We start from the raw sequence: 57671 nt of genomic DNA on the forward strand, positions 1-57671 counted from the left end.
TGTCATGCTCTCCACTTCGCTATTATATGGTGCAAAAATCGGAGGCATGCGATAAATCACTTTCTCTATTGTACTATTTTCCTGTACCTCTGTGTCAATGCTGACCGTTTTCTGTACAAAAACCGCCTCGTAACCAGCTGTACGAAAGGCAAATACCGTTCCGATGAATCCGATGACTACAACGATCGTAACCAGGGTGAATTCAACCCATCCTCGTTGACGTCTTGAAGATTTATCTTTACCACTGAAATCAACAGTACGGAGCAAATACATGAACCCTGCGGCAAAACCTACGGCGAAGAATGCTTCACCAAGCGCGGCCAACGTCACGTGAATTTTCAGCCAGATGGACTGAAGTGCCGGGATTAATGGTTGTACCTCCTGAGGAAATACCGCGGCGTACGCCATAATAATAATGGTAAGTGGTAAGGCAAACAAACCCAGTAATGACTTGCGGTATATGGCATATACAACAATAAATGCAACCATAATCATCATGGACAGAAAAGACATGAACTCATACATGTTACTAACCGGGATATGACCTGCCCCAGCCCATCGGGTTACAAAAAATACGATGTGTGCCGCCAAGGCGACAGTCGAAGCGATAAAAGCTCTTTTACCCCAGCGATTCATATGGTCCAGAGGATCACGATTACTCCATTTTTTGCCCATGACCGCGACAGCATATAACAAGAATGCAGCACAATAGAGAAAGAAAGATACGATAAATGCGTCGCTGCTGAAATCCAATAAACTCATGCCTGATTCCCCCCGTTATCCAACGACTTCTCTTCCACTTCCAGATTCATCTGTTTCAAAACGGCCGCAACTTCACGCCTGAAGCCAAACCAGTTTTTGTTGGTATGTCCACCCAAGGTGAGCTGTTTATCATCAAAACGAATCCAGATGCGGCGATGATGCCAATAAAAACCCATGACCAGACCCAACATAACAATACCGGCTCCTACCCATACAAAAGGCATTGCCTTATCCACTCTTATATTGAGATAACTTACGGACTGAATAATATCGACCTTGTCCATGCTGTCTACTTCCAGCTGTAAAGGAATCTCAGCTCCAATCAGCTGTTGGTTAATTGCATCCTGTTGAAACCGTTGTTTATCAATCTGCTTCGCAAAGTACAGATATTGTATCCCCTCTTCGGGCAGATCCGGTCCCTTGATGAGAAAGAGAAAAGCAGGTGCATTAGGTGAAGGTGATTTTGATTTGGGCTGACCATTCTCATCCAATCCAAAGTCCATAAACTTTTCTTTTACCGTGAGCTTATAAGGACCAGCTTCAAATGTTCTTTGGGTGTCTACCATATCGATCTTAATGGCCCCGTATACTTCACCCGTCTTTGTATTGACCAGATCAGGCGTTACGGAACGAATGGTGGGTGTTAGATCATAATCAAACTGATATGCTTTCAGACCGTTATAATTCAATGGATGATTCACGCGTACATCATGTCTGGCTACCTCAGCTAACTGAGGTTTCTTCGAGAGATCCGAACAATCTGCTGTACATTCATACAAAACAACTTTTGTTTCGAACAGTTTTGGAACGGTCTTGTTCAGGTTACGGAATTGCTCTGGTACTTCGTCCTCACTGTAGAACTCAACATTAAACTGTTCATTTTGCAGATACATCGATGTATTCGGGATCTTTTTGATCTCACCTTCAGGAAAAGCGACATGCTCGTCCAGATTCAGACCAGGAAGCCCTCGTGCGAGCACCGCCAGCAAAAATATAATGAGTCCAATATGGATGACATATGGGCCCCATCGACTGAATCGCTGTTTCTCGGCGAGTAATGCATCCCCCTGGGTGTGCACGCGGTATCCTTTCTTTTTCAACGGCGTAACCGCTTTCTTAATCCAGCCTTCTGGTGCCTCTTCGATGGTACCTTGGTACACCAGACGCTGTCTTGTCAAAAATTGCGTATGCTTACGTATTCTCTGTTTATTCAGTGCTTTGTAGAGCGGTAGGACGCGATCCAGACTGCATATCACCAATGATGCCCCAATCAGCACCAGCAGTAGAATAAACCACCAGGATTCGTATGTATGGGATAAACCCAACAGATAATAGATATGACCCAATTGACCGTATGTTTCTTTGTAATACACGGAAGGATCAATATTCAAGAATGTACTTTCTTGCGGATAGATTGTACCAAGCATAGAACCTACAAGCGTAAAAACAATCATATAGACGGCAATTTTAACGGAAGAAAAAAAGTTCCATATGCGGTCAATGATGTTGGGATTACTGCGCTGTGAACGGCGCGCCATGCCATCATAACGCATTTCCAGCACTTCATCCGATTTAGCTTCAGACTCCAGCAGCGGTTTCCCACATGCTTCACATAGTACAGTGCCTACCGGATTCTGGTGTCCGCACTCACATTTGGTATTTTGGAACACGAATAGACCTCCTGTCAGGGCTGCTTCGCCAGTTGCGAAATTTGAGCGTCAAGTGTGTCCAAATCAAGTTGCCCGATATGAATGGTAGAGATTTTGCCCGTGTCGGATACAAAAAATGTCGTTGGCATCGGAGAGATCCCAAAATCACGAACCGAGTTTTTCTCCCGGTCAAGCATGATTGGAAACGTCACGCCAACCTGCCGTACAAAATTATCCACGGTCATCTGGTCTTCTCCAACATTAATCCCGACAAATTGTACTCCCTGGTTCTTCCATTTGTCAGCTTGTGCCTGAAGTGCAGGCATTTCTTTAACACAAGGTTCACACCAGGTGCCCCAGAAATTGATCACCATCGCTTTTCCTTTGTACTCATCAGACGTATGAACTTGACCATCCAGGCCCAGCAGTTCAAAAGAAGGAGACTTGTCCCCTTCCTTTGGCTTGCCATTCGAGCCGGATACCGATGTGGTAATCGCATATCCGCCCAACACCAGGATCAATAACAAAATGACGATTTGCACCGTTCTTCTTGATTTCCCCATGTGCTGCTCCCCTTTTAAGTGACTGTAGCATTCGCATCTTATTGGTCTAAGACAACTGTGAACATCCTATGAACAATTATAGCGAATTTCGTCACAAAACTGCGGCGGTTTTATGAAAATTATGTGTCCTCACATTACCTTTTTTTCATTTTTTTGGCTGGTTCTGATTGTGCGAGGGTAATCAGGTTGTTGACTTCCTCTTTGGTCAGATGACGTGTCAGACCACGTTTCAGGTTTTGTAGCAAAATACCACCAAACGAAATCCGTTTCAGACGGGTTACCGGATGGTTGATTGCCTCGAACATACGTCTAACCTGACGGTTACGTCCTTCATAGATCGTAATGGAAATGACCGACTCATTGGCCGCTGTATCCACATCTTTGTACTCTACCTCTGCAGGAGCAGTCATGCCGTCATCCAGCATAATGCCTGTCTTTAATTTCTCCAGAGCTGTACCATGCGGCACACCCTTAACCGTTGCATGATACGTTTTGGGTACGTGATGCTTAGGATGCGTCAGCAAATGTGCAAACTCACCATCATTGGTAAGGATCAATAAGCCCTCTGTGTCATAATCCAGACGACCTACAGGATATACGCGTTCCTTGACACCTTTCAGGTAGTCGGATACAATTTTCCGACCTTCCGGGTCAGATGCACTTGTTATTACGCCTTTTGGCTTGTTTAACATCAAGTACACTTTTTTCTCACTGCGGATCGGTTTTCCATTAACCGTAATCATATCCTCTTCGGGGTTCGCTTTTGTACCCAGTTCGGTTACGACCTCCCCGTTAACTTCTACTTTGCCGGACAGGATTAGTTCCTCGCTTTTGCGGCGGGATGCAATGCCTGCCTGTGCGATAATTTTTTGTAATCTTTCCATGTTTGTCATGTCACCTCACACTAATGATACCCATCACGCAAGGAAATCACAAGGATAATCCAAGGATTTTGTAAACTGGCGACACGATTATGCATTTTAGGCGACCTTCCCCTTTGAGATTGACGCAAAAAAAGCATGCCTTTACACGACCTGTTAAACACAGATGGCGTAAAGATAAGCCTTTTCCTCAAATCATTTAATTGGAAACTTTGCCGGCAACTGCAACCTGTTTTTTGGCAGGTGTGGTACTCTCTTTAATGAAAGTCTGCAATGTCTTGGAAGTAATATAATAGGTACGTCCACCGTACACAAATGTCATCATACCAATTACCCGGTTGTTCTGATCCAGAACAGGGCCACCTGAATTACCTTGGGCCATGGATTTCACAATACTGCCGATTCCCTTTTTACCTGGGACGTCCAAAGCTTGGGAACTAAACACTCTGCTTTTGGCTATCGTATTGAAGGTTGAAGGAAAATCTTCATCCAGGATGACAAGATCACCAGCAGGATTTTTGGGGAATCCAATCGTATAGACAACCTGGTTATCCCTTGCATTTGCAAATGCGACCGGTTGGGCGTCTATTTCCTTGTCCAGCTTCAGCAGTGCCATGTCTGTGACCGGATCTGTCATAATAATCTTCGCCTTTACAGGCTTGCTAAGGGAACCCGGACTTGCAACAGTCAGTGTACCTTCATCACCATCAGACAGTTCAGCAAAACTCTGAACGACATGATAATTCGTGAGCACTTCATCCTTCGAGATCAATATTGAGGTACCAACATCATAATATACCATATCGGGTTCATCCTGCTTGACCAAACGTACATTCACGACTGGAAAAGAATCCGCTGTGACTGCCATTTGTGCACGCAGCTGTTTATCGAAGTAACCTGTAAAATGTATCGTCTGAACGGCTTGAGCTGCCGCCAGCCCCGTTGACCCTGCGAGCATTGCAATAGCAAGCACGCCTGACATTCCGACACGGAGCATTCGTTTCCAACTCTTCTGCATGTCTCACTCTCCTCCGCTATTATTCTAGCATATCTAATATATCGGAAGGAAAGGAGATATCTTTTAACCAAAAACGAGCAAACAAATGGCGAGCGCAGCAATAAAACCAACGACATCGGAAAACAACCCTACTTTGAGTGCATATCGACCGTTTCGTATACCTACAGCCCCAAAATAAACAGTCAGCACATATAACGTGGTGTCTGTACTCCCCTGAATCGTAGATGCCATACGTCCAATCATGGAATCAGGGCCATGGGTTTTGATTAGATCGGTTGTAAACGCCAGAGAGCCTGTCCCCGTTAAAGGACGCAGTATTCCGAGTGGCAACACTTCGCCTGGAACACCCATCCAGGACACCAGCGGAGCGAACAGGCTAATCACAAAATCCAGTGCACCCGAGGCACGAAATACGCTGATTGCGACCATCATGCCCACGAGATGCGGAATAATACTGATTGCAGTAGAGAAACCATCCTTGGCCCCATCAACAAAGGATTCGTAAACCGGGACCTTTTTGGTAAACGCATATAATGGAACAAACGCGATAATAACCGGGATGGCCCAGACGGAGATCCAGTTGATGAAGGTTAACAAAGGTGCTCATCCTTTCATACCGGGATTGCCACTTTTCTGTATGCGCGGCGGTTTGTGTAAAGCCCTGTTCCGATACCAGCGATCGGCGATTATAGCAGCAAGTGTAGCGATAATGGTAGCCATCAATGTTGTTCCCACAATCTCTGTAGCATTGGCAGAATGATAGTTTAAGCGGATGGCGATCAGCGTTGTCGGAATAATGGTAATACTGGCCGTATTCAGAGCCAGTAAGGTGCACATGGCAGGAGAAGCAGTTTGTTTGTCCGGATTAAGCTCCTGCAGCTGTTGCATCGCTTTGATTCCCATGGGAGTAGCTGCATTTCCTAGCCCCAGCAGATTGGCACTCATATTGGAGAGAATATAACCCATCGCCGGATGATTTTTGGGCACATCGGGGAACAGGAAGCCCACAACCGGGCCGAGCAGCTTGGCAATCCGGGCCAGGAGGCCCGCATCTTCAGCCATTTTCATCATACCCATCCAGAACACAAGCACACTAATCAGTCCAAAACAGACCGTGACTCCCGTTGCCGCCCCATCAAAAGCAGCTTGCGTGACCACTTCGATATTACCGTTGACGGCTGCAAAAGCAAATCCGATTAAAATCATGAGCAGCCAAATTAGATTAATCATGGATTATATCCTCCCTTCAATGGCGATTTAGCTAAGGAGACAACAGGTGGCTTAAAACGGCACGCCATGCAGCTGCCCAGGAAGAGACATCACCGATTCCACCCAACGTTGCATCTTCTGTCTTCGGTTCAGGAGGAATATAACTGCCTTTGCGATACACGGGAATTGAGCCCACAAGTTTGCCGTCAAGCTGCATATCAATGCGACCTGCCAATCCGAACGAAGGATCTGTCGATTGTTCCTTGCCTTCCGTTTCCGACTGTCCTCTATTTTCGTGTAGTATCAACTTCTTGGTCAATGAGCCTTCTTCACTTTTAGCCAGTGGGTACCAGAATCCCCGGCCCGTAACGACATCTGTATTTTGCACAGGTTGTTCTTGCTTGGCGACCTCTACTAACGGGAAGTACTCAAAACCGAAATCTAGCATCCGAGCATGATCGTTCCAATCGTTTCCGTCGTTCAGCGTTACTGCGGCGAGCTGCTGTCCGTTACGTGTAGCGGAACTGACCAAACATCTGAAAGCTTTTTTTGTGTAGCCGGTTTTCACTCCATCCGCACCTTCATACATCCGCAACATTTTATTTTTATTGTGCCAAGAGTATTCCCAGCTTTCATTGGGGTTCGGTGCGGATTTGTCCTCCGTGGCTACGATGCGTTTGAACACCGGATTGTGCAATGCATATGCCGTTAATCGTGCCAAGTCGTTAGCTGTTGAATAGTGACCTTCTGCATCCAGTCCATGAGGGTTCATAAAATGAGAATGCGTCAGACCGATTTGCTCCGCCTTTTTGTTCATTAACAGGACAAAGCCTTCTTCCGATCCACCGACATGTTCTGCGATCGCAGAGGCTGCGTCATTGCCTGAACGGAGCATGAGCCCGTATAACATGTTTTCAAGCGTCATCGCTTCACCTAACTTGAGATAGAGAGAAGATCCTTCTTTGGCAAAAGCCGTGGGAGACACTTTCACTTTATCATCCAGCTTGCTGTGTTCAATCGCTACGATCGCTGTCATGATTTTGGTCAAGCTGGCAATTCGCAGTTCTTTATCCCCATCTTTGCTGTATAAGATCCGGCCTGATGTGACATCAATGAGAGCAGCGCTTTGCGCATGAGTAGACGGACCTTGAATCGTTGCCTGGGCTTGAGTAGTCCCTAATGAAGACAGCAAGAAGACAGGGATAAGCATGCATGCAATGACTTTCGTTATTTTTCGCATCAATTCATTCCTCCGGGTCACTTGGAATCTTGTACTATCTTATGTCCGGACAACTTGGAGTATGTCCCATCGGGCAAAAACAGCAAAAATCCCTCACGCTTGGATGCGGGAGGGATCATGACGAAATGATTCAGCTATACGTTGATGGATCTGGTGTAACTGGTACACCTGTTGTATTCGTTGGTGTTGTATTCCGTTGGAACATGCCTTGAATTCGGTCCAAAACATAAGGGGTGGAGTCAATGAGTTTCTCAAACAGATGTGTGGAGTTATCGAGTGGTACAATGTGTACCCCCTGTTTACCTACCACCAGGAACGCGATAGGACGTATGGATACACCGCCGCCACTACCGCCACCAAATGGAGAAGCTACTTTAGCTGAACTCGCATGTTCAGCAGAGGTACCCGTAGCACCACTTTTGCCACTACTTTCTCCATTAACGTGAAAATCACTACCACCGGCAGCAAATCCGAATCCCACCTTACTGATTGGCAGAATCACGGTACCATCTGGTGTTTCGACTGCATCGCCAACAATTGTATTGACATCCACCATGGCCTTGATATTTTCCATTGCGGTTTCCATTAAGCCTTGAATTGGATGATCTGACATTTATATTCCCTCCAGTTTCAATGTAAGCTAGGTTTGATCTAACCATATCATCCCCAAACTTGAAGGGACTTATGTAATAAGCATTTTAAATACACTCACCAAATCCCAACCTTACATTCCCAAAAACAGACCGACTATGATGGATTTTTATACTGTTGTCCCACTAAGCTTCTTCTTTTGCTTCTCCTTATGCCTGCGGCGCTGTTCCTGAAGAAGCTTGAACCACATCCGCCATCCGCCTTCGACTTGAAGCACACGGGTGAGTAGTGTAACTCCAGCGATCAGAACGGCTGTAATCCGAATTTTCGCTCTGAAATCGAGCTCCGTTCTAAATTCCATTTCATCGGACCATACTGGCATAACCTGAAGCACAGGTGTTTCATCAAAGCGAATCTGATAGGTGAGAAAACCAATAATAATGGACTTGATACTCCACACCCAGCCCGTCAGCACCGCTGTATATGCTGCATCACCAACGCCGATGTGGGTAGCCCAGGACAGTTGGGTCATATGTACGCGTGTAAGTGTTTGCTTCAGCCACAGCTTGAGCGCGTCCGTTGCCCTAAGCATAATTTTCACATCTTTAGCCCACTTCTTGACTTTGCGTTTGTTGACCCGCTCGCTCCCCTGGGCCTCGCCTCTCGAATGATTCATGGATTGTTCGGTCTTGACCAAGAAACCTTCCTTCATATTGCGAAAAACGATACTCGGGATCTCATAGTTAATCCGCACAATTCCATAGAGAAGACGAACATTAATATTGGCGTAATCATCACTTTTATGTTTACTGAATGTAAAATGTACATGAACATTTGAGATGAGGACTGCGGCAATCAGCAATGCGAACAACAAACCGATTCCTCCAAGCCAAATCCACACAGGCCTTACCTCCAAGCCCTCAATTCTTTTCTCGTCTAGTATGGCACTTTGAATAGGAAAAAATTCACGTCTGACCTAAAAATCCCATTTGATATTTGTTTGGAAACTGTTTTATTCACCATTTATCTAAAATCAATGCGCAAAAAAACCGACTCCACTGATGGGTGTCGGTTAGTATGAGCTTGCAAAATTAGAGTGAAGAATCCGTATTATCGTCTTCGTTGTCGATATGACTTAGGTCATCCGCCGGATCAGCACTTTCCGGTTCCAGTTGTTGCAAATCCAGTTTGTTGAATAACAGTTGTGTCTCTTCTTCAAGGTTTTCCGAATCTTCGAACAAACCTGGCTCAGGAAGGTCCTTAATTGAAGCCAATCCGAAATAATCCAGGAACGACTTGGTCGTTCCGTACAGAATTGGTCGTCCGATCGCCTCGGCTCGTCCCACTTCAATAATTAGATCCTTATTCACAAGCGTATGGATGGCACGCTCCGATTTTACCCCGCGGATTTCCTCAATCTCTACCCGTGTAATGGGCTGCCGGTACGCTACAATAGCCAGCGTCTCCAGAGCCGCTTGGGATAAGGACGTACGCGCGGGAGAGTATGCCAGTTTCTCGAAATATACAGCGTGGTCAGGCAAGGTGCCCAACTGTACTACACCAGCGATCTTGAGAATCTGTACACCTCGTCCCTGCTGTGAAAATTCATGAATCATCTCCTCAATCGCGTCCGTTACAAGCTCCACTCGCTGGTCGACGATCTCGGCGATTTGTTTGATACTCAGACCTTCTTCTCCGGACAAAAACAGCAGGCCTTCAATAATCGATTTCAATTTCGGAAAATCCATGATTCTTTGTTTCCCCTCTCCACTCCATAACGATATCCTCAAACATCCGTTCCTGATAACAGACAATCCGCTTCATCTTCATCAGTTCCAGCACCGCCAGAAAAGTGACAACAATCTCATGGCGATAGATATGCTCATCCATCAACTTGGAGAATAACAGTCTGCCTCCCGGCCCCATACTTTCCAAAGCGCCGATGACATCCCGTATCCGGTCCTTAACCGAAATCTCATCCCGTTTGATCCGGGTTACAGTTGTACGCTTCTCAGCCTTGCGTAGCGCCTTCTGAAATGCTGCAATCAGGTCAGAGGTGTGTAAACCCTCAACCGGGTTCGATTGGGCTTCTACGGGCATATAGGGGCGCAGATCCTCGGGCTCTTTGGAAAATATAAGGCTGCGTTCCCACTCCCGTTCATGAAGATGACGCGCAATTCCCTTGTACTTGCGATATTCTATCAGACGTGCAATCAGCTCTGCACGTGGATCATAATCTTCTTCTTCCATAAAATCATAATCCTCGAAGTCCTCAATGACCGGTGGTTTGGGCAATAAAAGTTTGCTCTTGATCGACAGCAGTGTTGCTGCCATAACCAGAAATTCACTCGTAATATCCAGTTCCAGTTCCTGCATCGAATGCAGATACGCCATGTATTGATCGGTAATATCGCTGATGGGAATATCCTGGATATGAATTTCAGCCTTATCAATCAGATGAAGCAGCAGATCCAAAGGCCCTTCAAAAGTCTCCAGTTTGTATGTAACTACCGTCACTAGACGAATCCTCCCGCCAGAAAAATACAAAACCCTGCTAAGCCGTCCGAATCCGGTTTCCCGTGTTCGTCTGCGCAAAGCAGGGCACTACTATTAAATAAGCACTATTTTAGCTGTTTCGTCAAGTTTGCCATCTCAATTGCCGCCGTAGCTGCATCCCAACCTTTGTTACCTGCCTTGGTTCCGGCACGTTCAATCGCTTGTTCAATATTTTCTGTTGTAACCAGTCCAAAGATCGTAGGCACGCCAGTTTTCAGGTTAATTGCTGCTACCCCTTTAGCCATCTCGTTGCACACATAATCGTAATGCGTAGTGGATCCACGAATGACAGTTCCCAAGGTAATCACCGCATCATACTTGCCGCTCTCTGCCATTTTCTGCGCAATCAAAGGGATTTCGAACGCACCTGGAACCCAGGCTACATCCACTTCATCATCCTGAACGCCGTGACGTTTGAATGCATCGAGCGCTGCGCTAAGCAATTTACTGGTAATGAATTCGTTGAAACGTCCAACGACAACTCCATATCGTGATCCTTCTGAAACTAAATGTCCTTCAAAAAATTGTGGCATTCAAGTCATCTCCCTAACGGTATAATGTAATGTAAGTAACGGAAATTCCTAATTAATCTCTTCCATAAATTACATGGTGAACATTGTTCATCTAAAATATATTTACTTTTCGTTTTGCTCGATATCATCAAACTTGAGCATATGCCCCAGCTTGGCTTGCTTCGTATGAAGATAAACCGTATTGTCCTCGTTCTCCTCCATCTGGATCGCGACACGCTCTACGACTTCAAGTCCATATCCTTCAAGACCTTTAATTTTACGAGGGTTGTTAGTTAGCAGTCTGATCTGACGAACCCCAAGGTCTTTCAGAATTTGAGCGCCAATTCCGTAATCACGCAAGTCAGCAGCAAAGCCCAAACTCAGGTTTGCATCCACAGTATCCATACCTTCCTCTTGCAGCTTATAGGCTTTGAGTTTGTTGATCAGGCCAATACCCCGACCCTCTTGTCTCATATAAAGCAGTACACCATTGCCTTCCTCGTGAATCTGTTTGAGTGCCGCATCAAACTGCGGACCACAGTCACAACGATGCGAATGGAATACATCACCTGTCAAACATTCAGAGTGCACACGTACAAGTACGGGTTTCGAACCATCAATTTCTCCTTTGACCAAAGCCACATGTTCCTTATTGTCCACAGCGTTTGTATAAGCCACCGCTTGAAACTCACCAAAGTCCGTCGGCATACGCACAGCCACTTCACGTTGAACCAGCTGCTCTTTTTCGTTACGGTAACGAATCATGTCCTGAATACTGATCAGCTTCAGATCATGTTTGCGGGCAATCTCCTGAAGATCCGGAAGTCTGGCCATCGTGCCATCTTCCTTAATCACTTCACAGATAACGCCAGCAGGGTAGGAACCACACATGATAGCGAGATCTACAGCCGCTTCCGTATGTCCGGCACGCCGAAGTACACCGCCGTCTTTTGCAATCAGCGGGAACATGTGACCAGGCTTACGGAAGTCTCCGGCTTTCGCTTCAGGATCGATCAGACCTTTCACGGTAATAGAGCGTTCATGTGCCGAGATACCTGTTGTTGTATCTTTGTGATCCACAGAGACGGTGAAGGCTGTTCCATGGAAATCCGTATTTTGTTGAACCATCGGTTTCAGGTTAAGTTCGTCGGCACGTTGTTGTGTAATCGGAACACAGACCAGACCTCTACCTTCAGTAATCATGAAATTAATGACTTCAGGCGTCGCCTTTTCGGCCAAAGCGATAAAATCGCCTTCATTCTCCCGATCTTCATCATCCACAACAATGACGGGTTTACCACGCATGAGATCATATATGGCTTCTTCTATTGTGTCCAGAATGGATTGTTCTGACATTGGTCCACCTCCAGTTAATTTCTGTTCTCTATTTATGCAAATCCATGATTGGAGAGAAATTCTTCACTGATACTGCGCGGCTTGCCAGTACCCGTCTCCCGATGTCCTCTCCCATACTGGAGCAGATGATCCACATATTTGCCCAAAATATCGCATTCGATATTAATGGTATCCCCTGTCTTTTTCACATTTAGTACAGTTTCACCAATGGTATGCGGGATAACGGAAACCGTGAATGCGGTATCTGACGTATGGACAACGGTCAAGCTAATGCCATCCAATGTGACCGATCCTTTGGGGATCAGATATTTGAACAACTGGTGATCATCAGGCTTGATCTCAAACACAATTGCATTCTGATCACGTGTTATACTACCAATCACTCCAGTACCATCAACATGGCCCTGTACGATATGTCCGCCAAAACGACCGCCTGATTGCATGGCCCGCTCCAGATTAACTTTACTGCCTGATTGCAGCTGACTGAGATTGGTATGGCGATAGGTTTCAGGCATTACATCGGCGGTAAAACCTCCACCTTCGAGCGTTGTCGCAGTTAAGCACACGCCGTTCACTGCTACACTATCACCAATCTTCAGATCGTCCATGATGGCGGAAGCTCCGATATTCAGGACCATCGCTTCGCCTTTCCGACCAATACGCCGGATCTGACCGACTTCTTCCACCAAACCGGTAAACATGCTGCCGCCTCCCTTTTTCAAGTTATAAAGAACCTAACTTTCTACTTTCAAATCCATTTATTTATTCAGGCCACACCGGAATACCGCCAATGCTGATATTATCTCCAACTTGTTCGATCTCCAACTGATTCAATTGAATCGCCTGATTCATACGCTCCACACCCTCGAAGCGGAAGCTTCCAGGTGTATCATAACCGCCTACAATCTTCGGAGCGATAAACATGAGCAGTCGATCAACCAACCGTGCCTCCAACATGGCTCCATTCAAGGTGCCTCCACCTTCAAGCAAAATCGAACCTATATCACGTTCACCCAACTTGCTAAGTCCGCTTAACAGATCCACACGTGGTCCAGGACCACAGCGTATAATCTCGACGCCGTAGGCTTCCAAACGTTCAGCAGCTTCAGGACTGGCTTCGTCTGTTGTCAGCACCCATGTTGGAGCAAGACCATCCTTAACCATTTTGGCACCTACGGGAAGACGTAACTTGGAATCCACTACAATGCGCACTGGACTAATGCCTTCGACTTGCAAACGGGTAGTAAGTTCCGGATTATCGGCGATTACCGTGTCGACGCCAACCATAATTCCCTGGTGCCGATGACGAAGGGCATGCACAATCTCACGAGCGGGCTCGTTAGAGATCCACTTGCTGTCTCCGCTGCGAGTAGCAATTTTGCCATCCAAAGTAGTAGCCGTCTTCAGTGTCACAAAAGGTAAACCCGTTGTAATAAACTTAATGAATTTTTCATTCATACGTCTTCCTCGCTCACGCAGTACGCCAACTTCAACTTCAATGCCTTGTTGACGAAGCATGCTTATACCCCTGCCGGATACTTGCGGATTTGGATCTTCACAACATACCACAACACGTTTCACCTTTTCATGAATCAGGCGTTCACTACAAGGTGGCGTCTTGCCATAATGACTACAAGGCTCAAGTGTAACGTATACCGTACTTCCCTCTGCATCACTGCCTGCCATGTTAAGTGCATGCACCTCTGCATGACCGGTTCCACGTTTCAGATGGCTCCCCAGGCCTACAATACGGCCTTCTTTCACAACTACACATCCAACGACCGGATTAATCCCCGTCTGTCCCTGTGCTCGTTCCGCCATATCCAATGCCAGTGCCATATAAAATTCATCATTGATCATTTCCAAATCCGTTCACCCCGCGGTTTAAAGTCTTGTTTATTAAAAAATCCCCGTCGAACAATCAGTTCGATGGGGATGATGAGAGACAAATGTCACCAGCAGGAGTGAAATGGATACAGCACGCCAACACTTTGCCCAAAACTTCATTTCGGGCAAGTGAAAATAGACACATACCTTAATGAACATCAATTACAGGTAAAGAGCTTTTATAGTGCGGCATATGTATGGAACTGTCCGGCGTATCCGGATCTTCCCTGCACAGTGCAAGACATCATAAAATCGTGACTGTGCAGCAATACTCCTGCTGAATGCAAACCTGTTAGGTCTGCACCTCTCCTTCTCCCATCCAGACTATACTGTCGGTTCTGGAATTACACCAGATCAGCCATCTGCCAATGGCAGACAGGTCACGGACTTTGCATCAAGTGCTGAACTTAGGTCCTTACACTTCCTGCATCACCGCCGGTAGGGAATTGCACCCTGCCCTGAAGGATTGCTTTCGTTATTACTTGGATGTTAGCACTTTAATGCCAAAAAATCAATTGTTTTTTGTTCCTTTTTGTCACATACTAACTTTTAATAAGCTAAGAAACAACAAAAAACCGCTTCCTCTCAGGAGGTACGGTTTTTGCTTGGAGGTACATTTTCACATCCATCGTATTATTCTACATATCAGGAAAACACCAGCTCGCCATATGCTTTAATTCTTTGGCATTATGGAATGGAGTGCGGTCAGGTCCTTGCAGTTGCGAAGTCGGAAGTGGGAACTCTCTTGCCACTCTTCTGACCCAACTTGTGGAATCAATCGCAATAGCCGAGCATTTCCAGCGTCCATTCGCTCTCGGTCGAAACGTCCCATGCAAATCTGCTTTTCCCGGCATATCTGGAAAGACTCCATCCAGATATTCAACGATGACACGCTTGTCTCTGACTTCATGACAGTATACAGTCACCCATACACCTTCCCGGACCCGAACAGCATACACATCGCCAGACTGTACCTCCCCGGTACCTGCATCAGGAGATGCCTTTGGTACTTTTCCGCGAACACTTCTCTTCTTCTCCAATGCTCCTAAGATCGTGTCCTTTACAGCTGGACTCTCATCAGGCTTATCCGCAAGAGATATATTATTCAGATCAAACTCATGAAATATCTTGTTCAGGTTGTTCTCATTAATTCCGATTGATGAGTCCCACCACGCCAGAGGGGCCTGCACTTCAACCCGCACATTGGGGCGTGCGTCACGCTGCATGTAAGAGGTGAATCCCGTGATCATTCCAGGATGTTCCGGCGTATCCAATATGCCAATCAGAGCTAACGTCTCAAGCAAATCACGGTAGGCATATTCCTTCTGCGTAGGCAAAAGACGTTCCTTCTTGAGCGCTACTGCTGCCTTGCTGTAACGTGTTTTGGGAGGTAATTCGCGCAGCACTGTTAACACCGCACGGAATGTCCAGCGGTCGTACTCATTGGGTATTGGAAGCTCCTGCGCGGCAGCCAGCTCTCGAAGTGCCAACACATATCCAAAAGGATCTCCGTCCAACGGGGTTCCATTGGTCATCCGCCAATACCATTGCAGCGTTGTGTCGGTTGCTTGATCTACACTTAATCCGCAGATCTTACAAGTGTTCGAAGATGGATATGGCGTATGTTCATGACTTGGCATACTGCTCGCAATAAGCTTGCCCGTAAGCAACGAGCGCCAGATCATGGGTGCTGACCACAAAGAGGATACAAAGGCCTGCGCTGCATCATTGATCGTCCATTGATTCGCAACTTTTTTCAGCTCAGTAATCGTTTCATCATGTTGCGGACGTACAAATCGATTCGGTTCATGCTCGTCTGCCTCAAGCGCTTCTCGATCCTTTACCGATAGACTATCCGGAACGACATGGCGCGATGCCTGCAGTTCTTCATCCCACAACGTGCGCTCACTATAAATTTGTTTTAACAAGCTTAGCTGAGTAACCATATCCAAGGTTATATTCATCCTTTCTAATTATCGATTTGAAGTATGTAAAAAATAAAAAAAGTGCTTCTATAAAAGAAGCACTTCATGTTTGGATCCAGTTAAGGTGAAGGTATTAAGCTTCTACAACTTCAACAGTTTCCATTTTGTCTTTACCTTCTAAAGCGTCCACGAACTCCATACCTTTAGTTACTTTACCAAATACAGTATGTTGTCCATCCAAATGTGGTTGTGGTTGGTAGCAGATGTAGAACTGGCTTCCACCTGTGTTACGGCCAGCATGTGCCATAGCAAGTGTTCCGCGCTCATGTTTGTTCGGGTTAATTTCACAGTTGATTGTGTAACCTGGGCCACCTGCACCGGAACCGTTAGGGCATCCGCCTTGAGCTACAAAGCCCGGGATAACGCGGTGGAATGTAAGGCCATTGTAGAAACCGGAATTAGCCAGTTTCTCAAAGTTTGCTACTGTGTTTGGAGCTTCTTGATCGAACAGATCGATCAAAACTTCTCCGCCGTTTGCCAATTTAATTTTCGCTTGTTTCGCCATATGTAAATGACTCCTTTCGTATTGACCATCGTTAATGGTGCCAGAACGCATGACCCTGGGCCAAGCATTACAGCACTTTTCTTAGTGTACACCGAAAATGACTGGATCGCAAAAAAAACGGCAACTTTTTTCATGATTTAGCTCAAATACGTAAAAAGCAGACGAAAAAGGAAGTTCCCTTTTCATCTGCTTCAACTGCAAAATCCTTATATCTTGAATAATGCAGAAACGCATTATCTTTTGACGAATTAACGAGTTACTGGTTGTTTGCCAATACGCGCTGGTACCAGGTCATTCTGGATGATATCTTGATACGTCTCACGGCGTACCACGACATCTCCTTGACCGTCTTTGACAAACACAACGGCCGGACGACGAATCCGGTTGTAGTTGCTCGCCATGGAGTAGTTATACGCACCTGTGCAAGCTACAGCGAGCAGATCGCCGCTCTCCACTTTTGGCAGGTCCAGATCCCAGATCAACATATCGCCACTCTCGCAGCATTTACCTGCAACAGATACCGTTTCCTGAGCAGCCTCATTCGCACGATTGGCAAGCACAGCTTCATACTTGGATTCATACAAAGCAGGACGTGGGTTATCGGTCATACCACCATCAACCGCAACGTATTTACGCACGCCTGGAATGTCTTTGCTAGTTCCAACGGTATACAGCGTTGTTCCCGCTTCACCCACGATGCTGCGGCCTGGCTCAACCCAGATCTCAGGTACGGCATAGCCGATTTGAGCAAAATGATTTTTAACGGCATCTGTAATAGCCTTCACGTATTGCGCAACTTCAAGCGGCGTATCTCCATCGATATAACGGATTCCGAATCCCCCACCAAGGTTAACCACTTTGAAAGCAACATTAAGACGCTCATATACACTTGCTGCAAATTCAGCAACACGTTGAACAGCCATCTGGAAGCCTTCAACTTCGAAGATCTGGGAACCGATGTGGGAATGCACACCGAGCAATACCAGATTAGACTGCTTGGAAGCCAAGTCAATCGCTTCAAATGCTGTACCATTACCGATATCGAATCCAAATTTCGAATCCGTCTGACCTGTGGAAATATATTCATGCGTATGTGCCTCAACACCAGGCGTCACACGAAGCAAAATGTTTACTTTACGATTTTTGTCCGCTGCTACAGCCTGCAACAGATGCAATTCATTGAAGTTATCAACAACAAAACATCCAATCTCTGCATCAAGAGCCATTTCGATCTCTTCCAGCGTTTTGTTGTTACCGTGGAAGTGAATGCGCTCAGCCGGGAATCCTGCTTGCAGTGCAGTAAACAGTTCACCGTCAGATACGACATCCAGTGAAAGTCCTTCTTCAGCTGCAAGGGCACACATCGCCATTACACAGAATGCTTTACTTGCGTAAGCAACCTGGAAGCCCAGTCCAGAAGCACGGAATGCTTCCATGTACTCTCTGCAACGCTCGCGAACCAATTGCTCGTCCACAACGTACAGGGGAGTTCCAAATTGTTCTTTCAGATCTGTTGCATCAACTCCGCCAATCTCCAGATGTCCTTGCGCATTTATTTTACTTGTACCATGTAAATACATAATCTGCATTCCTCACTTTTTATATACTGGAACAATTGATATTCCAATGATTTTACACCAGTATATCAAATTAGGCAGCGAGATGAATGGATTTTTCGGAAGATCATTTGTGTTTTTTACTTTTTTGCAGTTCTCCGTCCGGATCATCAGACATTTTGGTGTTGTCACGGGTTTTATTGAATGATGGACGTTTTTTATTTTCCAGCAGCGGAAGCCGGAATAAAAAGTTGCCCAAGGCCTTTGCATTAAACGGTATAAAAGGCCAGAGATACGAAGAATTATACGACCGGTGAACGGTGAGCGCCAATATGAGCAATGTACAGCCCACGACCAATCCCGGAACCTTGAATATCGCAACAGCGACTAGCAGAACCAGCCTGACCAGCCTATTGGCGAGACCCAACTCGTAACTCGGCGTGGCAAACATACCGATGGCTGCGATGGCCATATAGAGCACAACCTCATTGACAAAGTATCCTGTTTTGACGGCAATATCCCCAACTAGAATGGCCGCGATCAAGCCCATGGCCGATGCCAGAGGTGTAGGCGTATGAACCGCTGCCATCCGTAATAAATCGACGCCCAGTTCGATCAGGAGAAACTGTAGAATTAACGGCAGCTTTACATTTTCCTGCGGACCAATGAAGTCAAGTCCCATCGGTTTAATCGAAGGGTCAATAACCATGAGAAGCCATAATGGTAGCAAAAACAACGAGATGAGAATCCCTGCAAAACGCACCCATCGTAAATACGTCCCCATCAAGGCGGTCTGTCTGTTCTCCTCCGCATGTTCACACAGGTCGAAGAAGGTCGTAGGTAGAATCATCACACTCGGGGAAGTGTCTACGAAAATGACGACTCGTCCTTCCAGCAAATGAGAAGCTGTAACATCTGGTCGCTCGGAATATCGAACGAGTGGGAACGGATTCCATCCCTTGTTGATAATCGCTTCCTCTAGCTGCTTATCGGCCGCGGGAATACCATCGATATCCACTCGCTGTATTTTTTCACGAACGGAATCCACCTGCACTTTATCCACAATATCATCAATGTACACCACACAGACATCGGTTTGTGTTCTACGCCCCACCTGCATGATCTCAAATTTCAGTCCAGGGTCGCGTATTCTACGGCGCACCAAGGTTACATTGGTCAGGAGTGTTTCGGTAAAGCCGTCTCTGGAACCGCGGACTACCCTTTCCAATGAAGGTTCTTCCGGTGAACGAACCGGATAACTCCGGGTATCCATAATTAAGACCGAGCGGTCCCCTTCAACGAACATTGCACTCATACCAGTAAGAACCTTGTTGATGACCGCACTCATCTTCTCGACTTTTTCCACCTGTATATGGGGAATGTAACATTCAAAATAGGATTTGAGTGCATGTCCGGAAACGTCATCCGGTGTGAGATAGGTCAGTCTTTTCAACACTTCAAGCAAAATCTCATCCTTGGCGAAGCCGGTGATCATCAGCAATCCAACGTGCTTACCACCCAGGACCATTTCCCTCATATTCACGTCGAAGGATTCTCCAAGCCCCAGTACCTGTTGCAGTGTATATCTGTTCTCACTCATGCGTGGGGAGATATCATCGTTTTCCTGCCAATATTGTACGGATTCCTCAATGCTGTCGGACATCTCATTTTGTTTTTTCTTATTGTACGCTTTCTCCTCTTCTTCCTTCTGAATCTCATAAGCAGACTTGTGTAACATCTCTTCCGTTATACCTTCACTATTTTCCTGGCCTGTGTGCTCCGTTCGTTCATCCATCTTCCATCCTCCTATGGCCACGAGTTACCGCTGATATATGAAAAAATCAAACAGGGAACCTGTCATTTTGCCCAAAATCATGGCGAGCAGTAATCCAAATAAATAAGGTTTCATGCCCAATCGTTTGGCTAGCACGGGCAGTACATTGAGTACCTCAGTGAGCGCTGCGGCGAGCAGACCGATGAACACGCCACAGAACAAACCAACGATCGGGCTGAGCAGCAGCACCCCATGCATTTTCCAATGCCAGAAGTCCGCCACCGTCCCGAGCAGTGAACCACCAATTAGCGCCCCTTCGTACCAGTGAGTTTTGTCATACGATTGCGTAAGTTGAGCCAACCTGGGAATCATATCGAGCACCAGAATGAGCGCAATTACGCCGCTCCCTACGGCAATCCCCCCTGCAATACCCAATACAATGCTGATTGCTCCATTAAGAACGCTCATCCGCATTCATCTCCCTGCGTTCCTGCTCGTGCATCCGTTCACTTTCTTCAATCACCACATATTTATCTACATTTTGCTGGTATAGGAACATCTCTACTTCCAGCGGGGTAGGTTCCTCATTCCATTTTTTCTTAAACAAATGATTAAAAAATACTGCCATTCCGAATCCAATACCAATGGAATACGCCACTTGGAACAGATAGGGATGTTCGTCCCGATGCCCAGTGAGCATCTCCACAATTCGAATCTGTACTTCCTGCATGTTCACATCGGCATGAAAATTCATAATGGTTAAGGCCGATCCGAAGAACAGCAGCAGCCAAACCAATATGAACAGAGACTTGGAAGGTTGACCATTTCCCGCAATGACTTCAACCAACGTATGGCCTGATCCTATCAGTTCCACACTTACCTCCGGCAAGATGTGCCGAATTTGGGGAATAATCTGCAATATATCAATGAGGATCAGATTGCCATCCTCTGGTCCAGGGCTTAGCAGTTCAAGCTCCAATAGCCTGCCCTCTTGGTCTTCTGAAGAGGTCAGTACATGTGCAATGTCTCCAAGCTTGACTGCTCTGCCCCTCTGGATGCGAATACGGCTGCGTAGACGAATATAAACCATTGGAGTGAGTGTCTGGGACATCCATAGCACTCCTTTACTGCGTAATTTAGGTTAGTATTTGAAGAATGTGCAAATTTATTACAAACTGGTTGGAAAAAAGGTGGAAGGTTGAGTTGGCGCTGCGGGATGGATCGGTCATTGGTCGCTGTTTCTCGGGGGGAGGATACACGCAGACACTCCGACGGCAGACCAACCTTCTGATCGCTGTTGTCTCCAAATTCTTTTGATTGATTTCTAAGTGTTAGAAATTTGGAGACAAAGGCGCACGCTTCGCTTCTTCAGGTCTAATCTGCCGCCTGCGTTGCTTATGTATCCTTAGATGAGCCCTCACGCTTCGCTCCTTTTGACCGATTCCATCCCTCCGCTACCCCTCGTCCTCCCGTTTCCAAACGTTTGAAATAAATATGCTGGGTGGTGGCAGGGAGGGATTTAAAAGAGAGGGGAGGTTATTTGTTTATCTAACAACAAATAACCTCCCTCGCCATAATGCGCGATAGAAGGTTGTTAGTTGTCGTATATTGGTGTATATGCACCAATATTGTTGTTGCAATCCCAGAATCACTGCGCGATCTGGTCGCGGATGGATTGCAGTATTTTTTTCTCCAGACGTGATACCTGCACCTGAGATATTCCCAATCTGCTGGCAACCTCGGACTGGGTTTGATCCCGGTAATACCGAAGATAAACAATTAATCGCTCCCGCTCGCTGAGACCACCGATGGCTTCGTTCAGGGCCAGCTTGTCAAACCAACGTTCCTGAGACTCGTCGGCAATCTGATCCATTAATGTGATGGGATCACCGTCATTTTCGAATACGGTCTCATGGATGGAAGTCGGTGGTTTGTTCGCTTCCTGGGCAAATACAACTTCCTCCGGGGTTACCCCCAGCTCTGCGGCAACTTCCTTAATCGTTGGTAAACGATCCAGATGTTTGGACAGTTCGTCCCTTTTTTTGCGGACTTTATTCGCCATCTCTTTCAGTGAACGACTGACCTTCAGGGTACCGTCATCCCGCAGGAATCGCTGGATTTCTCCGATGATCATCGGTACCGCGTAGGTTGAGAACTTCACGTCATAACTGAGATCGAATTTGTCTACTGACTTGAGCAGACCGATACAACCAATCTGGAACAGATCTTCCGGATCATATCCCCTGTTCATAAAACGCTGTACGACGGACCAGACGAGTCTGATGTTGCAGTTCACCAGCGTATCCCGTGAGACATGGTCACCCGACTGACTGAGCGCAATCAGCCGTTTGACCTCGGCATCGTCCAAATAGGTCTGTGAAGATGGTTTCACTTCAGCATCCATAAGAACACCAACCCCTAATTATACAATGCTTTCTTGGATTCAATCCTTTTTTTCATCTTGATGGAGGTGCCTCTGCCGGGCTCACTGCTGACTTCGAATTCATCCATAAAGTTTTCCATAATGGTGAAGCCCATGCCCGACCGCTCAAGTTCGGGTTTGGACGTATATAGCGGCTGCTTGGCCAGTTCAAGATCTTCGATTCCTTCACCGCGGTCTTCCACGATGATTGTGATCATGTCTTCCCGAATCTCCGCCTGGATGGACACCACACCCTCGGAGTTGTTGTTGTATCCGTGGATAATGCTGTTGGTCACGGCTTCCGAAATGACCGTCTTCAGGTCACTGAGCTCGTCCATCGTTGGATCAAGCTGGGAGATAAACGCAGCAACGGTTACCCGTGCAAACGACTCATTCTCTGACTTGGCCGCGAATTGCAGATTCATGAAATTTGTCCCTGTTCCTTCATTCATGAGACGACCTCCAGACCTGAGAGAGCAGTTCCCTCATTTTCGTATATCGGCATAATCTTAAACAGCCCCGACATTTCCAGCAAACGGTACACTGGCGAATTGACGTCACAGACCACCATCTTGCCACCTTTATTCTTAATGAGCTTGTATCTTCCCAAAATGACACCCAGACCTGAACTGTCCATAAATTGCAGATCTTTCAGGCTGAGTACGAGATGCTCGCTTTGTCTCCGCTGGATGGCTTCATCCATTTGCATCCGTACCATGTCAGCTGTATGGTGATCCAGCTCCCCGGATAATCGTACAATCAGAATCCCGCGATGGTGTTCCATTTCCACATGCAAGTTCACGTTTGCTCACTCTCCTCCCTGTCTTAGAACAAGGATTTCTACGCTTCCGAAGGCTTTTCCTGCCCCCCGACAAAACTAGAAGAAAACCCCTATTTAACTACAAATTATGTTTGAAGGATACGTGCAACTCGCGGAAATCGCCGTTTAGTCAAACAGATTGGACGTTGTCCGCTTGAACAGCTTCCACCAGCCAGCCTTATTCACATCCTGCGGAGCCTGAATGTCGAACTCCTTAATGACGTCGTTGCCCTGGTAAACAACCAGTTTACCTATACTTTGCCCGGCTTTGATCGGAGCTTTCAATTCTTTGGCAACCAGCAATTCATGCCGGATGTCGTTGGATTTGGCTCCTTTGCGCATCAGCACACTATAATTTTGCGTGGCATTCAGAGGCAATTCGGCAACTTCACCTTTTTCGATCTTCAGACTACCCAGCAGATCCCCTGCCTTATAGAGAGCCTTCATCGTATATTGACTGAACGCATAGTCAAACATCGAAGATACTTCGCTGTTCCGTGTTTTAGTATTTGGTTCACCAAGTACCACGGAAACGACACGTAATCCATCCTTGGACGCTGTTGCGGAGAGACAGAACTTCGCTTCGGATGTGTAACCTGTTTTCAAACCATCTGCCCCTTCATAAAAACGAACCAGCTTGTTTGTATTCACCAGCCAGAAGGGCTTTTCCGTATCTTTGCGAAGGTAATCCTGATATGCACCGGTGTACTTCGTAATCCCGGAATGTTTCAGCAGTTCACGGCTCATGACGGCAATGTCATGGGCGGAAGAATAATGATTATCGACCGGAAGGCCGTTACAGTTGGCAAAATGAGTATCCTTCATGCCAAGCTCCTTCGCCCGCTCATTCATCAGCTGTACAAAGGCTTCTTCCGAGCCAGCGATCTTCTCAGCCATCGCTACCGAGGCATCATTGCCCGAAGCCATCGCGATCCCTTTTAACATATCGTCGACCGTCATTTCTTCCCCAGGCTCCAGAAAGATCTGCGAACCGCCCATGGAAGCTGCGTATTCGCTCGTTCTTACTTTGTCGGTCAGCTTCAGCTTACCCGAGTCGATCGCTTCGATTGTAAGCAGCATGGTCATAATCTTTGTAATGCTCGCTGGAGGCAGCTGATCATGACTGTTTTTCTCATAAATGACCGTTCCCGTGTCTGCATCCATTAAGATCGCAGAGCGCGCCGACGGGGCCAGATCAGTTCCTCCCGCTGCCTTCGGTGTTTCTTCAGCCAATGCTGTTGATGCCATAAGGGACAGCAGGATACAAAGGGTCATGAACGATGCCATTATTCTTTTCTTCACAAGGTTACCTCCTCAAATGACTTGCTTACTGCATGTTCCATGCATGTACTGCTAATCATTGTCGGCCCGTTTCCAGTAAATTATTCCATGTAAAGCATGATTTCCCGAACTTTTATTGAAAATGTGGTCAAAGCAAAAATAACGCACTGCACTCAACGAATGAGTAACCGTACGTTCAACACAACAAAAAAAGGTTACCCCCCCGATGATTTCTCATCCAAAGAGGTAACCTTCTCTACTCAAATCTTGCTTACATTTGTGGAATAACTGCCACTACCAGCGCCAGGAACGACTCACGCACACGTTCCGTCGTCTCCATAACCTCATCATGTGACAGCGGCTGGTCCAGAATTCCGGCAGCCATGTTGCTGATACAGGAAATACCGAGTACTTCCAGGCCTGCGTGGCGTGCCACGATAACTTCAGATACAGTGGACATACCCACTGCGTCTGCGCCCAATGTTCGCAGCATTCTGATCTCTGCCGGTGTCTCATAGTTCGGACCAAGCATACCTGCGTATACCCCTTCACGTACGTTAAAACCTTGTGATGCAGCCGTATCCTTCGCCAGCGCACGCAAACGGCGGCTGTATGCTTCCGATAGATCCGGGAAACGCACGCCCAGTGCAGCGTCATTTGGTCCGATCAGTGGATTTTTGCCTGTGAGATTCAAGTGATCCGAGATCAGCATCAAGTCTCCAGCTTCATACGACGTATTCACGCCGCCTGCAGCATTGGTTACAAGCAGGCTGCTTACACCCAGTTCTTTCATAACCCGTACCGGGAAAGCAGTCAGTTCCGGGCCATATCCTTCGTACATATGGAAACGGCCTTTCATCATCACGACTGGACGACCTTTAATGGTTCCGACCAAAAGTTCACCTTCATGTCCTTCTACTGTGGACACTGGAAAATGCGGAATATCCTGATAAGCGATACTTACGCCATCTTCAATCAGTTCTGCCAGTACGCCAAGACCTGAACCCAAAATCAAACCGACTTCCGGCTTGATGGAGCTTTTGCTTTGAATATAAGATGCTGCTTCCGAAATCATTTGTTGGTTTAATGCTGTCATGCGATGTATGTTCCTCCTTGAGTTGAAACGATCCGTCTTATGTATAACGGCGTTTGGATGTATTCAATTTATTTTATCCTAAATCGGCCCAATGTTCCGCATTTATTTGTGAATGCCATGCGTCAAAATCTATCTTGCCCTCGGATGATGGGTTTCATAGATTTCTTTCATGGTTTTGCGACCATGATTGCCATATTGTTGTCCAGGCTGCTCCACGTGACCTAGCATGTCTTGAACCGCACGTGTATCCGCCCCATTGGCAATCAGGTGTGCTGCAAAGGAGTGACGCAGCGTATGCGGCGTAATTTCTTCCGAGATTCCTGCGTCCACCGCCGCTTTTTTGAGCAGCTTCCAGAAGCCCTGCCGGGTTAAACGTCTGCCAGATACATTCACGAATAGTGCCTGCTCGTCCGAATCGGTTTTGAGCAACTTGTTGCGGAATTCCTCCACATATACACTTGCCCAATGTGCTGCTGGTGCACCGATGGGAAGGATGCGTTCCTTGCCCGCCCCACCGCATCGTATAAAGCGCATGCCTGGCTGTACATCCCGAATGTCAAGGGCAATCAATTCCGAGACCCTGATGCCTGTAGCATATAACAGTTCAAGCATCGCTCGATCTCTCACACCCTGCGGTGAACGAGTATCAGGCGCTGTAAGCAGTTGTTCGATCTCTTGGATACTTAGCACCTGTGGTGGCGTCTTATCCGCCTTGGGAGCTTCCACATCAAACGTAGGGTCCTGTATAATATCACCCCTCCGCATCAAAAAATGAAAGTAGGAGCGCAGAGATACGATGCTGCGGGCAATGGTTGCATTGGCACGTCCTGCCTGTTTGAGCTGACCTGCAAACAGGACGACATGTGTGCGTCTGACCTGATCGGCTTTGCGTATGCCATATTCCTTATCTGCAAATTCAATGAACTTGTCCACGTCTCGGAGATACGATTCAAGCGTGCTGCTCGACATCCCTTTATCATCTTCCAAGTATAAGGCATAGGCGTGTATCGTCTGTTTCATGTACAACGCTCCTCAACTGACAGATCTGCCGCTTTGGCAGACTGCTCCCGTATTTGCATCCCTGGCTGTTTGAAGCTACTCCCCGTACCAATAGAACAAACGGAGACGCTCTGCCATCGTAGGACGTCCTTCTCCATTACCCGGCCAATCCGTTTCCTGAAATACTTTGATTGCATTGCCAGTTGGCATCTGATACTGATCCACAGGTGAGATCCAGCCATTAAACAGGTCCAGAACATGATAGAACAGATAAACTAATGCGGCAAAAAATATAATAAATCGAATAAAACGGAGCCCTCTCCGCACTGATATAATCATGGGCGCGTCCCCTCCTGATTCGAATCCGGTATTGTCCTTGAATCAGGGTATGTCCATAAACACAGGTTTATGCCATTCGGGGGAAACTCCAGATCATGTCCGGTGCCAAAAAAGCTCTCCCGTCAAAACCGCCGGTGAGAGCTTGAAGATATGCTATGTTATTCTTCATCTTTGGGTTTCTGTTCATTTTTAGCTTTGCAACGATAACAAATTCCATGAAAGTCCAGTCGGTGATCTACTACCGAAAAGTTGAATTCCCGCTCCAAACGCTCTTCAAGCGGTCCAAGCCAGTCTTCACGTATTTCATCCATACTTCCGCATTGAACACAGATTAAGTGATGATGGTGATGCTTGGATGTATCTCCGCGCAGATCATAACGCGCTACACCGTCGCCGAAGTTGATTTTCTCTACAACATGCAGCTCACTCAGCAGTTCGAGGGTACGGTACACGGTTGCCAGACCGATTTCGGGAGCCTTTTCTTTAACGAGCATGAATACATCTTCTGCGCTCAGATGATCTTCTTCATTCTCAAGAAGTACTCTTAAGGTGGCTTCCCGCTGGGGCGTTAATTTATATCCTTGGGACTGTAGTTGCTGCTTAATTTTATCAATCCGTGCTTCCATTTTCTCCCTCCCCCTAGGAAATCACTGCACACTGCAACTTAACCCACTCTTTTCATTATAGGGGGAGTGCGTAATTAAAGTCAACATTTTACACTATACGGTGCACGTTAGGCCGGTAGTAACATTGGCGTGACCCAACGCATCATTGCAGGTGTAACCCATGTTTCAAAAGACGCCACGCCGAGCAGCAATGCAGCCATAACCAAAGTTAACACTATATATGAAGCAAAAGGCCTTTGTCGACCAGGTGTTCGCTGCATCAAAACACGATTACGAATGATGTATAACGAGAACGTCATCGCCGCTACACTGCAGATCAGGAGGATCGGAATGACAAATAGATTATGCGGTGCCACGGACACCAGTGCAAACAGTAGCCCTTTCCAGGAATACTGTCCAACAAGGTACCCCACTGTGAATCCAATGAGCACACCTTTCAAAAAATCCAGAACCAGTATACCGGGTAGTCCAACGACGGATAAACCCAGAATAAAGATCAGACCCACCCATTTCAGATGGAGCATGGCAATGTCCCAATATGCCCCGGTCTCAGTCACTTGTGCACTGTGCTGCACGGTCATGAAGAAATTACCGAGATAACCCTCCAGATCCTGACGTTGCTCGAGAGACAATGCGTTCACCATGAGCGCGCCAAAAATGACGCCGACCAGAAACAAGACGGCCACGAATACATATAACGAAGTCTGACCTTTAAATGTAAAGTAGGAAGAGCGCATACAGGTACGAGTCCCCTTTCCGGTATCATGCTGCAAGGATTTTCATTTACATCCTCATAGTCATTCTTATGAACCGGAATGCACCTGTATGACTTCTTGTCCAGATTGGACCTCTGTATAGCGAAAGCTATATGAGTTGAACTAAAGATTATTTACACCGGTCACTCCGAGGCTTTTTCCTGAACAGCAACCTTTCCGTACGTACCGCCACCTCCGGAGGACAGCTCCAGTTGTCCGTTCCGTGCAGCCACAATCAAGCCTGCCAGCACAGGTCCAACAACCGCAGCAAGCTCTTCCTCACGCGTGCGATGAAGTACGTTCATTTCTGTACCAAAATGGTCCAGTAGCTGGCGCAGTTTGGCTTTGCCAAGTCCCGGGATGAACTCCAGTGGCACCTGATAATGATAGGCTGGTCTGTTTGCAGGAACATGAGGACTCTCTCGATCAGAGATCGCCAGGATGCGATCCAGCACCCCCTGCACCAGCTTCAGACTACCACAGTGCGGACAACGCTCTGCTGACATCGCTTGCTCGTCCATAATGCTGCCACATGCTGCACAGTAAGTACGGTGATATTTGCCTAGCCTTGGATTCAGTCCATAATTGGCAGCTATGCTCCTGCCGGCTTCTCCTTGAAGTGCCATACGGAATTCATCAAAAGAAGGGGCAGCAACTTGCAGTTCGTTATACTCCCGTCCAATCTTACCGAGTGAATGAGCATCCGAATTGGTGAGAAAAGGTACATGATCCAATTCCCGAATATAACTGGCCATGGATGAGTCCGAGCTTAACCCCAGCTCTACCGCATCCACGAGGCTAGTATCCAGCACTTCGCCCATACGGGGGGCTGTACTGCCATAGATGCCTTTATGCGGTGTAAACACATGTGCAGGCACAATAAGTCCCCCACGTGCCTTAATCTCGGCCTGCATCTCTAGAGCGGGCACGTACACCCGCTGAGAACTGAGATTCACATTTTTCATATAACGTTTCATCCAGTCCGTGAAGGACTTCATCGTTTTCAAATCACGGAAGTACGCCAGCATATGGAACTCACGCATTCCAGGCTCGCGCAGCTCAATCTCTGTACCCAACAGAATGGTCGTATCCTGGTAGGCAATACCGCCGCCCTCAATCTCGGACATGGTACCACTCTCCAGCAATTGTTCAATATCCATCTGTACAACCGGTGAATGACAATCAATAACACCAAGCAAATGAATTCCTTTGCGATCCGATGCTTCCCGAGCAATATTCTCAAATGTCAGATCACGACTGCCGCTGATTTTCACGGCCTCCCCACGTGAGGTTCGTCCGATGTGGATATGCAGGTCTGTATAACAGGGGTCCCACAAGACGGACGTTGCCAGTTGATCTTGCATCCTTAGAACCGTCCTGTCGTTCTGTAAAGGTCCCATGCGTACACTGCCATCATCGTTTTGGCATCGCTAATCCGGTTTTCGTCCATAAGCGCATAAGCTTCCTCCAGAGTTATTTCGGCAACTTCAAGGAATTCATCTTCGTCCAGCGCCATGTCCCCTGCTTCCAACTCTTCAGCGATGTAAAGATGAATGATCTCATCTGCGAACCCCGGTGACGTGTAAAACGAACGCAAATGACGCAGCGACTTGGCTACATATCCCGTCTCTTCTCGCAATTCACGTGCTGCGGCAACTTCCGGCTCTTCTCCCGGGTCCAGTTTTCCCGCAGGAATCTCCACTTCGGTGCGTCCCATTGCCTGACGATACTGATCCACAACAAGCATGCGATCCCCATTCAGAGCGAGTACAGCTACCGCTCCAGGGTGCCGGATTATCTCACGTGTAGCCGTCTGGCCATTCGGTAGTTTAACGGTATCGACTTGAAGCGAAATCACTTTGCCCTGGAAGATTGGCTTAGTGGATACGGTCACTTCATCTAGTTTTGGATTGGCAGGTTGCGCCGCGTGGATGGATTGGGCAGATTGATTTGGTTTCATTGGTTCTTCAACTCCATATCGTAGGATTATATATTCGGTGAATGTATAAATCTCTGATTTAGGGCATATGGTGAGCGTATAGAATTCTCACAGCAAATATAAACGAATCAGGGGGACTTTCAATGAATAGTTATATGACGCCTCAATCCTTACACGTGGTAGGACAAGCCCGGCAAGTACAGCTCATACTCAAACAATGGTTGCGCGAGTGGGGCCCTGATGCCAAGTTAATCGATCTCCTCGCTGGACGCAAATAAACGAGTTTCTCCCATGAAATATAACATGAATTCACAAAAAGTCCGAATCCGATACAGATAGACCGGGTTCGGACTTTTGTCTAACAACATGTGAGGTAACATGTGTTCTATATTATTTCTTGTCAGCTGCCGTTTCCTGAATAATAGCTACGACTACCTGGGATAACTTCACAATGTCTTCAGCACGAATGCGTTCTTTGGTTGTATGAATATCCTCATACCCTACCGCCAGATTCACTGTTGGAAGGTCGAATCCGTTAAAGATATTGGCATCACTGCCACCACCGGAAGCAAACGTACTTGTCTCCAGCCCAATACTGCGGATGGCACGTTGTGCAAGTTGTACAACTTCGTGTTCATCATGGAAGCCAAATGCAGGGTAAAGGATCTCACTTCTGAATTCAGCTGTTGCACCGTATTTGCGACATGTCGTTTCCAACGCGTCACGCATCTGTGCAACCTGCAATTCAACTTTCTCCTGAACAATACTGCGAGCTTCCGCTTCAAGCTGTACAAAGTCACACACCACATTGAGTGCTGATCCACCTTGGAATTTACCGATGTTTGCTGTCGTCTCATCATCAATTCTGCCCAGTGTCATCGCTGCAATCGCTTTGGCTGCAACCTGAATGGCGCTGATCCCGTCTTCCGGGTTCACACCCGCATGGGCGGACTTGCCATAGATGCTCATTTGAATTTCAGCTCTCGCTGGTGCAGCAACACAGATCGTGCCTACAGCTCCATTAGAATCCAACGCATAACCGAACTCGGCATCGATATCCTTCGGATTCATGGCACGTGCACCCACCAGTCCAGACTCTTCGCCGACCGTAATGACAAATTGAATTTTACCATGTGGAATCTTGTTTTCCTGGATCACACGAATTGCTTCGAACAATGCCGCAATCCCTGCTTTGTCATCTGCTCCCAGGATCGTTGTTCCATCACTGCGAATCCAGCCATCTTCACCCAGTTCAGGCTTGATTCCCTGTCCCGGCGTCACGGTGTCCATATGACATGTGAAAAAGATCGGTGCAACCCCTTCAGTTCCTTCAGCTTCCCAGGTAATGACGAGGTTTCCGGCGCCATGTCCGGTTTGCTCCATGGTATCATCCTCATAGACATGAAGCCCAAGATCTGTAAACTGCTCTTTTAACACCTTCGAGATGTTCTGTTCATTTTTCGTTTCACTATCAATCTGCACCAGTTCCATGAACTGATCGATAACACGTTGTTGTTTAATCATAGGACTTTCCTCCCTCTCGTAGATACGGTACAATACAATTACTATGGCTTGTTTACTTTATGTTGAAAGGAGTTCTCTCATCATGCAAAAAAAGAAATGGTTCAAAATCATCATCTATCTCATGCTGATCGCCATGATCGGGTCCACCCTTTTCATAGCTCTCGAACCGTTGCTGTTTGGATAGCAACCTAAAGCCTTTCGACGACCTGTTTACAGACGTTGAAGGGCTTCTTTTTCCGTGACCCAATTAATTTGATATGGAAAAATACGATTAAAGTACGGCACAATCTCCTGCGCTACTTGCTCCACCGCATAGGACTTGCCCGTTATATCCTCCAGTGAGGTAACGCCATACTGTTCAATCCCACAAGGAACAATCCCCTGAAAACCTGCATGTTGAATGCCTGAGCTGATGTTAAAAGCAAACCCGTGACTGGTCACAAAACCGCGGCGGTGTTTGCAACGATTAAACTTGATGCCGATTGCAGCAATCTTCATATCGCCAATCCACACACCCGTGTAACCCTCTTTGCGTCCAGCTTCAATGCCCTGGTCTGCGAGATAATCCATAAGCACCTGCTCAAGTTTCCGTAGATAGCCGTGCAGATCCAGGTCTTCATCCCGACCAAGAATCAATAACGGGTAACCTACCAACTGGCCCGGGCCATGATAAGTAATATCACCGCCACGGTCAATTTGAAACAAAGAAATCCCTTGCTCACGCAACTCTTCCGGACTGAGAAGCAGATGCTCCGGATGATTTTGTGAGCCGATCGTATACGTTGGTGGATGCTGTAAAAGCAACATCTGCTCCGCTCCCTCGCCCTCGTCCAATCGCTGCACAATCGCTTTCTGGCGGTTCCAAGCCTCTTCATAATCAAGCATTGGTATGTATGCAACATCCAGCGGCTTGCTCATGATTCCCCACACCCTTCTGCTTCAGGTTCAGTGTACAATTGAGCACCTGTCCGTACACAGCAGGAAAAGTGCACGGCCTCCGGCACATACACTTTCCCGACAACTATTTACTTAATACACCTTGGTCTCCATGGTATATCCTTCAAGGTTTTCTTTGACACGTTGCAAGAAACGTCCGCTGATTACACCATCCAGGATTCGGTGATCCAACGACAGACACAGGTTAGCCATCGAACGAACGGCGATCATATCATTAATAACCACTGGTTTCTTGACAATCGACTCGAATGTAAGAATGGCTGCCTGCGGGTAGTTAATGATTGGCTGGGACAGGATCGAACCAAATGAACCGGTGTTGTTCACCGTGAACGTACCACCTTGCATATGGTCCAGCTTTAACGTACCTTCACGTGTTTTGCGAGCCAGTTCATCCACTTCACGGGCCAGACCTGCGATATTACGCTGATCGGCATGTTTGATTACGGGTGTCAGTACAGAATCTTCGGTTCCTACCGCCATGGACAAGTTGATGTCCCGTTTGACGATAATTTTGTCCACTGCCCATACCGAGTTCATGATTGGGTAGTCTTTAATCGCGTTAACGACTCCCTTCATCATGAAGGACAGATATGTCAGATTGATGCCTTCCTTACGCTTGAATTCATCCTTGAGTTTATTGCGCAGCATCACAAGATTGGTTACATCCACTTCAATCATCGTCCATGCATGCGGGATTTCCGATACGCTTTGACGCATATTCCGGGCAATGGCATTACGCACAGGGGTAACATCGATGAAATACTCCGATCTTCCCTGGCCGCCACCTTCCACTTCGATCTGTGGAATTTTCGGACTTTCGGTTAGATGAATGCCTGAATGTCTCACAGGAACACCTGCATCAGACGCTGAGATCGCTTCTCCAGCGGTTAAACCCATTTCTCCATTTCCACGATTCACTCCGCTGAATGGAGAAGCAGACGGCACACCAGAAGGTGTATGCTGTGCTACAGGAGATGATGCTGGTGCAGACGATCCAGCCGCGTTACCTCCCTGTGCAACAAATGTCAGCACATCTTTGCGGGTAATACGACCACCGGCACCGGTGCCTTGGATGCTTTGCAAGTTCAAGCCATGCTCTGCTGCCAAGGATTGCACTGCCGGGGAATACCGATTACGCATCGGCTGGTTAGGATCATGTCCTGCTGTATTTGACGCGGCAAGAGGAGTGTGGCTCGCATGTTGCTGCACTTGCTCCTGTTGCTGCGATACTTGTGTTACTTGCTCAGCCGCTTCTTCGTCAGAAGCTGCGACCTGCATGCGGCAGATTGCTTCACCAACAGCAATCGTTGTGCCCTCTTCCACCAAAAGGTCACCCATAATTCCATCCACAGTGGATGGAATCTCGGCATTAACTTTATCAGTGATTACTTCACAGATCGGCTCGTACTGTTCCACACGGTCGCCCGGTTTTTTCAACCATTTGCCTATGGTAGCCGAGACCAGCGATTCCGCCAATTGCGGCATAATGACCTCGATCCATTTCATACGTTCAGCCATTTGATTATCACTCCAAACTTTACTTTTAAACGATCCAAAAAACGAAATTAAAACTCGGCAAGTGTACGCATTGCTGCTTTGGCTTTGTCTTTGCTCAGCATGTAGAATTTCTCCAATGTTGGGCTAATTGGCATGGCCGGCACATCAGGTCCGCAGAGACGCTGAATCGGTGCATCCAGTTCAAATAGACATTCCTCACTAATAATCGCGGCAACTTCGGCACCTACACCACCCGTTTTGTTATCTTCGTGTACGATCAGCACTTTGCCTGTCAGACGAGCGGAAGCAATAATCGCTTCACGATCCAACGGTTGCAATGTGCGCAGATCCAGAACGTGTGCTGTAATGCCTTCTTCACGCTCCAGCTCCTCAGCAGCCTGCATAACAAAATGCAGCGGCTGGCTGTAACCGATCACGGTAATATCCGCACCCTCACGAAGTACATTGGCCTTACCAATCGGAACGATGTAATCATCTTCAGGCACATCTTCCTTAATAAGTTTGTAGCATTTTTTATTTTCAAAAAAGAGTACCGGGTCCGGGTCGCGAATAGCGGCCTTGAGCAGTCCCTTAGCATCGTATGCCGAGTAGGGAGCTATAATTTTCAGACCAGGCGTACCAAAGAAAATCGATTCCGGACATTGGGAGTGATACAACCCACCGAAGATCCCGCCACCAATCGGCGCACGGATAACAATCGGACAGCTCCAGTCATTGTTGGAACGATAGCGAATTTTTGCCGCTTCACTAATGATCTGGTTGGTTGCTGGCAACATGAAGTCCGAATATTGCATTTCGGCAATCGGCTTCATGCCATACATCGCTGCACCAATCGCAACACCTGCAATAGCAGATTCAGACAATGGTGTGTCCATCACTCGCATTTCGCCAAACTGATCTTGCAGCCCTTTAGTTGTGGTAAACACACCACCTTTGAGACCTACGTCTTCACCAAGGATAAACACATTTTCATCCCGTTCCATCTCTTCTTTCATCGCGAGACGGATTGCATCAATATATTCCATCACTGCCATACTTACCGTCCCCCTTCTTCGCTGTCCGCATAAACGTGCGTCAGAGTGTCCTCAGGTTTAGGATATGGCGCGTTGTCTGCATATTCAGTTGCTTCTTTCATTTCCAGCGCAAGCTGGGAAGCCAGATCCGCATCCCGGGCTTCGTCCCAGATGCCGCAATCGATCAAGTAGTTCTTCATGCGAGGAACGCCATCTTTCTTCCAGTTCTCCTCAACTTCCTCTTTAGTCCGGTAAGCCAGATCATTATCGGAGGTGGAGTGAGGTGACAACCGATACATCATCGCTTCAATCAGTGTCGGGCCTTCTCCGGCTATGGCACGGCGACGCGCTTCCTTCACTGCAGCATATACTTCTAATGCATCGTTACCATCTACACGCAGTCCGGGGAACCCGTATCCTTGTGCTCGATCGGATATTTTGCCGCTCAACTGTTTGTGAATCGGTACCGAAATTGCATATTGATTGTTCTCACACATAATAATGACAGGCAATTTATGCACACCTGCAAAGTTGGCTCCCTCATGGAAGTCACCCTGATTGCTTGATCCTTCGCCAAACGTAACAAAAGAAACAAATTCTTGCTTCTTCATTTTGGCAGCCAGTGCAAATCCAACAGCGTGCGGAACCTGTGTTGTAACCGGGCTGGAACCCGTCACAATCCGCAGCTTTTTGTGACCGAAGTGACCGGGCATTTGCCGACCGCCACTATTCGGATCTTCCGCCTTCGCAAAAGCAGACAACATCAACTCACGCGGAGTCATGCCTACCGCCAGTACAAAGCCGTAATCGCGGTAATAAGGTAAATAATAATCGTGATCCCGATCCAGACCAAAAGCAGCGCCTACTTGCGCAGCTTCCTGTCCTACACCGGATACGTGAAAGTTAATTTTGCCAGCCCGTTGCAAGAGCAAGCAACGCTCGTCAAACTTGCGCGCGAGCAGCATGTATTTGTACATATCCAATACTTCACCATCGCTAAGTCCCAGCTGTTGATGCCGGTGGACCGCGTCTGCAGTACCTTGTGAACTCATATGAGGTACCTCCTTTTAATCAGAGCCTGTGCCACTCTTACTACCCGATCTTATAACCTGGTACTAAGACTTGGCTTAACCTTATTATAATCCCTTTTACCCAAAAAAGGAAAGGACCTTTCTCATAAGCTTGTTTGGCTTACATTCCAATGGCCTTTCCATCGACCGCCAACATGGCTTCACCCATAATTTCCGACAGAGAAGGGTGCGGATGAATGGTTTGTCCGACTTCCCAAGGTGTGGCATCCAGCATCTGAGCCAGAGAAGCCTCAGCGATCAATTCCGTCACATGGGTGCCAATCATATGTACCCCCAATATATCATTCGTCTTGGCATCTGCGATCACCTTCACGAATCCATCCCGACTTCCGTGAATAAGCGATTTGCCAATGGCCGAAAATGGGAACTTGCCTGTTTTGATGTCATAGCCACGTTCTTCGGCTTCACGCTCGGTGAATCCGATGCTTGCTGCTTCCGGGCGTGTGTACACACAGCGCGGGATGCGGTGGGATTCTACGGCATGTACCGTTTCGCCCGCCAGATGTTCGACAGCGAGAATGCCTTCATGACTTGCGGCATGTGCAAGCTGCAAACCGCCGATGCAGTCACCAATGGCGTAGATGTGACCTTCACCGGTCTGTAACTGTTTGTTCACAGCGATGAACCCACGCTCCAATTTGATATCTGTATTTTCAAGTCCGATATTTTCCACATTAGCTTGACGTCCAACCGATACAAGCATTTTCTCCGCTCTCAGCGTTTCCTGTTTATCTTCACCAAGCTGCACATCAATCTGGATGCCCTCTTGATCTGTGCTATATGTTTCCGTTAGAACAGTGGCACCTGTCAGGAAACGAACACCTCGTTTGCCGAGCAATCGCTGCATTTCTCTGGCAACATCCTCATCCTCGGCAGGCAACACGTGAGCAGCTGCTTCTACTACTGTAATGTCTACGCCAAAGTCATTCAGCATGGATGCCCACTCCAGTCCAATCACACCCCCACCGACAATGATGAGTGATGCAGGAAGTTCATCCATACGCAGTGCTTCGTCGCTGCTCATTATGAATTTGCCGTCCGGATCCAGGCCCGGCAACACACGTGGACGCGAACCAGTGGCAATGATGAGATTGGTTGGAACTACCGTATCCATCTCGCCATCTTCAAACTCCACAGCGACTGCTCCGCTCTGCGGTGAGAAGATGGATGGTCCGATGACGCGACCTTTCGCGTGTACAACCTGGATTTTATTTTTTTTCATCAAATATTGAACGCCCTGATGGAGCTGTTCGACAATTGCATCCTTGCGCGCCTGTACTTTGGGAAATACAAGTGTAGCTCCAGCTGTCTCGATACCATACGTCTCGCTCTCCTGGATTTCGGCGTATACTTCCGCACTTTTCAGCAAAGCCTTACTCGGAATACAGCCACGATGCAGACAGGTACCGCCAAGCTTGTCCTTCTCAATGATAACAACCTGTTTTCCCAGCTGTGCAGCCCGGATCGCGGCTACATATCCACCGGTTCCTCCTCCAAGAATTGCAACATCACATGTAATTGGCATCTCTCATGCTCTCCTCTATGAATCAAATTTCAATATAATTTATGATGGCTTAAATCATGGTTTAGCTTATACCCTCTATATGCAATTGTACTCTCCTTGAGCGGTCAACTCAAAGTTTGAACCAATCACACATGGACAGCCCATGCATTCCAAGCTATGATGGAATCAGGTATGATCTGTAAGCGTAACCTTTATTTAATGTCGACTTTGGCAGAAAGGGTATAATGCTCATGAATACAAGATTGGTCTTTGCGCGATTTTTGGCAATTGTTGTTCTGGTCATCCCCGGGTTAATGGCTATGAAGGGTTTTCTGATGATGAAAGATGCCCTGTTCCTATATTATGCCGAGCACGGGAACGAACTGATTTCACCAGGATTCCAGTGGCTTTCCTTTGGCGGTGGACTTGTCCTTTTTGCCGCAGGTATGAGTTTTCTGGGAGGCTGGATCTTGTTCCGTGACCGCAAGCGTAATTATGTAGGTCCCCGTTTCCGGTCCAAAAGTGTACCCGAAAAAGCAGAGACGCCCGGAAGGACTCCATGAGTCCGGGCTTTTTGTGTGTTTATACAACACACCGCCTACTTTACATAGACAGGATGGATCATCATGGTATCATTTCTAATCACGTTACAACGATTGCTCAAAGGCATTTTCCATGCGTTCAAAGACCCTAAGTTTCTGGCTCTGTTCGCGTTAACGGCAGCAACGTTGCTATCAGGCACTTTATTTTACACTCGTGTTGAAGGTCTGCACTGGATCGATGCGTTATACTTCTGTGCGGTTACCCTGACTACGGTGGGACATCCTGAATTTGTGCCAACCACCGGATTCAGCAAAGCCTTTACCGTAATCTACATGTTTGCAGGCATTGGTCTCACCTTTGCCATGATTGCCAGAATTACAGCAGGTATTCTGTTCCCTCGCAAATTAAAGACAGAAGAGGACCCGGAGTAATCTCCGGGTCATTCGTATAAGGCATCCCGCAGCTTGGTAGACATACGTGATTCTTTGGAAGAAGACTTCAAGATCGTTCTACGCAAGGTAAGATTACTTGCCTGCAGTCTCTCCGCTTCTGCGAACAGTTCTGCAAATAACGCCTGCGCCGCTTCATCTAGAGATCCCTGTTCTTTCAGGCTTTCATATCGCTCTTGAAGTGATGTTAATGCTTCACTCATACTAAACACCTCTTTTCACAACTCCTGTTAACTTGCTGCCGTAACCAATACCTTAACAATCCATATAGTAACACAAAGCTGCGCAGATTAGTTCTGGCTCTTTCCAAAGATTTTGTGGTACTCTGTAAAGGTCGCTTTTTTTGTTGAATCCCGTATGTGAGAGGAGTAGCAGCACCGTGCAAACAGGACGTATTACCGTAATTACTGGACCCATGTTCAGTGAAAAATCCGGTGAACTCATTCGCCGTTGTCAGAAATTAATACAATTTGGTCGTAAAAAGGTTGTGGCCTACAAACCAGCCGAGGATAATCGGTTTGCCCAGGACGAGATCGTGAGCCGAATTGGTTATCGACTCCCTGCCCATTCCATTCCCCGGCAATTAACCCCGGAATCCATAGAAATGATCTTGAACCAAACCATAGATGCTGATGTTGTTGCATTTGATGAAGTACAATTTTTCAGCAGTGCCATTATGGAACTTGTCTCGGAGTTAGCATATTGTGGCAAACATGTCATTGTGGACGGACTTAATATGGATTACCGTGGTAAGGAATTCGGATATGTCGGTGGTTTGCTTGCCATGGCAGATGACATTGAGAAACTCTCGGCTTTCTGTGCGGTATGTGGCAGCCCGGATGCAGCCTTTACGCAACGTATCGTCAATGGGGAGCCTGTTACCTTGGGTCCGGTTGTCATGATTGGCGATTCAGAAGCTTACGAGCCACGCTGTCGTTGCTGCTTCATTCCTCCTCACAAAGTTGAATGCTCATCATAATTTCTAAAAGATCGATCTTAGATATCTTCCAAAAAAGCCCCTTGGGGCTTTTTTTGTTATAGAGCAAACATTTGCACAAAAAAGCACCGCTTCGCAGCGATGCTTCCAGAGTCACTTCCCGCTAGTCACGGGAAACAAAATATTTGTTGGTCATGTAGTAAGCGTCACCACGCGACGTTTCCACCATTCCTTTTTTGGCATCCAAAAATACAATCTCTTTACACTTTGTACAGTACCATTTTGTGCGCTTGTATGGGGATTCCGTCACATAAGCCGTGCCACATTTACAATCAATCTTCATTAATAACTCGGTTGATTTATAAGCACTGGACAAGCGTTCCAGGTTATCCTGCTGCTGTGTAGGCATAATGGTCTGCTGATAATCCGATAAATGATTTTGAACCTTGAAGTCTGCTACCAATCCTGCATTCAATCCAAAAAACTCCTTGCCGATTTCGGTCACGAAGCGCTTCTCATTTCTGTAGCAATCCAGCCACTCAATAATCTGCTTATTAGACAGTGGAACCGTACCCTTGATACCGCTGTTTAAGGTGTAGGTCATGATGTATAAAGTATCGTCTTGTCTACCTGAGTACATTAGAATCCTCCTTCGAATACATTTGCTAATGTACTACAAAAACGCGCATAAATCAAAAAAATCTTATTTCCTGAGCGCATCTCTTCTTATTAAATGGGAAACATTCCACGTTCATCCGCCAAAGACTTACAAGAACTGCATACACCTGAAACATTTCCCTGTGGCGCCGCATAATGCACGACCGATTTAACGTTTTTCTTGCATATGGAACAGTAGTGCCTCCTTTCCTTTTTTGGGATATAGTCCGATAGCTTAACCACGTTTTTGTTCGGTCGGAATCGTTGTAAGAAACCCGGCCATTTCATCTCGCTTCACTCTTTCTTGTTCGTCTACTTCGTAGTCATTTTTTTACTCTGGGCTAAAAATCATCTCGTCTTTTTTTATGTATACGATTCCAAGTTGTGCGTGCCTATCTCATAATCTATTCGACGTTTTGAGCGTTTTTCCTGTTTTTAATCTCTACACATATAAAAAAAACCGACAGAACCTGCTCTCCTTTTTTTCGGAAGAACAGTATTTTAGTCGGTTCCAGCCTTATTTATAAAAAGTTCCCAGAACGTCCAGCTCTGATGAACGCTCAATTCGAAATGGATAGATATACCCCTGATTCATTCGGGTAAATTTGCGGCTCCACAGATCCAGTCCCGATGTGAACTGATAAGCCTGATATATAAACTTGGAGCAGTAATTGCGCTCAATACTGCGCAGATTGGTCTGCAAACGGTAGAATTTTACCTGCATGTAATGGTCATGTACCCACCCGGCTGCTTTCATTCCTGCCTCATTCAATCTGGAACGGAATACAATGAAGCGATCACCTTCATAAAACCGCGTAAGATACCACTCTAATGAATCAGCAAATACAGGCCCATAAGGGTGCACATGATACACCTTGCCGTCGAGACCGATAATGCCCATATGCCCGGCATAATACGTCGATTCCGAGCTTGGCGTGTACACAATATCCCCTGGCTCTAGTTTCATTTCACCCAACACGTTAATTGGCAAGTCCTGATGAAGCCGTTTGGCTGCTGAACGTTCACGCCGCCCTTCAACCAACAAGCGATGAAGCGCACCAGCAAGTGCGAGATATATTTCAGACCATTTGATCTTTTTTTTATCAGATCGTTTGAACCACCGCTGGATGAAGGTGAAACCTCGTTGTGGCTGTGATCCCTTTTTCATACGCTGCACTCCACTCTGATCTAGTTATTGTATCTATATAAGTTGAAATAAAGTTTATTTACACTGACACTACGATGACAGAACAATCTTCCAATCGCTGTTATCCCCAGATTTTTTCGATTCCCTTTTTCTTAAGGGAAAATCCGGTGATAAAGGCGACCGCTTCGCTTTTTCAGATTTTTTCTGTCCTCTCCGTTATCGTGTAAATGATTATTTCAACTTATATAGTGTCATTCTACAGTTTATCAGCCTTATTATAGACATTTGGTGGTTCATGTTCAATTCTAAGCGTGTTCTATCTTGTGCCATTATGCCTTCTTATTACCCATTTTATGCAAAAAAGATGACTTCGGAATGAACCCGAAGTCATCTTAATATAACCGATCGCAGACCTTTATTCTTCTACAACACCAAGGGCTTTATTTTTCTCTTTAAAGCGACTGTTATGGGAAGAAACATAAGCCACTTTCTCCGCTTCAGGGTCCATGTATAGCTTCGCACTGTTTACCGCTAGGGCTGCATCTGTGAAAGTACCCGCAATCAGGTACAGTTTGCTACCATAATCTACAAAATCGCCTGCGCCAAACACACCGGGAATATTGGTTTGCAATCTCTCTGTTGTAGTGACATGCCATTCGCCAAGATCAAGTCCCCAATCCCGGATTGGACCAAAGTCACTCTTCATGCCATGGTTTACAATGACAGCATCGACTTCAAGCAGTTCAGTTTCACCTGTATCCACGTGTGAGATGGTCACCTGTTCAATCACATCACCACTCATACTATGCAGTGTCTCTACCGCATATGGTGTACGGACATCTACAGAGGATTCTCTCATACGCAGTACATTACGCTCCAACCCGCCAAAGCGGTCACGACGATGCACAACCGTAACTTGCTCTGCCAGGGCTTCCAGTTCATTCGCCCAGTCCACAGCAGAGTCGCCTCCACCCGAGATCAACACACGTTTACCACGGAATGGCTCCAGTTCTTGCACGGTATAGTGCAGATTGCTAACCTCGTAACGGTCTGCACCTTCAAGCTCCAGCTTGGCCATTTTATATATACCATATCCGATTGCCATAATGACGGTACGTGTCCAATGTTGTTCACCTGTTGCAGAAGTTAACAGAATTGTGCCATCAGGTTGACGCTCGAATCCTTCGATCTGTTGTTCAAATACGAGGGTTGGCTCAAAAGTTCTTGCCTGTTCTTCCAATTGTTTGATCAGATCTTCACACAGAATTGGCGTCACACCCCCGACATCCCAGATCATTTTCTCCGGATAAAAGAGCATGCGACCTCCCAATCTGTCACGTGCCTCAATCAACTTGGTCTTCATATCCCGCATGCCGCTATAAAAGGCAGAGTACATGCCCGCAGGGCCACCGCCGATAATGGTTACATCATAAAGTTCCAACTGCTGATTCATATTAAAAATACCTCCGTTAATTCGATCCAGAACATCGAGTATTTGATATCGATTCTCATTATCACTTAAATCCTAGTGTAATGGTAATCTTATCAAAATACAATGGCTAAAAAACAAACATTTCTTGTACAAAAATTTCACGAACACATCTGCTCTTTACTATTTCGCTCTTGGAGCCGCCAACAGCTTTTCAACCACAAAATCAAGTTGTTTATTAATTGAATAGATATCTGAATAATAGAAGAAATCGAAATCAATCTCAATCAGACGACCTTCCTTGATCGCTGGGATACTGCTCCATATTGGATTATCCGTCAAGTTATCTGCCCCTTCATACACAGAGCGAAACACATAGTCTCCGATATATTCAGGAAGGACTTCCATGGAGATTGTGGAGCCTGCCGCGTCCGAAACCACGTCTATTTTTTTCTGTACAACTTCAGGTGCTTTCATTCCCAAGTACTCGTATACCGCCTGAGATCCACGGCCAAATTGTTTGCTCTCTACAATAACCATCCCTTTCAAACCGCCCTCCACAATGGAAACCGTTTTGTCCAATATGCCTGCATCTGCTAGTGTTTGCTTACTCTCTTCGACTTTGCTATTAAGATTATTGATTAATGTCTCAGCTTCCTGTTCTTTGCCAAAAATACTCGCTATACTCTGGAGTCTTTCTTCTGTTGTCATTTTCTCGTATGGAATATATACCGTAGGTGCGATATCTTTTAATAACGTATACGTCTCTTCTGAAGGAACAATGATCAGATCCGGATCGAGATCAATGACAGCTTCAGGATTCGGTTCGAACCAGGTACCTAGTGAATTTACACCTTCAAGCTCACTCTTGTAGGCAGCCCCGTTGAATACTTCAGATGTAGCGATTGGCTTAACTCCAAGTGCAACGACATCCCCCTGGAGATACAATACAACAACCCGTTTTGGATTCGCTGGAACAACTACGTCACCCTTAACCGTTGAGACCGTGCGTGTTTCATTGTCTTTGTTCGTCTGGTTTCCTGTGTCTGATGATACTGCCGTACTGCTGTTATTGGAACTGGCACCCGTTCCTTCGCCAGCTGCTGGTGTTGTTGCTGTACCCGAAGAGCAGGCTGCGAGGAGCATCGTTATGCTCAATAATGCAACCATAATCATACTGGAACTTGTTTTTCTTCTTTTCATTGGTGTAGACCCTCCGTCTATATATTGATAATGATTCTCATAATCAATATATCCCGACTTCCATCTTCGACCAATGGACGATTCAGAGATTACCAATGGACGATCCTCTGTTCTCGCTTCTTCTCTCATCTTTCGTTGATACTGAATCGGAGAGATTCCCACATGTTTTTTGAAGATACGACTAAAATAATACACATCCGAATAACCTACTTCTGCTGCAATTTCACTTAGCGTTGCATCAGATCGCAAAAGCAGATTGCGAGCCTTAGCGATTCGGGTCTGAATTAAATAATCAATGGGACTGTGACCCGTCTGTCGTTTGAATTGCATGGATAAATGTCGGGAGCTGTAGTTGAATTGTTCAGCCAGGAAATCAAGCGTGACCTGTTCCCTATAATGCTTCTGTATATAACGAAGTGTTTGTTTCACCGGGTCAGCAAGCTCTGTTTTGATCTCCTGCTCTGCCAATTGAACCATCATTTCATGAATGAACTGGTAAAACAAACTTTTTGTATGAAGCAGATCCAGACTGCCAGATTGTATCCACGCATCCTCAAGCTCATCAAGGTAACGTAACAACCCCAGCGGACTACTCGGTGCAAATCCATATTGCAAAGAGAACGGTGCAACCTCAGGCTGTGCCAATAACCACTTTTTGCGATAACTTGGAAAGGCAAGGAATGCTCTATAATAGAGCAGAATATATTCGAATTCTTCGTTGGTTTGGATATCCAGTGAAGATCCTTTCGCCCCATGAAGCATGTAAAATCGCTCTGCCTTGTATGTTTGTCCATCCAATTGAAGTTGAGCCGATCCTCGAATCGTATATATAAAACCATTTGCTGGAAGTGTATAGGAACTCAGTTGTGCGCCTGCCTCCATAACGATCCGCCGTATATCCAGAACCTTAACAGCGGCATGATTCCAGCATTTCATCTGTTCGTCTAATTGCATCGAATACTCTCCAATCCCAGCACCCCCGTAACAAAGACCTCACGAAGTAAAGGTCATCATTCTGCCGAACATTCTTATAACATATGCGTAGCAGAGGTTCACTAATATTCCTTTCATTATAGATGATAATAATTTTCATTATCAACTGTAATTTGGGCTGGAATTGGATTTTATCTTATCAAGCACAGGTTACATTTATTTTTGTCCAGATATCTTCGTAAACCACGCGGCCAATTCCTCGGTCTGATCCAATGTTGCAATCGGGTCAAAGTACCATGAACGATCCGGGCTCCAGATAAACACTCGATCATTCTTAACCGCATCCAGTGAACTCCAGACCGGTTTCGATTTCAACTCTTCCAGGGTCAGATTATCTGCTGTTAGAATGATGTAGTCTCCGGCAAATTCAGGAATCGCTTCCGATGAAACTTCAACCAGTTGATCCTTCATTAAAATCTCTTTTTTATCTGCAGGAGGATTCAAACCAAGCGCGCTGTAGACTGCCTGACCTCCCCGACCAAAATTATCACCAAAGGCCAACGGTGCTTTATTATAGAACTGCATGACCGACACCTCGGCCTGCGGATCAATTGCCTCACCAACACGTTTCTTGGCATCTGCAATTCTTGCGTCATAATCGGTTAACCATGCCTCAGATTCTTTTTCTTTATTTAGCACTTCACCAAAGTAGACGATCTCTTCATGGGTGTTTTTCAATTCCCCATAAGGAACAACCAGGGTAGGTGCAATTTTGCTAAAGGAATCAAATAAATCAGGATTACCTGTCACAATGAGATCCGGTTCAAGCTCCAACACCTTTTCGAGAGAGATGGTTTCATATTCACCAATATTCTGCACACCCTCAAGTGATTTGATAAAATAAGGATTCTTCAGGTTCATCTCGGGTGTACCCACAGGCTTGATCCCAAGGGCGATTAGACTTCCCAGATACAAGTCAACCACAATCCGTTTAGGTTCAGCCGGAATTGTAATATCTCCCTTCACCGTTGAGATTATACGTGGTTCAGATGTTTTGGTTTGATTATCCGCTGTTACTGTGTTCGTGGAACTTGATGTACTTTTGCTTCCGGAAGCATCCCCGCTCGAATTACTGGCAACACCTGTTGAGCAGGCACTTAGCAGTAACGTAAGACTTAGTAGAATACTAAGCAACATTCCCGTTCTTGTCTGTCTGTTCATATTTATTGACCCTCCATGCTTATATTGATAATGATTATCACCATCAGTATAAACATACCTTCCACTTCCACCTCTGAAAATGTCATTTCGCGCCACACCTGATGTCAGATCAGGCCAATTTAGAGGTGCTGAGGTCTTTTCTTTAAATTGCAGAGGAGAAAGACCCGTATGTTTTTTGAACATACGACCCAAATAATATCCATCCGGATAACCGATGCCTGCTGCGATCTCATCCAACGTGGCGTCCGTTTGCAGCAACATCTCCTTGGCTTTGAACAAACGAAACTGAATCAGATAGTCGATGGGACTATATCCCGTCGACTGCTTGAACTTTCGTGACAAACTCCTCGGGCTGGAGCCGATCATTTCTGCCAAAGCATGCAGCGTAAGCGGCTCTGTGTATGAAGACTGTACAATTTCAATGACTTTGCTGACCTTATCCACAATACTCGGATAGCGGTTAGATACACGAGGAATCTGTGATGATATCTGCTCCACAAAGGGATAGAACAAACTCTTGGCCTGAAAATGCTGAATAGGATTCTTTTGATCCCACAAAAAGTGCATCTGTTTCAATTGCTCATATAGAATGGTTGGCATATCGGGGGTAAACCCATAGTTCATTTGGAACGGATTGATACGCTCCATTAACCTTCCCAGATCGTTTCTCCCTCCACTAGGCAGGTTCGCTTTGTACATCAAGTAATACAAGCGTAATCCGGCTTCGCCGGCTTGAATAACCAACTTACTCCCTTTTCCCCCATGGAGAACATAAAAGCGGCTCACTTCATACGTTTGGTTGTCTATCGTCACTTCAGCCTCACCCTGAATCGTGAGTACAAAAGTACTTGTCGGAAATTTGTATTTCATCTCCTCATATGCCCCGAATTCCATGTATCGGATATCTGTTATACTCACAGCAGCATAGTTCCAGAGTATATAATAATCATTCCACATTTTGCTAACCCATCTCCGTCTACATAGATTGTGTCTGAACTTCCACTCACTTATTGATAACTATTATCAATTATTATGATGAAGTACGCAATACAACCGAGTAAATGAATCATTTGATGAAACAAGAGCTATTCAAATCCTTCTCTTAACATCCGATATATGTAAATAGAACCATGATAAAGCGGAGAAGGAGAACAGAGGATATGAATTCAATCTCATCTGCAACCAAAAGCAGTTTCACTCCCGGGAATCAAGTCTCCAATCGGGATAAAGAAATTCAGGGACTCATGCAGCAGAAGATCCGGCTCAATGAAGAAATGCAAGGTGTAAAAACCAATGACGAGTTGGATACCAAAACCAAAGCTCAGCGAATAAAATCCCTAACAAGCTCTATTTCCCAGATCGATAGCCAGATTGCCCAAATTAAAGCTGAAGAATTGCAAGAAAAGAACAAATTTAGACAGCCCGAAAAGGCTCAACAGCAACAACCCAAACCAACCGACGAGGTACAAGCCCCTTCACTCGATCATCTGATCAAGCATAGTCAGACTTATGATCAATTGGGTAAGCTCGTCGGTTTGCGTGATCGCATGCAGGGCTCCATTCAGACCACCGAAGGAGAAACCCGCTTTGACCGACTTGTTCTCGAGATCAATCCTCCCGCAAATGATCTCGATCTAGGCAAATCAATGATGTTGGAAAATTCAGAACGCACCGTCTTTCAGGCAAAGCGAGAGACCGTCCAGGACATCAACTCCCAGTTAAATAAGGTCAATCAGAAGATTGGGGAACTGGTGCAAGAGATCCATCAGCCCGCACCTATAAAAGGAGTACAACCACCTATCTCTGCAACATCTGGAGAAGAAGATCAGGAAATAAATGAAGGAAAGAAAACGGGAAATAAGGAGCACCCTTCAGATGGTGGAACCACAGATCAGGAATCAGGAAATGGTCCGCAAACTACGGCTTCTACATCTCCTGCTGCTTCATATCCATCTGTCGATATTCGAATCTGAGTACGCATTGATCAAACATAATTTTATGTATACATAATGAGCTTAAAGATTAAAGTGGCTCGTTTGCTACACAACCTTTGACTCGCATCCAATGATAGAACCGCTATTACAGGTGACTAACTCCTGATAAGTAGCGGTTTTTCTGTATTTTAACGTTATGGGTATAGAGGCGAAGCCTCAGCTTCCGAAGAAGCTTTCTTACAGAAAGCTTTTAGAGACCCACATCTCAGGTTCTCTCTGTCCTCTACGTTCTCGAAATTTTATGTCTAGCACGAAGTCGTGGCGGTATCATTTGCACAGATGATACTTCCAGCAATCGCTTTACAACCTTTTTTGATGCGTGTGGCCTCATCAATAATCTGATCTATGTTTTCATATTTTCGCTTGCTATTGGTTACAACGGCGATGGATACCGACACCAGAGGAATGGGCCGATTTAGCCCGGAACGTCCTTCCCCCAGAACATATTGATGATGCCAATCATGTTCGTTGTAAAATGTCTTTTTCATTTCCTCAAAACCTGAGATGACTTCCTCACTAATATATTTGTAATCATGGTGATTCAGGATCGTAATAAAATCATCACCACCGATATGTCCAAGAAAAGCTTCAGGGAGAACAAATAGCTTGCGAAGCAAGTTAGCTGTCGCCTGAATAAGCTGATCCCCCATTTTGAAGCCGTAGCTATCATTGTAGGATTTGAATTGATCGAGATCAACATAGAGTACGCTAAATTGGTCCATCTGAAGAGCCTGAGACAGCCTTTCATCTATGATATGATTACCAGGAAGACCAGTCAGCGGGTTCATAAAAATCGCCATTTCAGCCCGTACATCAGCAACAGCAAGTAGCAAACGCCGAATACTCACAGCTCCAAAGAAACTTTCTCCTGACGTGACCAACACAAGATCATATATTTCCCCTTCATCTCGGTCCATGGCTAGAACACTGACATCTGTAATCTGTTCCGAATAATCCACGACCAGTGCCTGCGTGTTCATCACCAGTTCTACAGGACGTCCCATATACAGATTATAGCCATACTGGGTGCCAATCTGCTGAAAGAATCGGGGCCGCATCATTAATGACACACCCTTCTCCCCCATAACAGCTATACCTTCCAGACTAGGATTGGACTTGAAAAGATGATAGACGATATCACATTTTGTATCAGATTGTACTACAGGAATTGGTTCAGCAATCTCGCCTATTTGCGTAAACATACTATTCTACTCCTCTGTTCGTAGCATCTATCCGAACTTTTCAAATATATATGTAGGTCTTTGTCAATGGTCACATCGTACCACTTTCTACTTGAAAAAGCGTTAACTGAGGGTAAAAGTTTATGAAATATTTCCTTTTCTGAATTTTGCTATAGGGAGCTTATTTTAATGCTTGATCTCAAAATTCAGAAACAATGATGCAACACTAAATTTCATCATCATGTTCTGTGTTATTTCGTTATGCAAAAATACCGTCATTTACTGGATATCTTTAATCCAATAAATGACGGTATTCGTTGGCATGTATTACAGAAGTTTAGTGGCATGAAATGAACGAATTCAGATATAGGCCGCCAAAATTTATTTGGCTAGAACATGTAATGAAACCAAACTATACTTGCCAACTCACTACTCCTGACCCTTTCAGCTTACCTTATGCTCAATTCTCAGCTTGTCAGCGACCATCGCGATGAATTCCGAATTTGTCGGCTTCGACTTGCTGATGTTGATCGTGTAACCAAACAAGTGGCTGATGTTGTCGATGTTGCCGCGTGTCCATGCCACTTCAATGGCATGACGGATGGCACGTTCGACGCGGGATGGCGTGGTTTTGAATTTTTCGGCAATCGCCGGATACAGAAATCCGCTAGTTTAAACGGTCAACGTGACGCAAAGTTTAGCGTGAACATACGCGAAATAGTCTGTCGCTATAGCGATAAAGATTTCGCAGCTTTATCGGAACATTTAGCGTAAATTTATCGCTAAAGGAGGCGCTGATAAATGGCGCAGAAAACACCGAAGTTTACGTTTGTATCGAAAGAGGGTAAGCCGCTTAAGCTTGCGTTAGGAGATCGCATCGCGCAGTTTCTCGACTCTAAGCGCAGAGAACGTCGCGCAGTAAAAACGGTCAGTGCATACGCGCAGGTCTTGAATCAATTCGAGAAATGGTATAACGAACGTGAGTACGACGAAATTAATACGGAGATCCTACGTGAGTACATCGAATATCTCTCGTTCGGGAAGGTACGCTGGGACGATCATCCGACGAGTCCAAACGGTGCAAAAGGGCTATCGCCACGGACGATAAACAACGTCATACGTAATATGCGCATCTTCTTTAATTACTTAATAGAAGAAAGAGTTATCACGTACAACCCAATGGAGGCAGTTAAATACCAGGCGGAAGCAAAAGATACATTCGATATATTCACGGACGACGAAGTAGTCAAGCTACTCAGCGCACCTAACCGAAGAGTGTACACGGGCCGACGGGATTATTGCATGATGCTTCTTCTCTGCGACACCGGCCTCCGTATTAAAGAGCTGACGAATCTACGCGTATCAGACGTTAACTTTAAGACGCGGCAAATAATCGTCCGCGCTGAGACGACAAAGACGAACATGACTCGCGTAGTCCCTATCTCCCCGCTTACCGCCCGTGAGCTTGAGAACTTGATTTCGTACATGGACGTAAGTGACGACGATCCGCTGTGGCTCACGCAATTCGGCGAACGCTATTACGGGGACACCTTCGCGAAGATGCTTAAACTTTACACAAAGCGCGTCGGCGTAACAGGAGCGCGTGTATCTCCGCATACGTTTCGGCATTATTTTGCGGTTAAGTTTCTCCGTGAAGGAGGCGACGCGTTGACGCTGGCACGCATTTTAGGCCATACATCGCTTAACATGACCCAGGTATACGCGAAGTTCACAGGAACAGATATACGTGAGCAACACGATAAAGCGAGTCCGATTTCGAGTTTGATCGATAAAGGCAACGAGAAGAAGCGCGGTAAACGGTTGTTTAAATAAAAACAAAAAAAAACACAGCTTGGACTCAACGTTCAAGCTGTGTTTTTACTATTCTTTTTTGTCCTTGCCATTTTGATCTTGTTTGCTGGAGTTTTCAAAAGTTTGACCGAAGCCTTTCTCGATATCAACTGTCCTGATCTGTATGCTTTCAAGCATAACTTCGGTCCCAAAACTTACAATATCGTTGCTATCAGAAGAATCAGCACTAAGGCTATCTAGTATATCGTCCCACCCATAATCGTCATCCTTACTACTCATATGTACACCTCCCCCTTAACAAATAAAAACAACATAATAACTTGCTGTATGTTGTTTTTATTTGTTACCATTGTCGTCCTTGCCGTCTTGGTTTTGTTTATTGAAAAACTCTAAAGAATGACCAAAACCTTTTTCAATAATCTCTGTCCCGAAACTAGCGCTTTCGTTCATATCTTGGGTCCCAAAGCTAGCAACCTCGCTACTATCTGATGTTTCTGCTTTCAGTCCATCTAGTATGTCGTCCCAACCTTGATCGTCTTGATTGCTCATATGTTCACCTCCTCTCAAGAAATGAAAAGATTAATTATGTACCCTATTGCTGCCAAAATTAGAGCGGCAAAAGCGTATTGTGTTCCTTTTTTGAAAATAAGAACTTTCTCTGTATTAACTTCATTGTTACGAGTAACAACTTGCTGGTAGTCAACCATAATTGCCGTTGCAAGAGCATTTTCATTTTCATTAGCACGTGCCGCCGTAAACCCACTTAACTTCAACCTCTTGTGAGTCTTAACAGAAAGTACTTTAATAAACATGTACACCGAGATAAGTATTGTTAATAACGCTCCAACGAAGAACAAAAATGAAAGAACAAACGGGGTTGCCTCAATCAATGTGTAAGTCTTCCCAGTGAACTTGGGAAGTTTTAATTTTTCAAGCATAAATACCAGGAGAGCACCTAGGAAAGCTATAAATATACCTGTCCTACTCTCAATACTGCGACCCCTCTCAAGTTCATACTCATACTCAGCTTGAATAACAGTAAGTAGAAACGGTCCTGATTCATACCTTTTCTTATTATCAGTAGCCCCTTGTTTCTCGACTTCTTCCTTCTCTCCTGATTGTTCGTTGTTTTCAGCAGTTTCCATTTAGCACCCCTCTTAATATATTTATTTTATTGTACCTCAACACAAATTTGTTTTCATTAAAAATCATTATATATATATACAGAAAAGGCGCAGCCCTCAACGGAATCTCTCCCGCGAGAACTGCGCCTTTTCATTCTATTCCGTTTTCTTATCCGCCTTACGTCTCGTCGCTCCGCTTCTTCAACGTTTTAGCCCCGATATCATACAGCTTACACGCAGCTAGTCCCGTCATGATCCCCGTCATAATCCCATCCGCAACGGAATCCACCGGAATATAAAAGAGACCCGCGCCTAATCCGAGCACCATCGATAACAGCGGAATCCACTTTGCCGCAACGTACAATTTCGCAAACTCACCGATCGCAATAATCACCGCAACCACTACGCCAATTTCGTACATATTATTTCGCCTCCTTCGTAATCGTCACCGTTTTAGTCTTCGCGTCCCACGTTACCTTCGCGCCTAATGCTTCCGCTACTGCACGCGCAGGTGTATACGTAGTCCCTCCTTCAAGCACGCCGTCTGTCACTTTCTTACCGTTAACAACTACGCTTACGATTACGTCCTTCTTCACGTTAGCATCCGCCACCTTTTCGTTTAGTTTCGCATCTACCGCCGCTTTAAACAGACCCCATCCGGTCCACGCGCCACCATCGTACATTAAGCGCGGACAGATTTTACCAGACCAATCGTAGTGGCGACGCAATCGATCAACGCCCCATCCGCGTTCCTTCAACATCGCCGCAACGAGAGTAACCGCGTTATCTAGCGTCTTTGCGTAATTGCCGGATTCACAGATTTCAACGCCGATTGACGTACGGTTTCCGGACTTGGCTCCGCTACCATCTCCGGAATGCCAAGCGTTCTCACTAAGCGGAATACATTCGATAGCCTCGCGCTCATCTACGGCGATGTGGAATGACGCGGTGCGTGCGTTCGTTGGATTCGTCAACCAAGCGCGCTCATTAGCTGCGGAACTTGACGGATTACCCGTATTGTGTATCGTAATCGTCGTCGCGTTCATTACGTTGGCTGGACGCCGATTAAACGCAGCACCTTTCGGAATATAATCTTTGCGATAGTTCACGTTATCGCTCCCCTTTCATTACGGACTTAATCTCCGTTACATCCAACGACAGCCCTTCGTATTGAGACGCCAGCGTTTCGAAGCGCCCCGTTAAATCCTCCGCTAGTCGCATGAGCCGTTCCTCTCTGCGCAGCGCGTCCGAGTACATCTGATCCTCGCGTTCCTTGGCGGCGGCCATCATGCGGTCTTCGCGGGCGCGACCGTCGTCCTGTATCCGCGCCATCTGACGCCACAATAGGAATCCGGCCACGACGAATAGGACCGCGAATAGGCCCTCCTTTAGCGCGCTATTAAATATCGCCTGCTCCATCCGCGGTTTCCTCCGTTTCTAACGCAGCCAGCGCCGTCCCAATTTCGTAATCAAGTGCGCGGAGTATTTCCGCTTGGCCGTCAGGATGATACGCAAGGACGGCGGATATGACTGCGGTAATTTCCGGGACTGGTTGCGCCAGGTCTACGGTACATTCGAGTAGTGTGCGTGATTTCATATTTAATTCTCCTAACAAATAAAATGAGAGACTTGAATAGTAGTTTGTCGTATATTGGAATTATAAGGAGGTGATAGTATGCCAAACTCTAACAGACCTAGACTTGAGGTAATCAAAGAGAGTGAAACCGGTCTTAATCAAAAGTTCCGAGACAATAAGACTGGGGAAACGCTAACCCGAGGTCAAGTTGCTGATCGGATAAAAGATTATCCAGACTACCATGTAATGCGGTCAGACGGAAGACGAATCATCCGCTCCAATCCGGATAGCAGTAGAAACAACAACCTTGACTAATCAATGACTACGCTAAAGCCTTCTTTAACAATCCACTCGCCGTCGTCGGACAGGATCGCAATAATCTCGTTCTGTCCGTCCTCGGTCGTCAGTCTTCCAGTACCTTTTCGCGTGATTACGATTTGTTCATTGTGCTCTCCGTTTATGATCATTTTTTATTCCCCTATTAATAGTTTATAAATATAGCGAGGTGTTCTCAGGTGAGAAAAGCAAAACGAGTACTTGACTATATTCGCCAAAATGGTCGAGTCTCTTATAAGGAGATTCGCGATAAAGTTCTAGGCGGCAATGAGGATGAGTTACGAGTAATCCTCGCCTACTTACATACAAAAGGAATGATAACCGTAAAGCATACCGATCAAAGAACACTGCATACTTCCTACGCGAGTATCACAGCTAAAGGACATGCAGAGCCGTTGTTTGTGATAGAAAAGCGCCTAAACACGCTCAGTAAGTTCGTCACTCATGCAGTAACAGTCGCTATCACTGCGATAGTAACATTCGTCATCACAAAGCTGCTAAGTTAAATAATTCGCAATGAGCACGATGGGCAAAACGATCCACGGCACACTAAGCCAAGCGGATATCGTTACCCACCGGTCTAACTCGCGCTCAAGCCGTTTGATTTCGTCATACATCACGTTCCCTCCGTTTCTATACAACATAAAAAGGCCCCCGCCAATGTTGGCAAGAGCCTTGATTAATGTATTCGTATAATTCACTTTATTCTTAGCTGCTCAATCTCTTTCTGCAATTCGACAATCTTAGCGTCCAACACCTTGATGCGCTCAACGGTTTCTTTATAAGAGTCCGTATCCTGATACTTCAATCCAGTGTCACGGTACATCGGTATCTCCGCGTACATCTGAACATTGTAATCAATGCCTTGCTGCAGACGCGCGATCTCTGCCTCGTGTACCTCGATTGCCTTATCACGTTGCGCAATCTGCTCTGTTCTTACGGTATCGTCGAATCCCGGTACTTCCAATCCGGGCACTCCTTTCGTGGTGCTTTCTAGGTCAACGACTGACCCGCTATATGAAACGTCGTATCCGGAGGATTCGCCAATCTCACGAACCGGCGCATAAGTCACTCCGTTTACGATTATCGCTTTGTTCTTCGTTGGCTCTCCGTCAATTCTTACCGTTACCTCTTTCGCTACCTTCTTACCAACGAGAGTAGGCGCGGCCGCTAAGAGTAGACGATTCAGCAAAGGCGAGTTTTGCTTTGATCGCCGAATCAGCAGCGGCTGACCTCGTTTTGAACTCTCCTTATGTAACGGACCATCTCATTCAGCATGGACTTATTGATCGAGGACAGCATACAGCATTCGCACCCGTGTTTACGGCAAATCTGCGCGCTCAAATGTACGGTACGGAAGAGGGTCGCGGACATAAATTGACCACTGTTACAGCGAACAAGCGCGCGGAAGCGGTAACGGTTCACACACTCCGGAACTTTCCTAGGGTGGCGGCTAAGGTAAAGGCGCGTCGAAAATCGGATAATGAACTATTCCTCGGTAATCGTGAGGCCGCGTTGGTCGAGAGCCTGCAATGCGATTATATAGCCGGCACAAAGTTGTCTGCTCAAGCTGAGACAGCAGCAGGTATCGCGTTACTTCGGCGATTTTCAAACGAGTTACCGAAGTTTCGGCACTTTCTACACCTAATGAACGTGGATGTGAGAGATGCAATCGGATTACGTGAATTTGCGACAGAGGGTAAAGTGAGGAATATTTGAACTTGTTTTACAATGACTCGCTATATTTCCAGCGCAGACAAGGATTGATTGTCCAAAAGGGAGCATTAGGAGATGTAACGGATAGCGTTATCACTTTACGAAGAACAAAAGGTACAATCTTTACCGAGGGAGCTATTGCACATGTTATTGAAAAGCTAGGCTTAAATTACGAAACAATAATTAGGAGAGTGGAAGAAAACACTAATGCAGCATAGTATAGCTTTAGGCCGCGTGCAAATACGCGGCCTAAAATAATTATTTACTTGTTTCATTACATGCTTTTAGGAACTGGATTCCGTAATCAGTTATAAAATATGCATTTCTAAAAAAGTCGACATTGTAAAATTGACTAAGTCCATACTGAGTAGTCATTCTGGTTAAAAAATCTTGCTTATCCAGTTTCAGTCTGTTTTCAAGTTTGGTATAAATAAACTCATAGTCGAGTTCTTCTCTTCCTTCACTTTTACCCAAGATACCAAGTCCAAGTAAATTGTGAATGTATAAGTTATCATTATCAGGGAAGTCAAGATTACACATGTCTGGCAGAGCGCTATAAGTTTTGTCGGAGAAGAATCTGGAGTCCTCATCAGATATTATAGAGGAGACTAGAAGATCAACCGCCGGAATTGATTTCATATTATTATCGAATAAATACTTAAGAATAAGTGCTTCATCATGAGACAAGCTAGCAACTGTATTAATAAATCCAGGGTGTGCGATTCCGATCGTTTCTTTGGATGCCCCCTTTAATAAGAGGTTAATATACATTTCACTTATTGCTGAGTTGCTAGTATAAGTTAGCTTTTCTATTATCGGTGCAGCTAGTTCTAAAGGAATCTCACTTTTACTATCATCCTCAATTTTATTAAATCCCTCTTCTAGCTTTTTAACATTTTGTGCGTATATAAGCTGCTGTTTAACATTCCACAGTCTAATACTGTTAAAAGCATTTGATATAACTCCTGTTAAAGCTCCAGAAATACTTCCTAAGTTCAAAGCAGTTGGCTGTACAAGATCACCATATAATTCCTTAGTGACTTCCGGTGGCAAAACTGAAAGGTCTATCAAACTTATCTTATTATTATCCGTATCAGTCAAACTAATTCTCCTCTACTATGTAATAGTTACTATATTCAAAAACAGATAGGTATCGTAAGAGGACGGCTAACACAACGCCTTCTCACTCCAAATATACCACAATGAACCGTACATGTTAAACATATATGAGAGTTAATCGATATGACAACGGTAATCACGATCATCGGAGTAGTCGGATTGGCGGTATCACTCGTAGCCTTAACGGTATCCATCCGAAACAGCCGCCGCAAGTAACATATGTACGCTGCGAACGCTGCAACAGAAGCGGGCGATACAACGATTGATACCTCTACTTCGGTTGGGACCCGGATGACATCATTGCAGCACTCGCCTTCATAACGCTAGCACTCGTATTTTTCTTCGAATCGGAAACGAACAAATAGC

The 57671-nt window shown here is 46.0% G+C and carries 66 protein-coding genes, 1 pseudogene and 1 riboswitch (1 of these 68 only partly in view); of the genes and pseudogenes, 9 read left to right on the forward strand and 58 right to left on the reverse strand.

All coding sequences use genetic code 11. The features are described from left to right. From ccsA to EL84_RS25755, 33 genes are all read right to left on the reverse strand, one after another. Positions 1–762, reverse strand: partial view of a cytochrome c biogenesis protein CcsA gene (gene ccsA / locus EL84_RS25595; protein WP_047843575.1) — the 5' portion only. 501 nt of this gene lie to the left of the window's left edge; only the first 762 of its 1263 coding nucleotides appear in the window; its start codon is at positions 760–762; the stop codon falls past the left edge of the window. Beyond that, positions 759–2432 carry a cytochrome c biogenesis protein ResB gene (locus tag EL84_RS25600; protein ID WP_047843576.1) on the reverse strand — a complete coding sequence of 558 codons (1674 nt, stop codon included), beginning with the start codon at positions 2430–2432 and terminating at the stop codon, positions 759–761. The genes ccsA and EL84_RS25600 overlap by 4 nt, the downstream gene beginning before the upstream one ends. Positions 2433–2446: 14 nt before the next feature. Next, entirely contained in the window at positions 2447–2974 is a 528-nt protein-coding gene (locus EL84_RS25605) for a redoxin family protein (RefSeq protein WP_047843577.1), read from the reverse strand. Positions 2975–3108: 134 nt separating this feature from the next. Next, entirely contained in the window at positions 3109–3858 is a 750-nt protein-coding gene (locus EL84_RS25610) for a pseudouridine synthase (RefSeq protein WP_036607741.1), read from the reverse strand. Positions 3859–4054: 196 nt separating this feature from the next. Then, on the reverse strand, positions 4055–4873 hold the full coding sequence (locus EL84_RS25615; RefSeq protein ID WP_047843578.1) for a S1 family peptidase: 819 nt from the start codon (positions 4871–4873) through the stop codon (positions 4055–4057). A 63-nt stretch (positions 4874–4936) separates the two neighbouring features. Further along, on the reverse strand, positions 4937–5470 hold the full coding sequence (locus EL84_RS25620) for a spore maturation protein (protein WP_017687658.1): 534 nt from the start codon (positions 5468–5470) through the stop codon (positions 4937–4939). Between the two features lie 6 nt (positions 5471–5476). Further along, positions 5477–6103, reverse strand: a complete 627-nt coding sequence (locus EL84_RS25625; RefSeq protein ID WP_036672256.1) for a nucleoside recognition domain-containing protein — start codon at positions 6101–6103, stop codon at positions 5477–5479. Between the two features lie 31 nt (positions 6104–6134). Then, complete coding sequence (locus EL84_RS25630) at positions 6135–7322, reverse strand: D-alanyl-D-alanine carboxypeptidase family protein (protein ID WP_053061613.1); 1188 nt, start codon at positions 7320–7322, stop codon at positions 6135–6137. A 130-nt stretch (positions 7323–7452) separates the two neighbouring features. Next, positions 7453–7935: a GerW family sporulation protein gene (gene ytfJ / locus EL84_RS25635; protein WP_036607830.1), complete on the reverse strand. Its 483-nt coding sequence runs from the start codon at positions 7933–7935 to the stop codon at positions 7453–7455. Between the two features lie 147 nt (positions 7936–8082). Beyond that, the gene (locus tag EL84_RS25640) at positions 8083–8814 is read right to left on the reverse strand and encodes a DUF2953 domain-containing protein (protein ID WP_047843579.1); all 732 of its coding nucleotides are present in this window, start codon (positions 8812–8814) and stop codon (positions 8083–8085) included. Positions 8815–9004: 190 nt separating this feature from the next. Next, positions 9005–9661, reverse strand: coding sequence for an SMC-Scp complex subunit ScpB (gene scpB / locus EL84_RS25645; RefSeq protein ID WP_036672307.1), 657 nt, complete (start codon positions 9659–9661; stop codon positions 9005–9007). Next, positions 9630–10430, reverse strand: coding sequence for a segregation and condensation protein A (locus EL84_RS25650; RefSeq protein ID WP_047843580.1), 801 nt, complete (start codon positions 10428–10430; stop codon positions 9630–9632). The genes scpB and EL84_RS25650 overlap by 32 nt, the downstream gene beginning before the upstream one ends. Positions 10431–10534: 104 nt before the next feature. Further along, a complete protein-coding gene (gene ribE / locus EL84_RS25655) occupies positions 10535–11002 on the reverse strand; it encodes a 6,7-dimethyl-8-ribityllumazine synthase (RefSeq protein WP_017687651.1) in 468 nt (155 codons plus the stop codon). A gap of 102 nt (positions 11003–11104) precedes the next feature. Continuing rightward, complete coding sequence (locus EL84_RS25660) at positions 11105–12337, reverse strand: bifunctional 3,4-dihydroxy-2-butanone-4-phosphate synthase/GTP cyclohydrolase II (RefSeq protein ID WP_047843581.1); 1233 nt, start codon at positions 12335–12337, stop codon at positions 11105–11107. 32 nt (positions 12338–12369) lie between these two features. Continuing rightward, on the reverse strand, positions 12370–13038 hold the full coding sequence (gene ribE / locus EL84_RS25665) for a riboflavin synthase (RefSeq protein WP_047843582.1): 669 nt from the start codon (positions 13036–13038) through the stop codon (positions 12370–12372). A gap of 61 nt (positions 13039–13099) precedes the next feature. Beyond that, positions 13100–14203 (reverse strand): bifunctional diaminohydroxyphosphoribosylaminopyrimidine deaminase/5-amino-6-(5-phosphoribosylamino)uracil reductase RibD, encoded by a 1104-nt coding sequence (gene ribD / locus EL84_RS25670; RefSeq protein ID WP_047843583.1) that lies wholly within the window; start codon positions 14201–14203, stop codon positions 13100–13102. Positions 14204–14527: 324 nt separating this feature from the next. Further along, a riboswitch (FMN riboswitch) is annotated at positions 14528–14694 on the reverse strand. A gap of 168 nt (positions 14695–14862) precedes the next feature. Next, positions 14863–16170 carry a hypothetical protein gene (locus EL84_RS25675; RefSeq protein WP_235431631.1) on the reverse strand — a complete coding sequence of 436 codons (1308 nt, stop codon included), beginning with the start codon at positions 16168–16170 and terminating at the stop codon, positions 14863–14865. Between the two features lie 112 nt (positions 16171–16282). Next, complete coding sequence (locus EL84_RS25680; protein WP_017687646.1) at positions 16283–16714, reverse strand: peptidylprolyl isomerase; 432 nt, start codon at positions 16712–16714, stop codon at positions 16283–16285. 248 nt (positions 16715–16962) lie between these two features. After that, positions 16963–18294 (reverse strand): diaminopimelate decarboxylase, encoded by a 1332-nt coding sequence (gene lysA, locus EL84_RS25685; protein ID WP_017687645.1) that lies wholly within the window; start codon positions 18292–18294, stop codon positions 16963–16965. Between the two features lie 103 nt (positions 18295–18397). After that, positions 18398–20065, reverse strand: coding sequence for a spore germination protein (locus tag EL84_RS25690; RefSeq protein ID WP_017687644.1), 1668 nt, complete (start codon positions 20063–20065; stop codon positions 18398–18400). A 24-nt stretch (positions 20066–20089) separates the two neighbouring features. Continuing rightward, positions 20090–20518: a stage V sporulation protein AB gene (locus EL84_RS25695; RefSeq protein WP_026080996.1), complete on the reverse strand. Its 429-nt coding sequence runs from the start codon at positions 20516–20518 to the stop codon at positions 20090–20092. Beyond that, the gene (locus tag EL84_RS25700) at positions 20499–21155 is read right to left on the reverse strand and encodes a stage V sporulation protein AA (protein ID WP_047843585.1); all 657 of its coding nucleotides are present in this window, start codon (positions 21153–21155) and stop codon (positions 20499–20501) included. The genes EL84_RS25695 and EL84_RS25700 overlap by 20 nt, the downstream gene beginning before the upstream one ends. Positions 21156–21692: 537 nt before the next feature. Continuing rightward, positions 21693–22448: an RNA polymerase sporulation sigma factor SigF gene (gene sigF, locus EL84_RS25705; RefSeq protein ID WP_036607856.1), complete on the reverse strand. Its 756-nt coding sequence runs from the start codon at positions 22446–22448 to the stop codon at positions 21693–21695. 14 nt (positions 22449–22462) lie between these two features. After that, positions 22463–22918 carry an anti-sigma F factor gene (gene spoIIAB / locus EL84_RS25710; RefSeq protein WP_036672324.1) on the reverse strand — a complete coding sequence of 152 codons (456 nt, stop codon included), beginning with the start codon at positions 22916–22918 and terminating at the stop codon, positions 22463–22465. After that, a complete protein-coding gene (gene spoIIAA, locus EL84_RS25715) occupies positions 22915–23268 on the reverse strand; it encodes an anti-sigma F factor antagonist (protein WP_017687636.1) in 354 nt (117 codons plus the stop codon). The genes spoIIAB and spoIIAA overlap by 4 nt, the downstream gene beginning before the upstream one ends. Positions 23269–23412: 144 nt before the next feature. Beyond that, complete coding sequence (locus EL84_RS25720; protein WP_235193874.1) at positions 23413–24534, reverse strand: D-alanyl-D-alanine carboxypeptidase family protein; 1122 nt, start codon at positions 24532–24534, stop codon at positions 23413–23415. A 304-nt stretch (positions 24535–24838) separates the two neighbouring features. Then, a complete protein-coding gene (locus EL84_RS25725; protein ID WP_036607861.1) occupies positions 24839–25663 on the reverse strand; it encodes a purine-nucleoside phosphorylase in 825 nt (274 codons plus the stop codon). A 129-nt stretch (positions 25664–25792) separates the two neighbouring features. Beyond that, the gene (locus tag EL84_RS25730; RefSeq protein ID WP_047843586.1) at positions 25793–26683 is read right to left on the reverse strand and encodes a tyrosine recombinase; all 891 of its coding nucleotides are present in this window, start codon (positions 26681–26683) and stop codon (positions 25793–25795) included. A 75-nt stretch (positions 26684–26758) separates the two neighbouring features. Next, positions 26759–27001, reverse strand: coding sequence for a DUF4227 family protein (locus tag EL84_RS25735; RefSeq protein WP_017687632.1), 243 nt, complete (start codon positions 26999–27001; stop codon positions 26759–26761). A 158-nt stretch (positions 27002–27159) separates the two neighbouring features. After that, positions 27160–27627, reverse strand: coding sequence for a Fur family transcriptional regulator (locus tag EL84_RS25740; RefSeq protein ID WP_036607866.1), 468 nt, complete (start codon positions 27625–27627; stop codon positions 27160–27162). A 107-nt stretch (positions 27628–27734) separates the two neighbouring features. Then, positions 27735–28364: a stage II sporulation protein M gene (spoIIM, locus tag EL84_RS25745; protein WP_017687629.1), complete on the reverse strand. Its 630-nt coding sequence runs from the start codon at positions 28362–28364 to the stop codon at positions 27735–27737. A 161-nt stretch (positions 28365–28525) separates the two neighbouring features. Then, positions 28526–29746, reverse strand: a complete 1221-nt coding sequence (locus EL84_RS25750; RefSeq protein ID WP_047843587.1) for an endonuclease Q family protein — start codon at positions 29744–29746, stop codon at positions 28526–28528. A gap of 2 nt (positions 29747–29748) precedes the next feature. Next, entirely contained in the window at positions 29749–30342 is a 594-nt protein-coding gene (locus EL84_RS25755) for an NUDIX domain-containing protein (RefSeq protein ID WP_047843588.1), read from the reverse strand. A 122-nt stretch (positions 30343–30464) separates the two neighbouring features. Here EL84_RS25755 and EL84_RS31875 point away from each other — a divergent pair, with 122 nt between their 5' ends. Continuing rightward, the gene (locus EL84_RS31875) at positions 30465–30599 is read left to right on the forward strand and encodes a Z-ring formation inhibitor MciZ (protein WP_100527202.1); all 135 of its coding nucleotides are present in this window, start codon (positions 30465–30467) and stop codon (positions 30597–30599) included. A gap of 112 nt (positions 30600–30711) precedes the next feature. Here the strand turns inward: EL84_RS31875 and EL84_RS25760 are convergent, their stop codons facing one another. Further along, a complete protein-coding gene (locus EL84_RS25760; RefSeq protein WP_047843589.1) occupies positions 30712–31845 on the reverse strand; it encodes a M20/M25/M40 family metallo-hydrolase in 1134 nt (377 codons plus the stop codon). Positions 31846–31927: 82 nt separating this feature from the next. Here EL84_RS25760 and prli42 point away from each other — a divergent pair, with 82 nt between their 5' ends. Continuing rightward, positions 31928–32029 carry a stressosome-associated protein Prli42 gene (gene prli42 / locus EL84_RS31880; RefSeq protein WP_017687624.1) on the forward strand — a complete coding sequence of 34 codons (102 nt, stop codon included), beginning with the start codon at positions 31928–31930 and terminating at the stop codon, positions 32027–32029. A 26-nt stretch (positions 32030–32055) separates the two neighbouring features. On the opposite strand, the gene lipB is transcribed toward prli42, so the two are convergent. From lipB to lpdA, 5 genes are all read right to left on the reverse strand, one after another. Beyond that, positions 32056–32763 (reverse strand): lipoyl(octanoyl) transferase LipB, encoded by a 708-nt coding sequence (lipB, locus tag EL84_RS25765; RefSeq protein WP_036607873.1) that lies wholly within the window; start codon positions 32761–32763, stop codon positions 32056–32058. A gap of 111 nt (positions 32764–32874) precedes the next feature. Beyond that, the gene (locus EL84_RS25770) at positions 32875–34320 is read right to left on the reverse strand and encodes a dihydrolipoamide acetyltransferase family protein (RefSeq protein WP_047843590.1); all 1446 of its coding nucleotides are present in this window, start codon (positions 34318–34320) and stop codon (positions 32875–32877) included. Positions 34321–34367: 47 nt separating this feature from the next. Continuing rightward, a complete protein-coding gene (locus EL84_RS25775) occupies positions 34368–35354 on the reverse strand; it encodes an alpha-ketoacid dehydrogenase subunit beta (protein ID WP_017687621.1) in 987 nt (328 codons plus the stop codon). A gap of 2 nt (positions 35355–35356) precedes the next feature. Beyond that, entirely contained in the window at positions 35357–36385 is a 1029-nt protein-coding gene (locus tag EL84_RS25780) for a thiamine pyrophosphate-dependent dehydrogenase E1 component subunit alpha (RefSeq protein WP_017687620.1), read from the reverse strand. Between the two features lie 139 nt (positions 36386–36524). After that, positions 36525–37949 (reverse strand): dihydrolipoyl dehydrogenase, encoded by a 1425-nt coding sequence (gene lpdA, locus EL84_RS25785; protein WP_047843591.1) that lies wholly within the window; start codon positions 37947–37949, stop codon positions 36525–36527. Between the two features lie 224 nt (positions 37950–38173). Here lpdA and EL84_RS25790 point away from each other — a divergent pair, with 224 nt between their 5' ends. Both EL84_RS25790 and EL84_RS25795 read left to right on the forward strand, forming a co-directional pair. Then, positions 38174–38491 carry a DUF2627 domain-containing protein gene (locus tag EL84_RS25790; RefSeq protein ID WP_017687618.1) on the forward strand — a complete coding sequence of 106 codons (318 nt, stop codon included), beginning with the start codon at positions 38174–38176 and terminating at the stop codon, positions 38489–38491. A 63-nt stretch (positions 38492–38554) separates the two neighbouring features. After that, positions 38555–38902 (forward strand): potassium channel family protein, encoded by a 348-nt coding sequence (locus EL84_RS25795; RefSeq protein WP_036607883.1) that lies wholly within the window; start codon positions 38555–38557, stop codon positions 38900–38902. An 8-nt stretch (positions 38903–38910) separates the two neighbouring features. On the opposite strand, the gene EL84_RS25800 is transcribed toward EL84_RS25795, so the two are convergent. Next, complete coding sequence (locus EL84_RS25800; protein ID WP_047843592.1) at positions 38911–39123, reverse strand: hypothetical protein; 213 nt, start codon at positions 39121–39123, stop codon at positions 38911–38913. Between the two features lie 176 nt (positions 39124–39299). Between EL84_RS25800 and EL84_RS25805 the strand changes: the two genes are divergently transcribed. Next, a complete protein-coding gene (locus EL84_RS25805; RefSeq protein ID WP_047843593.1) occupies positions 39300–39899 on the forward strand; it encodes a thymidine kinase in 600 nt (199 codons plus the stop codon). Positions 39900–40020: 121 nt separating this feature from the next. Here the strand turns inward: EL84_RS25805 and EL84_RS25810 are convergent, their stop codons facing one another. The 5 genes from EL84_RS25810 to EL84_RS25830 all read right to left on the reverse strand — a co-directional run bounded on the left by EL84_RS25810 (position 40021) and on the right by EL84_RS25830 (position 47317). Beyond that, positions 40021–40497, reverse strand: coding sequence for a hypothetical protein (locus tag EL84_RS25810; protein WP_017687614.1), 477 nt, complete (start codon positions 40495–40497; stop codon positions 40021–40023). Between the two features lie 534 nt (positions 40498–41031). After that, complete coding sequence (locus EL84_RS25815) at positions 41032–41682, reverse strand: hypothetical protein (RefSeq protein ID WP_047843594.1); 651 nt, start codon at positions 41680–41682, stop codon at positions 41032–41034. A 394-nt stretch (positions 41683–42076) separates the two neighbouring features. After that, positions 42077–43114, reverse strand: coding sequence for an NAD(P)/FAD-dependent oxidoreductase (locus EL84_RS25820; protein ID WP_047843595.1), 1038 nt, complete (start codon positions 43112–43114; stop codon positions 42077–42079). Between the two features lie 159 nt (positions 43115–43273). Next, entirely contained in the window at positions 43274–45247 is a 1974-nt protein-coding gene (locus EL84_RS25825; protein WP_047843596.1) for an AraC family transcriptional regulator, read from the reverse strand. Positions 45248–45442: 195 nt separating this feature from the next. After that, positions 45443–47317 carry an AraC family transcriptional regulator gene (locus tag EL84_RS25830; protein ID WP_161799445.1) on the reverse strand — a complete coding sequence of 625 codons (1875 nt, stop codon included), beginning with the start codon at positions 47315–47317 and terminating at the stop codon, positions 45443–45445. A gap of 290 nt (positions 47318–47607) precedes the next feature. Between EL84_RS25830 and EL84_RS25835 the strand changes: the two genes are divergently transcribed. Then, entirely contained in the window at positions 47608–48420 is an 813-nt protein-coding gene (locus EL84_RS25835) for a FlxA-like family protein (protein ID WP_047843598.1), read from the forward strand. A gap of 266 nt (positions 48421–48686) precedes the next feature. On the opposite strand, the gene EL84_RS25840 is transcribed toward EL84_RS25835, so the two are convergent. Together EL84_RS25840 and EL84_RS31500 are read right to left on the reverse strand one after the other, a co-directional pair. Further along, the gene (locus EL84_RS25840) at positions 48687–49643 is read right to left on the reverse strand and encodes a GGDEF domain-containing protein (protein ID WP_047843599.1); all 957 of its coding nucleotides are present in this window, start codon (positions 49641–49643) and stop codon (positions 48687–48689) included. Between the two features lie 423 nt (positions 49644–50066). Then, a pseudogene (locus EL84_RS31500) lies at positions 50067–50282 on the reverse strand (sporulation initiation factor Spo0A C-terminal domain-containing protein); the annotation flags it as partial. A gap of 141 nt (positions 50283–50423) precedes the next feature. Between EL84_RS31500 and EL84_RS25845 the strand changes: the two are divergent. Beyond that, complete coding sequence (locus EL84_RS25845; protein WP_047843600.1) at positions 50424–51455, forward strand: tyrosine-type recombinase/integrase; 1032 nt, start codon at positions 50424–50426, stop codon at positions 51453–51455. Between the two features lie 48 nt (positions 51456–51503). Here the strand turns inward: EL84_RS25845 and EL84_RS25850 are convergent, their stop codons facing one another. The 7 genes from EL84_RS25850 to EL84_RS25880 all read right to left on the reverse strand — a co-directional run bounded on the left by EL84_RS25850 (position 51504) and on the right by EL84_RS25880 (position 54155). After that, positions 51504–51713 (reverse strand): hypothetical protein, encoded by a 210-nt coding sequence (locus EL84_RS25850; protein ID WP_047843601.1) that lies wholly within the window; start codon positions 51711–51713, stop codon positions 51504–51506. Positions 51714–51770: 57 nt separating this feature from the next. After that, a complete protein-coding gene (locus EL84_RS25855; RefSeq protein WP_047843602.1) occupies positions 51771–51983 on the reverse strand; it encodes a hypothetical protein in 213 nt (70 codons plus the stop codon). Positions 51984–51997: 14 nt separating this feature from the next. Next, complete coding sequence (locus tag EL84_RS25860) at positions 51998–52579, reverse strand: hypothetical protein (protein WP_047843603.1); 582 nt, start codon at positions 52577–52579, stop codon at positions 51998–52000. Between the two features lie 157 nt (positions 52580–52736). Further along, complete coding sequence (locus EL84_RS25865) at positions 52737–52979, reverse strand: hypothetical protein (RefSeq protein WP_047843604.1); 243 nt, start codon at positions 52977–52979, stop codon at positions 52737–52739. A gap of 1 nt (position 52980) precedes the next feature. Next, positions 52981–53667, reverse strand: a complete 687-nt coding sequence (locus EL84_RS25870; RefSeq protein WP_047843605.1) for an N-acetylmuramoyl-L-alanine amidase — start codon at positions 53665–53667, stop codon at positions 52981–52983. A 1-nt stretch (position 53668) separates the two neighbouring features. After that, the gene (locus tag EL84_RS25875) at positions 53669–53977 is read right to left on the reverse strand and encodes a BhlA/UviB family holin-like peptide (RefSeq protein ID WP_047843606.1); all 309 of its coding nucleotides are present in this window, start codon (positions 53975–53977) and stop codon (positions 53669–53671) included. Then, a complete protein-coding gene (locus tag EL84_RS25880; protein WP_047843607.1) occupies positions 53958–54155 on the reverse strand; it encodes a hypothetical protein in 198 nt (65 codons plus the stop codon). The genes EL84_RS25875 and EL84_RS25880 overlap by 20 nt, the downstream gene beginning before the upstream one ends. 78 nt (positions 54156–54233) lie before the next feature. On the opposite strand from EL84_RS25880, the gene EL84_RS25885 reads away from it, so the two are divergent. Further along, the gene (locus tag EL84_RS25885) at positions 54234–54449 is read left to right on the forward strand and encodes a DUF3892 domain-containing protein (RefSeq protein WP_047843608.1); all 216 of its coding nucleotides are present in this window, start codon (positions 54234–54236) and stop codon (positions 54447–54449) included. On the opposite strand, the gene EL84_RS32070 is transcribed toward EL84_RS25885, so the two are convergent. From EL84_RS32070 to EL84_RS25895, 3 genes are all read right to left on the reverse strand, one after another. After that, a complete protein-coding gene (locus EL84_RS32070; RefSeq protein WP_161799446.1) occupies positions 54446–54601 on the reverse strand; it encodes a hypothetical protein in 156 nt (51 codons plus the stop codon). The genes EL84_RS25885 and EL84_RS32070 overlap by 4 nt on opposite strands. A 366-nt stretch (positions 54602–54967) precedes the next feature. After that, positions 54968–55114, reverse strand: a complete 147-nt coding sequence (locus EL84_RS31885) for a hypothetical protein (RefSeq protein ID WP_161799447.1) — start codon at positions 55112–55114, stop codon at positions 54968–54970. A gap of 53 nt (positions 55115–55167) precedes the next feature. Further along, entirely contained in the window at positions 55168–55662 is a 495-nt protein-coding gene (locus EL84_RS25895; RefSeq protein WP_047843610.1) for a hypothetical protein, read from the reverse strand. A gap of 14 nt (positions 55663–55676) precedes the next feature. On the opposite strand from EL84_RS25895, the gene EL84_RS25900 reads away from it, so the two are divergent. Further along, the gene (locus EL84_RS25900) at positions 55677–56189 is read left to right on the forward strand and encodes a hypothetical protein (RefSeq protein ID WP_047843611.1); all 513 of its coding nucleotides are present in this window, start codon (positions 55677–55679) and stop codon (positions 56187–56189) included. 255 nt (positions 56190–56444) lie between these two features. Here the strand turns inward: EL84_RS25900 and EL84_RS25910 are convergent, their stop codons facing one another. Further along, the gene (locus tag EL84_RS25910; RefSeq protein WP_047843613.1) at positions 56445–57287 is read right to left on the reverse strand and encodes a DUF4393 domain-containing protein; all 843 of its coding nucleotides are present in this window, start codon (positions 57285–57287) and stop codon (positions 56445–56447) included. Between the last annotated feature and the right edge of the window lie 384 nt (positions 57288–57671).

It is taken from the genome of Paenibacillus sp. VT-400 (genome assembly GCF_001029205.1).
GTDB lineage: Bacteria > Bacillota > Bacilli > Paenibacillales > Paenibacillaceae > Paenibacillus > Paenibacillus amylolyticus.

Bases quoted from the DNA above. Each gene is read 5' to 3' on its own strand.
- EL84_RS25605 (WP_047843577.1), bottom strand. From the start codon at position 2,974: ATGGGGAAATCAAGAAGAACGGTGCAAATCGTCATTTTGTTATTGATC.
- EL84_RS25610 (WP_036607741.1), bottom strand. From the start codon at position 3,858: ATGGAAAGATTACAAAAAATTATCGCACAGGCAGGCATTGCATCCCGC.
- EL84_RS25615 (WP_047843578.1), bottom strand. From the start codon at position 4,873: ATGCAGAAGAGTTGGAAACGAATGCTCCGTGTCGGAATGTCAGGCGTG.
- EL84_RS25625 (WP_036672256.1), bottom strand. From the start codon at position 6,103: ATGATTAATCTAATTTGGCTGCTCATGATTTTAATCGGATTTGCTTTT.
- EL84_RS25630 (WP_053061613.1), bottom strand. From the start codon at position 7,322: ATGCGAAAAATAACGAAAGTCATTGCATGCATGCTTATCCCTGTCTTC.
- ytfJ (WP_036607830.1), bottom strand. From the start codon at position 7,935: ATGTCAGATCATCCAATTCAAGGCTTAATGGAAACCGCAATGGAAAAT.
- scpB (WP_036672307.1), bottom strand. From the start codon at position 9,661: ATGGATTTTCCGAAATTGAAATCGATTATTGAAGGCCTGCTGTTTTTG.
- ribE (WP_017687651.1), bottom strand. From the start codon at position 11,002: ATGCCACAATTTTTTGAAGGACATTTAGTTTCAGAAGGATCACGATAT.
- EL84_RS25660 (WP_047843581.1), bottom strand. From the start codon at position 12,337: ATGTCAGAACAATCCATTCTGGACACAATAGAAGAAGCCATATATGAT.
- ribE (WP_047843582.1), bottom strand. From the start codon at position 13,038: ATGTTTACCGGTTTGGTGGAAGAAGTCGGTCAGATCCGGCGTATTGGT.
- EL84_RS25675 (WP_235431631.1), bottom strand. From the start codon at position 16,170: ATGGTTACTCAGCTAAGCTTGTTAAAACAAATTTATAGTGAGCGCACG.
- EL84_RS25680 (WP_017687646.1), bottom strand. From the start codon at position 16,714: ATGGCGAAACAAGCGAAAATTAAATTGGCAAACGGCGGAGAAGTTTTG.
- lysA (WP_017687645.1), bottom strand. From the start codon at position 18,294: ATGTATTTACATGGTACAAGTAAAATAAATGCGCAAGGACATCTGGAG.
- EL84_RS25690 (WP_017687644.1), bottom strand. From the start codon at position 20,065: ATGGATGAACGAACGGAGCACACAGGCCAGGAAAATAGTGAAGGTATA.
- EL84_RS25695 (WP_026080996.1), bottom strand. From the start codon at position 20,518: ATGCGGATGAGCGTTCTTAATGGAGCAATCAGCATTGTATTGGGTATT.
- EL84_RS25700 (WP_047843585.1), bottom strand. From the start codon at position 21,155: ATGTCCCAGACACTCACTCCAATGGTTTATATTCGTCTACGCAGCCGT.
- sigF (WP_036607856.1), bottom strand. From the start codon at position 22,448: ATGGATGCTGAAGTGAAACCATCTTCACAGACCTATTTGGACGATGCC.
- spoIIAB (WP_036672324.1), bottom strand. From the start codon at position 22,918: ATGAATGAAGGAACAGGGACAAATTTCATGAATCTGCAATTCGCGGCC.
- EL84_RS25720 (WP_235193874.1), bottom strand. From the start codon at position 24,534: ATGGCATCAACAGCATTGGCTGAAGAAACACCGAAGGCAGCGGGAGGA.
- EL84_RS25725 (WP_036607861.1), bottom strand. From the start codon at position 25,663: ATGACAGCATTAAACCAACAAATGATTTCGGAAGCAGCATCTTATATT.
- EL84_RS25730 (WP_047843586.1), bottom strand. From the start codon at position 26,683: ATGAAACAGACGATACACGCCTATGCCTTATACTTGGAAGATGATAAA.
- EL84_RS25735 (WP_017687632.1), bottom strand. From the start codon at position 27,001: ATGATTATATCAGTGCGGAGAGGGCTCCGTTTTATTCGATTTATTATA.
- EL84_RS25740 (WP_036607866.1), bottom strand. From the start codon at position 27,627: ATGGAAGCACGGATTGATAAAATTAAGCAGCAACTACAGTCCCAAGGA.
- spoIIM (WP_017687629.1), bottom strand. From the start codon at position 28,364: ATGCGCTCTTCCTACTTTACATTTAAAGGTCAGACTTCGTTATATGTA.
- EL84_RS25750 (WP_047843587.1), bottom strand. From the start codon at position 29,746: ATGCAAGATCAACTGGCAACGTCCGTCTTGTGGGACCCCTGTTATACA.
- EL84_RS25755 (WP_047843588.1), bottom strand. From the start codon at position 30,342: ATGAAACCAAATCAATCTGCCCAATCCATCCACGCGGCGCAACCTGCC.
- EL84_RS31875 (WP_100527202.1), top strand. From the start codon at position 30,465: ATGAATAGTTATATGACGCCTCAATCCTTACACGTGGTAGGACAAGCC.
- EL84_RS25760 (WP_047843589.1), bottom strand. From the start codon at position 31,845: ATGATTAAACAACAACGTGTTATCGATCAGTTCATGGAACTGGTGCAG.
- prli42 (WP_017687624.1), top strand. From the start codon at position 31,928: ATGCAAAAAAAGAAATGGTTCAAAATCATCATCTATCTCATGCTGATC.
- lipB (WP_036607873.1), bottom strand. From the start codon at position 32,763: ATGAGCAAGCCGCTGGATGTTGCATACATACCAATGCTTGATTATGAA.
- EL84_RS25770 (WP_047843590.1), bottom strand. From the start codon at position 34,320: ATGGCTGAACGTATGAAATGGATCGAGGTCATTATGCCGCAATTGGCG.
- EL84_RS25775 (WP_017687621.1), bottom strand. From the start codon at position 35,354: ATGGCAGTGATGGAATATATTGATGCAATCCGTCTCGCGATGAAAGAA.
- EL84_RS25780 (WP_017687620.1), bottom strand. From the start codon at position 36,385: ATGAGTTCACAAGGTACTGCAGACGCGGTCCACCGGCATCAACAGCTG.
- lpdA (WP_047843591.1), bottom strand. From the start codon at position 37,949: ATGCCAATTACATGTGATGTTGCAATTCTTGGAGGAGGAACCGGTGGA.
- EL84_RS25790 (WP_017687618.1), top strand. From the start codon at position 38,174: ATGCTCATGAATACAAGATTGGTCTTTGCGCGATTTTTGGCAATTGTT.
- EL84_RS25795 (WP_036607883.1), top strand. From the start codon at position 38,555: ATGGTATCATTTCTAATCACGTTACAACGATTGCTCAAAGGCATTTTC.
- EL84_RS25800 (WP_047843592.1), bottom strand. From the start codon at position 39,123: ATGAGTGAAGCATTAACATCACTTCAAGAGCGATATGAAAGCCTGAAA.
- EL84_RS25810 (WP_017687614.1), bottom strand. From the start codon at position 40,497: ATGTACTCAGGTAGACAAGACGATACTTTATACATCATGACCTACACC.
- EL84_RS25815 (WP_047843594.1), bottom strand. From the start codon at position 41,682: ATGAAAAAGGGATCACAGCCACAACGAGGTTTCACCTTCATCCAGCGG.
- EL84_RS25820 (WP_047843595.1), bottom strand. From the start codon at position 43,114: ATGAATCAGCAGTTGGAACTTTATGATGTAACCATTATCGGCGGTGGC.
- EL84_RS25825 (WP_047843596.1), bottom strand. From the start codon at position 45,247: ATGCAATTAGACGAACAGATGAAATGCTGGAATCATGCCGCTGTTAAG.
- EL84_RS25830 (WP_161799445.1), bottom strand. From the start codon at position 47,317: ATGAAATACAAATTTCCGACAAGTACTTTTGTACTCACGATTCAGGGT.
- EL84_RS25835 (WP_047843598.1), top strand. From the start codon at position 47,608: ATGAATTCAATCTCATCTGCAACCAAAAGCAGTTTCACTCCCGGGAAT.
- EL84_RS25840 (WP_047843599.1), bottom strand. From the start codon at position 49,643: ATGTTTACGCAAATAGGCGAGATTGCTGAACCAATTCCTGTAGTACAA.
- EL84_RS25845 (WP_047843600.1), top strand. From the start codon at position 50,424: ATGGCGCAGAAAACACCGAAGTTTACGTTTGTATCGAAAGAGGGTAAG.
- EL84_RS25850 (WP_047843601.1), bottom strand. From the start codon at position 51,713: ATGAGTAGTAAGGATGACGATTATGGGTGGGACGATATACTAGATAGC.
- EL84_RS25855 (WP_047843602.1), bottom strand. From the start codon at position 51,983: ATGAGCAATCAAGACGATCAAGGTTGGGACGACATACTAGATGGACTG.
- EL84_RS25860 (WP_047843603.1), bottom strand. From the start codon at position 52,579: ATGGAAACTGCTGAAAACAACGAACAATCAGGAGAGAAGGAAGAAGTC.
- EL84_RS25865 (WP_047843604.1), bottom strand. From the start codon at position 52,979: ATGTACGAAATTGGCGTAGTGGTTGCGGTGATTATTGCGATCGGTGAG.
- EL84_RS25875 (WP_047843606.1), bottom strand. From the start codon at position 53,977: ATGGAGCAGGCGATATTTAATAGCGCGCTAAAGGAGGGCCTATTCGCG.
- EL84_RS25880 (WP_047843607.1), bottom strand. From the start codon at position 54,155: ATGAAATCACGCACACTACTCGAATGTACCGTAGACCTGGCGCAACCA.
- EL84_RS25885 (WP_047843608.1), top strand. From the start codon at position 54,234: ATGCCAAACTCTAACAGACCTAGACTTGAGGTAATCAAAGAGAGTGAA.
- EL84_RS32070 (WP_161799446.1), bottom strand. From the start codon at position 54,601: ATGATCATAAACGGAGAGCACAATGAACAAATCGTAATCACGCGAAAA.
- EL84_RS31885 (WP_161799447.1), bottom strand. From the start codon at position 55,114: ATGTTGTATAGAAACGGAGGGAACGTGATGTATGACGAAATCAAACGG.